This window comes from Pseudomonas sp. LG1D9 (assembly GCF_002949995.1).
GTDB lineage: Bacteria > Pseudomonadota > Gammaproteobacteria > Pseudomonadales > Pseudomonadaceae > Aquipseudomonas > Aquipseudomonas proteolytica.
Genome location: NZ_CP026881.1, coordinates 57,672 through 114,378, shown reverse-complemented (window position 1 = coordinate 114,378; position 56,707 = coordinate 57,672). Strand labels below are relative to the sequence as shown.

The following is a 56,707-nucleotide window of genomic DNA, read 5'->3' as shown; positions in this document are numbered from 1 at the left end:
GCCCTCGAACTTTGAGCTGATCCTGATCAAGCTGGGCGATGTGACGCCGGGTGTACTGATGGGCAGTACGTTACCGATCGTGAGCCTATTCGGTAACTTCGGCGACGCCAGGATGCAGGGTTTCAGGATGGGCATCTCCGGCAGCATCCAGATCGTCTCGCGCACTTGCAGTACGCCGGATGTGTCGGTGCCCATGGGCTCGCACCTGACTGCCAAATTCACCGGGATCAACAGCACTACGGGTTGGACAGACTTTGCCATTGCCCTGAACAACTGCCCGGCGTTCAGCGGGATCTATACGACTAGCGGGCCGAACTGGGTTTCGCAAAGTGGCAACTCACCGTCTGGCACCAGTACCAGTAGCGGCACCCGGGTCAACAACTCCTTGCAGTACCGCATCGACCCGGCGCGTGTGGCGATCAACGCAACCAACGGCGTGCTTGCCCTTGACCCTAGCGGGACGGGCACGGCACCTGCCGCAACCGGTGTCGGCGTGCAGGTGGCGACCAGCAACGGTACGCCTGTGCCGTTGGCAACCAACCGAGCCAGCGGCCTTACCTTGCGCACCACCGAGGGCAGCTATTCGATCCCCCTGCGTGCGCGTTACCTGCAAACGGCCAACACGGTCACGCCGGGGCCGGCCAATGCCTCGGCGACGTTCACGATTATTTATCAGTGAGGGCCAGCAACCGCGCAATCTCCAGTCGCAATGCGCCGTGGACGTCTTCGGCGTACGGCGTGGCGGTTTTCCAGTCATAGAACCAGACCGGCATCTTGCGATAGTGCTCCGCTTCCGAGGCGTAGCGGGGGAAGATGTGGCAGTGCAGCTCCGGCTCGGAGTTGCCGAGGATTTCGTAGTTCATGCGCAGCGCATCGGTTGCCTGCAGCACGGCATCGCCAAGGCGGGCCATGTCCAGCAGGTAGGTGGTCCTGGCCTGGGTGTCCAGATCGTTGAGGCTTGACACCACGGGATCGGGCAGCAGCAGGCAGTAACCCGGCAGAAACTGCACATCGCCCATCACGGCCCAACCGGAGGCCATTTTGCAAATCACCTTGTCATTGGCGCCGCTGCGCGCCAGTGCTACACGTTGCGAGATCAGAGACATCCGTAGTCCTTAAAGGGGCTGGCGAAATGCCGCATTGAAACACGGATCAGAGGGCGCGCGGTTGACTCCTGCAGTAGCCGGCAAGCCAGCTCCCCCATGAGATCCCTGTCGCAACCAAAATCCCGGACCTGCCACCAACCCCCTGTGGGAGCGGCGGTGCGACGATTCGACTTGCCCGCGAAAGCGGTGTTTCAGTCACAATTTTTGGTGGCAGGTGCACCGCCATCGCAGGCAAATCAGGCTCCTACATACAGCAGGTTATTGCTGTAATTGAAGGGCCTCACGCTTGAAGAAACGCTTTTGCTCAAATGGAATATCTTCGCGGTCGCCATAGGGGGCGCTGTACCAGTTGCCGTAGGTCGGATTCGGTAGCAGGAACCAGCGCTGGCCGAACCAAGCCGCGTAGGGTTCGACCGCCCGGCGTTGGGCGGCCAGGGTGTTGTGTTCGGCCTGGACGAAATCCCCCAGGGAATCACCAGCCATCAACAGCACCCGCGCCTGGCTGGCGACCCATTGGCGCCGGCAGTTCTTACCGTAGCCCGCCTGTTCACAGTGGCCGGTCGGGGTAGCGGCTGCCAGCACCTGCTCATTGCTTTCTACCGGGAAACCGCGCAAACGCAGGTTGTCGACGGTGGCCTGAACCTGGCTATGCTCACGGTTGGTCAGGTAATACACCTTGATCCCGCGTTGCTTGGCCGCCTGCAAAAACGCCACGGCGCCGGGCAGGGCCTGGGCCTTGGCCTGGTCGACCCAGGTGTTCCAGCGGTCATAGGAGTAGACCTGGTTGTTGACGATGTCCCGGGCATTGAGTGGCACGTTGTCCAGGAGGGTTTCATCGATATCGACGATCACCGCCGGCGGCAGGCCGGCCAGGTTGCGCGGGGCAAAGGGCAGGGCGTCCCAGTCCTTGGTCGCCAGGGCCACGTCGAGCTGGCGGGTGGCGTCGGCGAACACCTGGCGATAGATCAACTCATGCTCGATGGACGTCTGGGTCCACAACACTGCATCCAGTTGGTCGTTGGCGGGTGGGCGCTGTTGGCAGCCCATCAGTACCGAAGAAAGCAGGCATACGCCGGCAACATTCATCAGACGCATAAAAATAGTCGGCCTCGAAAAATGGCGATAGGGGAGCGACGATCGGGCCCCGCACAGTACCGCAATATTGCGCGCCAGCCTGCATCGGGCATCTATTTTCACAAGGGTTAGATCGTTTATTTCCTTATCGAAGGTACATAGCTGTTTAGTGAATATCCATTGCGTCCATTTCCAGGCTGCTGCGTAGGCTACGGATGCAATAACAAGTATCTGTCTGCTGCCGCGTCTATGAAGTCTGCCGCAAGTGACGAGTAGACGGTCTGGCAGCCATTTACGCTGCTCGGCTGACGTCTTGCAGCGTGATGCGTCATCTCTAGAATCGGCCCCAGAATTTAGTCCTTTCCTGTCGATTACGGAGTTTCGAACATGATGAACGCCATGCAGATGCCAATGAACAACGCGATGCCGATGATGCCGATGATGGGCATGCCGATGATGATGGCCACCATGCAGTGCGAAATGACCGGTGATGCCATGATGTGCACGATGAAACCGGCAGCCGGCATGGACATGGCGATGTTCAAGAACAACGCCGAAATGATGGCGATGATGATGAACTGCGGCATGCCGATGATGATGCAGTGTGCCAATCTGTCGATGATGTGCATGTCGCAAGACACCATGGCCATGATGAACAACATGCCGGCGATGAACATGCCCATGGGTATGTCGATGCCGATGATGAAGTGCGTCATGGAATGCACCCTGCAAGCCGATGGCATGACCTGCAAGATGATGCCGATGCCCGGCATGAGCATGGCGATGATGGACAACTGCTGCATGCTGATGAAGAAAATGATGAATGACTGCGCTATGCCGATGATGATGAGCTGCAACGGCATGCCGATGATGTGCTGCACCTGCTGACAGGCTGTTCGCGGGCATGAAAAAGCCCCGCCTGATTGCTCAGGCGGGGCTTTTTGCGTTCAGTCCAGGCGTTCGGGGTGGATGATGACCAGGAACGCCAGCGCATCGCTGTCTGCCGGGTTGCGGTAGCGGTGGGGCTGGTCGGCATAGAACAGAATCGAGTCGCCGGTGGACAGCAAGTAGCGCTCCTCGTTGACGCTGACTTCCAGCACGCCCTGAGCGACCACCAGGTTTGCCTGGATTCCTGGCCTGCGGCCTTCACACACCTCTTCACCGCGCGCGCTCAGGCGTATCTCATAGAATTCCGACTGGCGTGACATGTCGTCGGGAAACAATGCACGGCTGACGAACGTACCATCGGCACTCACCAGGCGCTTGCTCTGGTGGGCGGGCAGTAGTTCAACTCCTTCGAACGAGCGGTTTTCCAGGAACGCCGCCACCGACACTTTCAGGCCCTTGGCGATTTTGCACAGCACCTTGATCGACGGCACACTGCGCCCGGACTCGATTTGCGCGAGCATCGCCCGGCTTACTCCACAGGCGCGGGCCAGCGCATCCAGGGATAAGTAGCGTTTGCTGCGCAGACGCTGCAGGTTATGCGCGACGCACTGGCCGATGGCATCGTCGTCGCGGGTGGCGCAATCCTTGGGTTGAACGGTGGGAGGCAGCCGTTCGGGAATGGCCTGGAGAAAACTCATCGGCCTTACGCCCGGCGTGTATCGGTGGATGTGTTGCTGGTCTGCAAGGTGAACCCCGACAGCCCGGCACGCGCCGCGTACATTGCCCACATCAGCTCGGCCGCTGCACGTGCCTGGCGGCGCTTGCGGTGGAGGGTGAAATCAATGACGTTGGCGGATATCGACATGGGCAGTCTCGGCTGACGGTGGTGACTCGGTTGCTCCACATTACTGCGTGCGGCTTATTTCCTTAAATACTGAGTTTGCATTTATTAATTCTATTTTGGACTTAAAAACAGACGTGACCTGCCGTATCCCATGTTCTTCCAACGCTTGAACTTTTCCAGGATTCGGCCCCATGCGCCTGCCTCAACCTTTGCTGTTTCTCCCCCCTCGTTGGCTCGGTTTCGGCGTCGCCCTGACAATCAGTCACCTGGCCCAAGCCCAGGAGACGCTGCAACTGGCGCCGCTGCAAGTCACCAGCACTGAGCTGAGCGAAGGCGAGGCGGCCCAGGCGCAACTCAAGCAGGTGCCCGGCGGGACCAACTACGTTGACATGGCCAGCGTCGAGCAGGGCCGGGTCAGCAGCAACGAAGATGTGCTCAAGTACCAGGCCGGCATCTACGCCAAGGCTGCGAACAACGAAGGGACGAAAATCTCCATTCGCGGGTCGGGCATCAACCGTGGTCCTGGCAGTCATGCGTCCGGCCTGTATGAAACCATCGACGGCCTGCCACTCACCGGCCCCGGCGGCACGCCTTACGAACTCAAGGATCCGTTATGGCTAAGCCGGGTCGAAGTGCTGCGTGGCGCCAACGGGTTTGACCGGGGCGCATTGGCCCTGGGCGGGGCGGTCAACTATGTGACCCGCACAGGCTACGATGCCCCCAAGTTGCGCGTGCGCTATGAGGCCGGCAGCCATGGTTATGCCCAGCGGGAAATCAGCTCCGGGCAAGTGCTGGGCGATGCCGACTATTACATCAGCCTGACCGATGCCGAGTACGACGGCTTCCAGCAACAGAGCGCCGGCAGTGGCAAGGGTGTGGCGGCCAACTTCGGCTACCGGTTCAACCCGGACCTGGAAACGCGCTTCTATTTGCGCTACCGCGAAACCGCCAACGACAGCCCCGGCAAACTCACACGCCAGCAGATCGAACACAGCCCGCGCGCGGCCAACGCGGTCAACCTGGCGCGCGACTCCAAGCGCTTGCAACCGGGCTCTACGTGGATCGCCAACAAGACCACCCTGCAACTGGACGATAACGCGCGTATCGAGGCGGGCCTGGTGTACCACGATTACCCGATGGACCTGCGCGAGGGCACCAACCGGTTGAAGGTGGCGTACACCGATATCAGCGGTACCTTGAACTACATCCGCCAGGACACTTTGCTGGGGCGTGACAGCAAGACCACGGTCGGCCTGCGCACTACCCAGGGGATGCCCAATAACGGCGTGTCGGAATACGTGCGCGTGCCCGCCGGCGCCACGGCCACATTCGCTCCGGGTACCAAGACCCGTGACTACAGCTACCTGGGGTCGGATACGGTGTTGCACGTGAGCAACGACCTGGAACTGCTGCCCGACCTGTGGCTGACCACCGGGCTGGCGGCGATCTACACCCGCCGCGAAACCGAAGTCACTTATCCCGAGACCCATGCCCCCTTGAGCACCCACGACTGGGACTATGCGCCGCGCGTGGGCCTGCGCTATGACTTCAATCCGCAGTTGCAGGTGTACGGCAACCTGAGCCGGTCGGTGGAGCCGCCACATGCCTGGTCGATGATCTGGGGGTCCAATAAGTTCTTCCCTAAAGAGACTAATAATCCGGCATCAGGTTTGACCCGCGAAGGCGTGGAGCTGCAAAACCAGACCGCCACCACCCTGGAAGTGGGCGGGCGCGGCGAAGCCTGGTTTGGCCAATGGGACCTGGCGTTGTACCACTCGCTGGTGCGCCACGAACTGCTCAGTGTCGAGACCCAGGCGGCCACGCTCAACACGTCGCAGGTGGTCGCCGAATCCAACGCCAGCCCGACCATCCACCAAGGCGTGGAACTGAGCCTCACCAGCCCGCTGTGGGACGGTGGCAATGCTGGCCGCCTGGCCCTGCGCCAGGCCTACACCTACAGTAACTTCCACTACCGTGACGACCCACGGTTTGGCGACAACACGCTGCCCGGCATCCCCAAGCACTACTACCAGACGCAGTTGCGCTACAGCCATCCCAGCGGCTTTTTCAGCAGCCTCAATGGCGAGTACTCCTCGCGGGTGGCGGTGGACTACGCCAACTCCTACTACGCGAAAGCCTATGGTTTATTGGGCGCCACCATCGGCTATGACGCGCCCAAACAGGACTGGCAAGCTTGGATCGACCTGCGCAACCTGACCAACCAGCGCTACGCCAATACCGTGACCCCGGGGTACGACGACCACGGCAACGACATGGCGCGCTCGACGCCGGGCGACGGCATGGGCGTATATGCCGGGGTTTCCTGGAGCTTGCGTTAACCTGCCTCCCCATGAAGGGGGGCTGTCATGCCAGAGAGCTTGTCGGGGCGAGGGGGCTTGTCCCCCGATGGGCTGCGTAGCAGCCCCAATAAGGCACATCCCATTTTCCTGACACACCGATGAGGCAGGTTTGGGGCCGCTGCGCAGCCCATCGGGACAAGCCCCCAAGCCACAAAGGCCCCCTTGCCCTGCCATCGTTTTACTGTCATCGTTTGCGCGATTGGTAATCTTTCTTGTTTGAGAAATTTTTGCGCATGCATGACTTTCCTGTGGCCGACTGTGATATGGCCCGCCGCCAGCAGACACTCACCGCGCTCTACAGTGACCATCACTCCTGGTTACAGGGGTGGCTGCGCAAGAAACTCGGCTGCTCGCAGCATGCGGCGGACCTTGCCCAGGATGCATTTGTGCGGGTATTGCTGCTGGCCGAACCGCACAACATCCAGGAGCCCCGGGCATTTCTCGCGACCACAGCCGGGCGCTTGCTGATTGACGGTGCGCGGCGGCGCAAGATCGAGAAAGCCTATATGCAAGCCCTGGCCATCCAGTACGAAGACGCCGGCATGCCAGACCCGGCGACCATTCATGTGGCGCTGCAGGCCCTGGAGCGCATAGCGCTGATGCTCGCCGGCCTGCCGGACAAGGCCCGCGAGGCGTTCCTGCTCAGTCGCCTGGACGGGCTGACCTACAGTGAAATTGCCGCCCAGCTTCAGGTCTCGCCCAGCACGGTGAAAAACTATATCTCCAGCGCGCTGGTGCATTGCTACCAGACGCTGCATGGCGCGGACCCGCTTTGATGTCCTCTGAACAGATTGTCAGCGAAGCGGCGCAGTGGCTGGCGTTACTCAACGACGAGGACGTCAGCACGGCCGATCGCGAGGCATTCAAGGCTTGGTGCGCAGCCGACCCACGTCACCGGGTGGCTTTCGAGCGCATGGGGGCTTTGTGGGGCAGCCTCGATGAACTGCCTGCCGAACCGGCACGCCTGGCGCTGAATCAGGCCTTTATCCCACGCAAACCCGGGTATGCCGTGCGCGGCGGGCAGGTCCTGGGGTTGTTGGGTGTGCTGGTGGTCGGCTGGGCGGGCGTCGAGCAACTGCCCCTGTGGATGGCCGACCAACGCACCAGTGTCGGTGAGCGGCGCCAGCTCGCCCTGGCCGACGGCAGCCAGGTGCAACTCAACAGCAACTCGGCGCTGGACGTGAAGTTCGACGGCCGGCAACGCGTGATCGAATTGCTCAAGGGCGAGATGTGGGTGGAGGTGGCCAAGGATGCGCAACGGCCATTCGTGGTGCGCACCGACCAGGGCACGGCGACGGCACTGGGTACGCGTTTTCTGGTCCAGCGTGCAGTGGACGGCTCCACCGTGGTCACGGTGATCGAGTCAACGGTAGCCGCCAAAGGCAACGACAGCGCTGCGGTGAAAGTGACCGCAGGCCAGCGTGCGATCCTCAAGCAGGGCCGCGCGCAGCCGGCGCAACCGGTCGGCAGCGGCGACCCGGCTGCCTGGACCCGTGGCTTGCTCACGGTAGATGACCGGCCGTTGAGCGAAGTGCTGCAGACCCTGGCCAGCTATCGCCATGGAATGGTGCGTTTTGACGCCCAAGCGTTGCAAGGCATGCGAGTGTCGGGGGTGTTCAAGCTCGATGACAGCGACGCGGCGCTGGCGACCCTGGCGGATAACCTGCCGATCAAGGTGGAATATTTCACCGACCTGATGGTGGTGGTCAAACCCCTCTGAACGGGCTGGAAACGCCCCCTCAAATAAAAATCTCTCTCATTCATACCCGATTTCCCGACATGGCCGTCATGGAATATAGAACTCCATTTTCCAGGACCTCTCATGTCACGCTTTGCTCGTCCGTTGCACCCACTGGCGCTGTCGGTGGCGATGGCTTTTGCCGCTTTACCCCTTGCCATACCCACGGCATGGGCTGATGAAAGCAGCCATTTTTCGATCCCTGCCGGTGAACTGAGCCAGGCCCTCAACGGCTTTGCCGAACAGGCCGGGCTGGTCCTGGCCTTTGATCCGGCCTTGACCCGCGGCAAGCGCAGCAGTGGTTTGAGCGGGCAGTTGAGCAGCGACGCGGCACTGGCCCAGTTGCTGGCGGGCAGCGGTTTGCGTGCCCAGGCGTTGTCTGCCAAGCGCTACCGCATCGAGCCGATTCCCCAAGCGGAGGGCTCGGTGGAGTTGCAGGCCACCACCATCAGCGGTGCTGCTCAAAGTGAAAGCCCCATTGGCCCGGTGTCTGGCTATGTCGCCACACGCAGCCTGTCCGGCACCAAGACCGACACCGCGCTGATCGAGACACCACAGTCGATCTCGGTGGTCACCAAGGACCAGATGCGTGCGCAGAATGCCGAAAGCCTGAACCAGATCCTGCGTTACAGCGCTGCGGTCGTCCCGGAAACCCGTGGCGCCACTGCCTCGCGCCTGGACCAGTTGACCATCCGTGGCTTCTCGCCAGTGACTTACCTGGACGGCCTGCGCGTGGCATCGAGCCGCGATGCCTCGCCGCAAAAAGATGCCTTCGACCTGGAACGCGTGGAGGTCCTGCGTGGCCCGGCCTCGGTGTTGTACGGCCAGGGCAGCCCCAGCGGCGTGATCAACCTGGTCACCAAGCGCCCGCTGGATACGCCGTTCCATGAAGTGGGCGTGGAGTACGGCATCTTCAACAAGAAACGCACCACCTTCGACCTTAGCGGCCCGCTGGACGACCAGGGGGTGTATTCCTACCGCGTCGCCGGGTTGTTCGATGATGCAGACGGGCAGGTCGAGCACACTGAGACCCGCCGTCAGTCGCTGTCGTCGGCCTTCACTTGGCGCCCGAACGAGGCCACGTCGCTGACCCTGCTGGGGCATTTCCAGAAGGATCCCAAGGGCGCGTCCTACGGGTCGATGCCGGCGTGGGGTTCGGTGTTGCATAGTCCGCTGGGGCGCAAGATCGATGTCGACTTCTATGACGGCGAGAAAAATTTCGAGAAGAGTGATCGCGAACATTACTCCATCGGCTATGCCTTCGAGCATCACCTCGATGACGTCTGGACCGTGCGCCAGAACGCCCGTTATATGCGTAGCGAAGGGATCTATCGCAGTATCTACAGCAGCAACCTGCAGGCCGATTACCGTACGTTGACCCGCTCGACCATCGCCACCGATGTCGACATGGACGCCTACAACCTGGATAACCAGTTGCAGGGCAAGTTCGACACCGGCCCGGTGCAGCACACGTTGTTGATGGGGCTGGATTACCAGAACACCAGCGTCGATACCAAGGCCGGTTACGGCAAGGGATCGGACCTGGACATCTTCGATCCGGTGTACGGTGCACCGGTGACCACCCCGGCATTTTCCAGCGACGCGACCCAGCGTAGCGAGCAGACCGGTGTGTACCTGCAGGAGCAGGCGAAGTGGGACAAATGGGTACTGTTGCTGGGCGGTCGCTATGACTGGGCCAGCTCGGATAACAGCTCGTTGAGCTTGACCGACGGCAAGAAAACCAAATCCTCCCTGGACAGCAAAGCCTTCACCGGTCGCCTGGGCGTGGTCTATCTCTTCGATAACGGCCTGGCGCCCTACGCCAGCTACTCCGAATCCTTCTCACCGCAAACCGGTACCGGCTACGGCGGCTCGGTGTTCAAGCCCACTGAAGGCAAGCAGTACGAAATCGGCATCAAGTACCAGCCGCCGGGCAGCAACAGCTTTATCACGGCTGCCATCTTCGACCTGCGCCAGAACAACGTGCCCACCATGGACCCGGATCCTACCCACCTGTGCGGCAATGGTCGCTGCCAGGTCCAGGACGGCGAAGTGCGCTCCCGTGGCTTTGAACTTGAAGGCAAGGCCAGCCTCAACGACAACCTGGATATCACGGCGGCCTATGCCTACCTCGATAACCGCATCAGCAAATCCAACAGCACCGTGCGCTATGCGCCGATCACCGACATTGGCGTAGGCCCGGCCGTGCCGACCCAGGGCACCACCACCTACGCGGTGCCACGGCACACGGCTTCGGTGTGGGCCGACTACACCCTGCATGACGGCAACCTCAAGGGCTTCGGCGTAGGGGCGGGTGCGCGTTATGTGGGCTCGTCATGGGGCGATACCGCCAATACCTTGAAGGTTCCCGGCTACACCTTGTTCGATGCGTCGGTGCACTACGACATCCCCCACATCAACACCCCGGGCGACAACCTGCGCCTGGCGGTGAACGCCACCAACCTGGCGGATAAAGAGTACGTTGCGTCCTGCTATTCGTACTCGTGGTGCTGGTACGGCTCGCAACGTACGGTGCAGGCGAGTGCGACGTATCAGTGGTAAGCGCGGGTAGTTGATGAGGTTTTTTCCTACAGCGGCCTTTTACCAAGGCCGTTGACTCTCTATTATCCGCCCCCAGCACCTCCGGCCATGGAGACGCTCCATCAACTAAGGAAGTCGTAATGCACATTGGAAAAATGCTGGGGTTGGCCCTGATGATGTTGGCAGTGAGTGGCTGCGCCAGCTTCACCAAGGACGAAGTCGCGCCAGTCACCCTGCCATCGAAGGCGAGCTTCGCCAACAAGCCGAACGTTTATGTCGACTTTGATTTTTATCAAGGCGAACCGACCAACGCTGCCGCTGCTGAAGTACCCCAGGCGCGGGATATGCTGCGCCCGCAACTGCAAAAAATCCTCACCGACTCCGGCCTGTTCGGCCGTGTGACCCTCGATGAGTTCCAGAAGCAGCCAGGCGACTACAGCCTGCGCCTGAAGGTCTACAACCATCCGCCAGGTGGCGGTCAGATGGTACTGGCCTTTATCAGCGGCTTCACCTTCACCATCATCCCGGCGCTGGGTACCGACCAGTACACCATGAGCCTGGAAGCCCTGGACCCACAGGGCCAGGCGCTGAGCAAAGGCAGCAACCATGATGCGATCAACACCTGGTTGGGTATCTGGTTTATCCCGATGATGGCCTACACGCCAAAAGAAGCGGTGACCGATACCTTCACCCGCCAGGTCAATGCGTTGCTCAAGCAGATGGTCGAGAGCAATAACCTGAAGTACTCGGCACTGGATGCCGGTGTGCCACGGGCCTGATCCGGGCTGTAAAAAAAGGGAGCCGGTTAACCGGCTCCCTTTTTTTTACCTGGTGTTTTTACTTGAGTGCCTGAATGAACAGCGGGTCGCTGTACAAGGCCTTGAGCAGGTCACGCACCAGCGGGTTGTAGGCATTCGCCGCATTCGGAATCGCAATGGGACCGAAGAATGAACTGGACCACACGCTAGTCACTTCCTTGGTGGCGTCGTACACCACCGTGTCGTCCTTGAGCACGGTAAAGCGTGCGGCCAGTATGCCGTGGCCGGAACCCATGCCCGCTGTCAGCTCGTTCTTCACCAGCAGTACGTCAAGGCGCCGGTGAGCGCTTTGATTCAGCAGGCCGGCCAGGGACAGTTCCTGGGTGATTGCCGCCTGCACGTGAGCGGGGATACTGCCGGCAGGCGAGCTGATCGGATTGGCCCGGACCATCAACGAACCCTGGCCCGAGGCGGCAGTGACCTTGGCCTGGCTGATGGGTTGCAACGCGGGTGTCTGCTTGAGGCGCTGGACGTTGTCGAAATTGGGCTCGTATTGCGTCATGGTCACGCCGCAACCTTGCAGCAGCAGTAATACCAATGGGGCCAACATAAGAAATTTCTTCACGGCATTTCCTTGCGTGAGGGGGATAGGGGCGCGCGATTATGGTCAGGCGCGGGTAGGGCGGCAACCATGGCGGGGAGGGGATTACGTCAAGAAGGCATTTTGCTGGCCCCCGTCTAGCGCATGTTTCGCCAAAATCACTTTTATTTTCAGGTGGTTAGGTAGGATGCCAATGCGCAATGTAAAAATCACGCTGCTAGCCTTGGCCCTTGCCAGCGGGGCGGCGGCGGCGGCGGCCCAGGGCAAGGCGCTCCGTGAAGGGGATCGCTACATGTGCAGTTGGGGCGCGGGCACGGCAGCCAGGGCCCAGGAGCTGAAGTTGGCTGGCGTTTCATTGTATGCAGCGCGGCAGAAGATCCAGCGGTACAAGTTCGACAAGTCCTGGATGCGCATGATGGCCATGGGCATCACCGAGCAGACCTATGACAGCCCCTCGCGTCTCAAGCCGGCGGCAGTCCGTTCGAGCTTTTATGAAGAGTGCGTGCGCTACAAGTTGGCGCGCAAATAGAAGGGCGCAAGACCTACCGTAGGAGCTGGCTTGCCAGCGAAAAGCGTCAACGATAACGAGGGGTGTCTGGCCCCCGTGGTGCTCTCAGGTGCTTCGCCGGCAAGCCGGCGCCTACAAAAACATCAGCGCTATGCATAGATGTTTATTAACCCGATAGTTATTAAGGTTTTACTCTCGCAAGTTTGGAAGTTGCACCAAAAAGTGGCACGACAAGTGCCGTGCTCCATAAAAAATGTGTGGTTATTGAATGACTTAGCGCTGTTTTAATCCGACGAAAGGCTATTAATCAACTTGTTACAAGTTGTCTCTGTGGTTATTATGGCCGGGCGTTCACCTCCCACGGTTTATGCATTTTTAAATCCCAAGTTTCCATCAGCTACTTGGGATTTTTTTTGCCCGCGATTTGGCCTCACACCATGGCTTCGAAAAACTCAGCACGCATCCGGCCATTGCGCTTGGCCTGATACAACTGTTTGTCCACTTCCTCGACAAAGGTCAAGGCCTCGCTGCCTGGCTTGACCGTGGTGGTGCCCACTCCCAGGCTCAAGCTCAACAGTGGCGACACGCTGGAATGAGCATGCTCGATCTGTTGTTGGCGGATCAGGTGCAGGCAGCGCTCGGCCACGCGCCTGGCCGACGCTGCATCCGTCTCGGGCAGTAACCACACAAACTCTTCACCACCGATACGCGCAATGAAATCCCGTGGCCGGTTGGCGGCTTTTGACAAGGTGCGCGCGACCTGGCGCAGGCATTCGTCGCCCTTGATATGGCCGTAGTGGTCGTTGTACTGCTTGAAGTAGTCGATATCGAGGATGATCAGCGACAACGGCAACTGGCTGCGCAGGGCGCTGCTCCACTCTCGCTCCAGTACGGTGTCGAACATGCGCCGATTGGCAATGCCGGTCAGGCCATCCTGGAACGAATACTCTTCCAGTTGTTTTTGCAGGCGGATCAGGTGCTCCTCGGTCTGCTTGCGCTCGCTGATATCAAACATGAAGCCCACCAGCGCCTCCACCTCGCCTTCCTTGCGTACCACATGCACCACGTCGCGAATCCACACGTAGTTGCCGGTGCTGGTCAAGGCGCGGTAATCGGCCTCGTGATCGACGCCGGCCCGCGATTGCGACACGCAGAAATTGACCACGTATTCGCGGTCATCCGGATGCATGCGTTCGACCCAGTCGTCGACGCTGGCCCAGCTCTGGGGCGTCCAGCCCAACAGCGTTTCGATCTGCGGGCCGATGTAGCTGAAGGTCATGGTCTGCCAGTCGATGCGCCAGGGAATGGCTTTGGTCGACTCCAGCAGGGTTTTGTACACGGCGCTGTCGGGTTCGCTCGGGATGTCGCGGCGCATGGAGATGCTCCAGATCGGCAAAAACCATGAGCATCTGGTGATCCTTGCCAAGAATCAAGCGCCGCTGGCAACCTCGGATGAGAGGTTGCGGCGTGGTTTTTCTGACGCCATTGCACCAGCGCTTTCGCGCAAAAATGTGGGGTAGCTAACACTTTCGTAGGATTGGCCACACGGGTTGCACAACCTGATCTAACCTGCAGGGATCACGTCCATCGCGTCATGTGCGAACAAGGGTGCCCAGGATGATTCCCATCGTTGAGTTGAGCCGCATCATGGCGTCCGGTTTCGTCCCGCTGTCCTGCGACTGTAGCGTCAACCCCGAGGGTTTCTTGACCATCCGCGTATTCGAGCCCGAGTCCGGTCGCGTCGACCTGCTGTTGACCGGCGTCTCGCCCCAGGGTCTGGATAGCATCCGTGCCATCTCCAACCTGATCGGTGAACTGCGCACCGAGCTCAAGGCCGGGCGCCGTGGGTTTGCGGCATTCGGCTAGGCGTTAGAGCCTGCGTAGGAACGAGCGGACAATGCGCTTGGTGGCGTCGGTCGCATCCAACTGCTCCAGCGCACTGTAGGCATGCCATTGGCAGTCGATGATTTCATTGCAGGGCCGGGCCTGGTCGATGTTGACCACCGAGGCTTCAAACACGTGATGCAGCGTGTCACTGGCCTTCAACTCCTGCAGATACAACAAACCATCCACGTGCAGCCCGGTTTCCTCTTGCAGCTCACGCTCGGCCGCGCCGACCGGGCGTTCATCGCGCTCGACCTTGCCACCGGGCAATGCCCATTTCGACCTGGCCTTGCGCACGAACAGAATGTGCCCCTCGTGTTCGCAAATCACCGTTGCGCGTATTTTCATCGTCTGTGCCCCCGCAGCTGGATGATTGTCACAAAAGTGTAATGCAATTGTCATGCTGGGTCTTTATGGGGAGAGGCTGGAGACCGTGCAGGAAAACGCTGATACTGCCCAACTGAAAAAATACCGGTGAAGGAAAGTCAGATGAGCACCATCCGCTGGGGCATGATCGGTTGTGGCAGTGTTACTGAAGTCAAGAGTGGACCCGCCTTCTACAAAGCGCCAGGTTCGGCCCTGGTCGCCGTGATGGGGCGTCGTGAGGAAGCGGTGCGCGATTATGCGGCACGCCACGGGATTGCCCGGTTTTACACCGATGCCCAGGCGCTGATCGATGACCCTGAAGTAGATGCGGTGTACATCGCCACGCCACCGGCCAGCCACTTGGAATACAGCCTGCTGGTGGCGGCGGCGGGCAAGCATTGCTGCGTCGAGAAGCCGATGTCGCTGAATGCCGAGCAGAGCGCCTTGATGCAGCGCACTTTCGAGCGGGCCGGGCTGCATCTGTTTGTCTCCTATTACCGGCGCTCCCTGCCGCGCTTCCAGCAGGTGCGTACCTGGTTGCAGGAAGGGCGCATTGGCGAGTTGCGGCACCTGAGCTGGACCTTGTGCAAGCCGCCAGCGCCGACAGATACCCATGCCAGCAACTGGCGTACGGATCCGGCGATTGCCGGCGGTGGTTATTTTGCCGACCTGGCCAGCCACGGTTTCGATCTGTTCCAGTACCTGGCGGGGGATATCGTCGAGGTCACGGGCTATACCGCGCGCCAGGCCGGGCGCTATGTGGCGGAAGACGCCGTCACCGCCTGCTGGAGCTTCAGCTCGGGTGCGTTGGGCATGGGTTGCTGGAACTTTGTGGCTGACCGGCGCGAGGACCGGGTCGAGTTGATCGGCAGCACAGGGCGTATCACGTTTTCAGTGTTCGACGAGCAGCCGTTGCAGCTCGAAGCCGAGGTCAGCGAGACCCTGCATATTGCCCATCACCCCCATATCCAGTGGCACCACGTGCTGGGTATGAACGCGCATATCCGCGGCGAGAGTGTGCACCCGGCACTGGCGATCGAGGCCTTGAAGACCGACCGCATCATGGATCGGGTGTTGCAGCGCAAGCCGTGACCCACAGTTGTTGAGCTTTCGACAGTAGGGCGGCGCGTTACCTGACGGCGTTGCGGGGTAGTCGTTCATAACAATGGCCGCTTAGTTTATTTAAGGATTTGCTTGATGAGATGGAGAACCTCCTGGATCGCCCTGTGCCTGGTATTGACCGCCCTGGCTGATGCCGCCCCCCGTCATCAGGGGCAAGCCGGGGACTTTGATTTTTATGTGTTGTCACTGTCCTGGTCGCCGACTTTTTGCCTCACCCACCCGCAGGACCAGCAATGCACGGGCAAGGGCTACGGCTTTGTGTTGCATGGCCTGTGGCCACAATATGCGCGAGGCGGTTGGCCGGCATCTTGCCTGCCGCAGTCGCGGTTGTCGGCCGAGGACGTGGCCAAGGGCATGTCATTGTTTGTCACCGAGAAACTGCTCAAGCATGAGTGGGCCAAGCACGGCACATGCAGCGGCGTAGATGCATCCGAGTATCTGGACAAGACTGATACGGCATTGGGTGTGGTGCAGATTCCCCAGGCGTTCGAGCCTTTCAATGTGCCGGGCCCCCTTGCAGCCAGGGACATTGAAGCTTTGTTTCGCGAGAGCAACCCCAGCATGGGGCGCCACGGCATGGCTGTGATCTGCAAGGGCAAGGTGTTGTCGGAGGTGCGGGTCTGCTTGAGCAAGGAGCTGCGCTTTACCGGTTGCCCGCAGAGCATCAAGACGCAATGCCGCGCTGGCGAACTGCGGATTCCAGCCCAGCGATAGGTGGGTGGGCTTCTGACTAGCGGCTATTGTCAGAAAATCCCCACAGGAGTACAAATGTACTCCATGACGACTCTCACTCCCCGCCGTTGCGCCATCCTGAACTTCATCCGCGAGCGTATCGCGCAGCAAGGTCAGCCCCCCAGCCTCGCCGAGATCGCCGAGGCCTTCGGTTTTGCCTCGCGCAGTGTGGCGCGCAAACACGTGCTGGCGTTGACCGAGGCCGGGTTTATCGAGGTCAACCCGAACCAGGCCCGGGGTATTCGCCTGCTCAATCAACCGGCCCGCTCCGAATGGCTGGATGTCCCGGTGCTGGGCCGCGTTGCAGCTGGCCTGCCCATCGGCGCCGACGCCGAAGTGCACGCACGGTTGATGCTCGACCCTGCGACCTTTGCCCGGGTTCCGGATTACTTGCTGCGGGTCCAGGGTGACTCGATGATCGAAGACGGCATTCTCGATGGCGACCTGGTGGGCGTGCGGCGCAGTGCCGAGGCGCTGACCGGGCAGATTGTGGTGGCGCGCCTGGATGGCGAAGTCACCATCAAGCGTTTCGAGCGGGCGGGCGACAGTGTGCGTCTGTTGCCGCGCAACCCTGCTTATCAACCTATCGTGGTCCGTCCCGACCAGGACCTGGCCATCGAGGGTGTGTTCTGTGGCCTGGTGAGGCCAGGCTGATGGGCGCCGTGGTTGCACTGGACTCGCTGTTCAATGGCGGGCGGGTCTGGAAGGGGCGGCCGGCCGCGCCGCCGGCCAGTGTGCATCCCACGGGGCTGGCGGCCCTGGATGCGGTGTTGCCCAGCGGTGGCTGGCCAGAAGCGGCCTTGAGCGAAATCCTCGTGGCCCAGCAGGGCGTGGGTGAGTTGCAACTGGTCTGGCCGACCCTGGCGCGGCTGTCGGCGGCCGGCGAGCGCATTGTGCTGGTGGCACCGCCGTATACCCCATACCCCCACGCCTGGCAGAACGCCGGGGTGGACCTGCGCCAGCTCTCGGTGATCCAGGCCGATGAGCGCGATGCCTTGTGGGCGGCCGAGCAATGCCTGCGCTCTGGCAGTTGCGGCGCGGTGCTGTGCTGGCCGCGCAAGGCCGATGACCGGGCCTTGCGCCGCTTGCAGGTGGCTGCCGAGACCGGCCAGACCCTGGCGTTTGCCTGGCGGGCCATGGGCGAGGCGATCAACCCGTCACCGGCGGCCCTGCGCCTGGCCGTCGAGCCGCATCAGGTGCGGGTACTCAAGTGCCGGGGTGGTCTGGCCCATCCCGCGCCCATTGCCCTGGCCAGCGGGCACTGAGGTTGATATGCGCTGGGTGTGTATTGTCTTCCCGCAATTGGCGTTGGACGGGGTCTTGCGTCAGCGCCCCGAGCCCGAGCAACCCTTGGCGTTGTTGGCCGGCCCGCCACAGCGCCGGGTGCTGCAAACCGTCAATGCCGCCGCGCGTGCCTTGGGCCTGCGCCCCGGCCAATCCCTGACCGCGGCCCATGCCCTGACCAAGGCCTTTGCCTGCGTCGAATATGACCCGGTGGAGATCGACCGCTGTCAGCAACTGCTCGCGGCCTGGGCCTATGGTTTCAGCTCCCAGGTCAGCGTGTTCTATCCGCGGGCCTTGCTGTTTGAAATCGAGTCGAGCCTTGGCCTGTTCGGGCCGTGGCCGCTGCTGGAAGCACGCTTGCGCGAAGAACTGACTGACCTGGGCTTTCGCCACCGTATCGTTGCCGCCCCCAACCCGGCCGCCGCGCGCGTATTGGCCAATGCCTACGACAGCCTGGCCGTGGCCGATACCGAGGGCCTCCAGCAAGCCCTTGGGCCGATGCCCATCGATCGCGTCGGCATCGACCCGCAAGCCGCCACGGCCTTGTCGCGCATGGGCCTGCGGACCCTGGCCCAAGTGCAGGCGTTGCCCCGGCATACCTTGGCCCGGCGGTTTGACGCAGGGTTGCTCAAGCACCTGGATGCCTTGACCGGGCAACGGCCGCTGGCCCTGGATTTTTATCAGCCGCCGGATCGTTTTGACCTGCGCATCGAATTGAATTTCGATGTGCAGTCCCACCAGGCCCTGCTGTTTCCCTTACGGCGCCTGACCGGCGACCTGGCGGCGTTCCTCTGTGGCCGCGACAGTGGCGTGCAGCGTTTTGCCCTGCACCTGGAGCATGCCGAGGCGCCGGACAGCGTGATCACGGTGGGCCTGCTGAGTGCCGAGCGCGAACCTTCGATGCTGTTTGAACTGGCCCGTGGCCGCCTGGAGCAGGTGCTAGTGGCCGCGCCTGTGCATGCCCTGCGCCTGCTGGCCGAGGACCTGCCGGTGTTTGTGCCCCAGCGCCAGGACCTGTTCGACGAGCGCCCGCAGCAAACCCTGCCCTGGGCACAATTGCGCGAGCGTCTGCGGGCGCGCCTGGGGGATGAGGCGGTGCAGGGCTTGCGCTTTCATGCTGACCATCGCCCCGAGTGTGCCTGGCTAGCGGGCAGCGACAGCCGCGTCTGCCCACCCTTGAGCCCGGTGCAACGCCCTGGCTGGTTGCTCAATGAGCCGACCTTGCTGGCCGAGCAGGGTGTCCAGATCCTGCTGGGCCCGGAGCGCATCGAGTCTGGTTGGTGGGATGGCGCGGATATCCGCCGCGACTACTACCTGGTGCGTACCCGCGCCGGGCAGCAAGGCTGGGCTTATCGCACCGTGGGTGACAGCGCCGGGTTGTGGCTGCAGGGTTGGTTTGCATGATGCAGGGCTACGCCGAGCTGCATTGCCTGTCCAACTTCAGCTTCCAGCGCGGTGCGTCCAGTGCCCGCGAGTTGTTCGAGCGCGCCAAGCAGCAGGGTTATCACGCCCTGGCAATCACCGACGAATGCACCCTGGCCGGTATCGTGCGGGCCTGGCAGGCGGCCAAGGAGGTCGGGCTGGAGTTGATCGTCGGCAGTGAGGTGCGCCTGGAGAACGGCCCGAAACTGGTGTTGCTGGTGGAGAACCTACAGGGCTACCAGCACCTGTGCCGGCTGATCACCCAGGCCCGGCGCCGTGCCGAAAAAGGCCAGTACCGCCTGTTGCGCGAAGACTTCGCCGACCCGGTGCCTGGGTTGCTGGTGCTGTGGCTGGCCGAGGAGGGTGATACACCTGCCGATGGCCAGTGGTTGTGCGACACCTTCAATCAACAGCTATGGCTGGCGATAGAACTGCATTGCGCCCAGGACGATGCCCGCCGCCTGGCACAGCGTCTGCAACTGGCCGCCAGCCTGGGCCTGCCAACCGTGGCCTGTGGCGATGTGCATATGCATGTGCGTAGCCGGCGCGCCTTGCAGGACACCATGACCGCCATCCGGCACCATCTGCCGGTGGCGCAAGCCGGCGAGCGCCTGCACCCCAATGGCGAGCGGCACTTGCGCAGCCTGGAGGCGATCGGTGCGCTGTATCCGGCGTGCTTGCTCGAGGCGTCACTGCAGATCGCCCGCCGTTGCACCTTCGACCTGGGCCAGTTGCGCTATCAATACCCCAAGGAGTTGGTGCCGCAAGGGCAGAGCGCCAAGTCCTGGCTGCGCGCCTTGACCGAAGAGGGCATCAGCCAGCGCTGGCCCGAGGGGGCCTCAGCCAAGACCCTGGAGCAGATCGATAATGAACTGGAGTTGATCAGCGACCTGGGCTACGAAAGCTATTTCCTTACCGTGCACGACATCGTGCGCTTCGCCCGCAGCCGTTCGATCCTCTGCCAGGGCCGTGGCTCGGCGGCCAACTCGGCAGTGTGCTTTGCCCTGGGCATCACCGAAATCGATCCCAGCCGGATGAACATGTTGTTCGAGCGCTTCCTGTCCCGGGAACGCAACGAGCCGCCGGATATCGATGTGGACTTCGAGCACGAACGCCGCGAAGAGGTGCTGCAATACGTGTTCCAGCGCTATGGCCGGCGCCGCGCGGCCTTGACCGCAGTGGTCAGCAGCTACCACGGGGCCGGGGCGGTGCGTGATGTGGCCAAGGCCCTGGGCCTGCCACCGGATCAGGTCAATGCCCTGGCCGATTGCTGCGGGCGTTGGAGCGATGAAGCGCCGCCCCTGGAGCGCTTGCGCGAGGGTGGTTTTGACCCGGACAGCCCGGTCTTGCGACGGGTCCTGGGCTTGACCCAGCAACTGATCGGCTTCCCGCGCCACCTGTCCCAGCACCCCGGTGGCTTCGTGATTTGCGAGCAACCGCTGGACACGTTGGTGCCGGTGGAAAACGCCGCCATGGCCGAACGCACCATCATCCAATGGGACAAGGATGACCTGGACGCCGTGGGCCTGCTCAAGGTCGATATCCTTGCCCTCGGCATGCTCAGCGCGATCCGCCGCTGCTTCGACCTGCTGCGCCGCCATCGTCACCGCGACCTGACACTGGCGACGGTGCCCTCGGAAGATCCGGCAACCTACGCGATGATCAGCCGCGCCGACACCATCGGCGTATTCCAGATCGAGTCACGGGCGCAGATGTCCATGTTGCCCCGGCTCAAGCCCAAGACGTTCTATGACCTGGTGATCGAGGTGGCCATCGTGCGCCCCGGGCCGATCCAGGGCGGCATGGTGCATCCGTATCTGCGCCGACGGAACAAGGAAGAGCCCGAGACCTATCCGTCGCCCAAGCTGGAAGCGGTACTCAAGCGCACGTTGGGTATCCCGCTGTTCCAGGAGCAAGTGATGCAGATCGCCATTGTCGCGGCGGACTACACCCCCGGCGAAGCTGACCAGTTGCGCCGCTCGATGGCGGCCTGGAAGCGCCATGGCGGGTTGGAGCCCCATCGCCAGCGGCTGCGCGCCGGCATGCTCAACAACGGCTACAGCGAGGCCTTTGCCGCCCAGGTGTTCGAGCAGATCAAGGGCTTTGGCAGCTATGGGTTTCCCGAGTCCCACGCGGCCAGTTTCGCCTTGCTGACCTACGCCAGTTGCTGGCTCAAATGCCATGAGCCGGCGGCGTTCGCTTGCGCCCTGATCAACAGTTGGCCCATGGGGTTCTACAGCCCGGACCAGATCCTGCAGGATGCGCGCCGCCATCACCTGCAGATTCGCCCGGTGGACGTGACCGCCAGTGACTGGGATTGCAGCCTGGAACCCATCGACGGCCAGCAACCGGCGATTCGCATGGGCTTGCGCATGATCAGCGGCTTTCGCGAAGACGAGGGCCGGCGTATCGAAAAAGCCCGTCAGGGCGCAGGGTTTCGCGATATCGCCGACCTGGGCGAGCGCGCCCGACTGGACAGCCGGGCCCAGGAACTGCTGGCGGATGCCGGGGCCTTGCGTCAGTTGACCGGGCACCGGCATCAAGCGCGCTGGGACGTGGCCGGGGTGGAGAAGCAACTGGGATTATTTGCCGGGGCATCGAGCCCGCAGGAAGAGGCGGTGCAACTGCCGGCACCCAGTGTCGGCGAAGACCTGTACGCCGACTATGCCAGCGTGGGCACCACTCTGGGGCCCCATCCCTTGGCGCTGTTGCGTGATCAATTGCACGCGCGGCGCTGCCGCAGTTCACAGGAACTGCAGGCGGTGGAGCATGGGCGCAATGTCAGCGTTGCCGGCCTGGTCACCGGGCGCCAGCGCCCGGGCACTGCCAGCGGCGTGACCTTCGTGACCCTGGAAGACGAGTTTGGCAACACCAACGTGGTGGTCTGGCGCGACCTGGCCGAGCGTCAGCGCCAGGTGCTGGTGAACTCACGGCTGCTCAAGGTGGATGGTCGCTGGGAAGCGGTGGGCGAAGTCCGCCATTTGATCGCTGGCCGCTTGAGCGACCTGACGCCACTGTTGGCGGGGATCAGCGTGCGTAGCCGGGATTTCCGCTGAGGGGTACAACGCTCTTCTTTCACAAAACAACCCCTGGCCACAGGGAACTTGCAGCACCCTGGAACCTACTATGTACCACTGGCATTATGTGGCGAGCGGGCTGTATGTGGCGAGCGGGCTTGCCCCGCGCTGGGTGGCAAAGCCACCCCAACCGCCTCACCATGCTCCACCAGACACCCCGAGGTGGCAGGATTTGGGGCTGCTGCGCAACCCAGCGGGGGACGAGCCCCCTCGCCACAAGAAACTTGCCGCACCCTCGAACTGACTGTGGACCACCGTCTTTATGTGGCGAGCGGGCTTGCCCCGCGCTGGGTGGCAAAGCCACCCCAACCGCCTCACCATGCTCCACCAGACACCCCAAGGTGGCAGGTTCTGGGGCTTGCTGCGCAACCCAGCGGGGGACGAGCCCCCTAGCCACAAGAAACTTGCCGCACCCAGGAACCTACTGTGGACCACCGTCTTTATGTGGCGAGCGGGCTTGCCCCGCGCTGGGTGGCAAAGCCACCCCAACCGCCTCACCATGCTCCACCAGACACCCCGAGGTGGCAGGATTTGGGGCTGCTGCGCAGCCCAGCGGGGGACGAGCCCCCTAGCCACAAGAAACTTGCCGCACCCTCGAACTTACTGTGGACCACCGTCTTTATGTGGCGAGCGGGCTTGCCCCGCGCTGGGTGGCGAAGCCACCCCAACCGCCTCACCATGCTCCACCAGACACCCCAAGGTGGCAGGTTCTGGGGCTGCTGCGCAACCCAGCGGGGGACGAGCCCCTTAGCCACAAGAAACTAGCCGCACCCAGGAACCTACTGCGGACCACCGTCTTTATGTGGCGAGCGGGCTTGCCCCGCGCTGGGTGGCAAAGCCACCCCAACCGCCTCACCATGCTCCACCAGACACCCCAAGGTGGCAGGTTCTGGAGCTTGCTGCGCAACCCCGCGAGGGGCAGCCCCCTAGCCACATTGATACAGAGTGAAACCATCCAGCACCGCTATGCTCCAACCTTGGCGAACGTCTTCTCTTTGTATGAGCAGGGTCCATGCAATTTTTATCCAATACCCATGGTTGTGACGGCTGGGGCGGTGAAATGGCCCAAAGGATTCGTGCCTTTGACTGGTCGAACACGGACCTGGGCTCGATTGACAGTTGGTCCACCAGCCTGACCTGTGCCGTGCAGATGCTCCTGGCCTCGCCGGTGCCGATGGTGATGCTCTGGGGGCGCGCCGGGTACATGATCTACAACGACAGTTACTCGGTGTTTGCCGGCGGCCGGCATCCGTCCCTGTTGGGCATGCCGGTGGAGCAGGGTTGGCCGGAAGTGGCCGACTTCAACCGGCATGTCATGAGTACCTGCCTGGCCGGCGGCACCTTGTCCTATCGCAACAAGGCCTTGACGCTGCTGCGCAATGGTCAACCCGAAGACTTGTGGCTGGACCTCTATTACAGCCCGGTAGCCGGTGACGACCAGCAGCCGGCCGGGGTGCTGGCGATTGTCGTGGAGACCACCGCGCACGTGCTGTCCGAGCGTTTGCGCCAGGAAGCCGAGGGTGCCTACCGTGTGGCGGACGAGCGTTTGCAACTGGCGCTCAATGCCGGGGCGTTGCTGGGCTCATTTGTCTGGGATGTGTTGCCGGATCGCCTGTCGGGAGACGAGCGTTTCGCTCGCACCCTGGGCCTGTCCATGGACGATGTGGAGCAGGGCCTGCCCATCGCCACCGCCACCGAGATCATCCATCCCGATGACCTGGCGCGGGTCAGCCGCCTGATCGCCCGCACCCTGGAAGCCGGCGGGTCATATAGCGTCGAATTTCGCGTGCGGCGCCCTGACGCCAGCTATCTGTGGGTACTGGCCAGCGGGCGTTGCGAACTGGATGCGCAGGGGCAGCCGCTGCGCTTTCCCGGGGTGATCATTGATATCCATGTGCGCAAGATCGCGGAAGAGTCCCTGCTCAAGCTCACCCACAATCTGGAGCAGCGCGTCGCCGCCGAAGTCCAGGCGCGCTCGGCCGCCGAGGACCAGTTGCGCCAGTCGCAGAAGCTCGAGGCCATTGGCGGGCTGACGGGGGGCGTGGCCCATGACTTCAATAATCTGCTGCAGGTGATTGCCGGCAACCTGCACTTGCTGGCTCGCCATGAACGGGATAACCCCCAGGTACAACGGCGCGTCGGGGCTGCCCTGGCTGCCGTCGAACGCGGCGCCAAGCTGTCTTCGCAACTGCTGGCGTTTGCCCGGCGCCAGCCCCTGTCACCGGCGGTGTTCAACCCCCGGCGCATTTATGAAGGCCTGGGTGAGTTACTGCAGCGGGCACTGGGGGAAACCATCCAGATCGATGTGCAATTGCCGCAAGACCCGTGGTGCATCCATGTCGATCGCAATCAGCTGGAAAATGCCGTGCTCAACCTGGCGATCAATGCCCGGGATGCCATGAAAGGCGAGGGGGTGATCCGCATCACCGGTGAAAACATCACCTTGTCGCCCGAGGAGGGCAGCCGCAACGGGATTGCCCCCGGTGAATATGTGCGCCTGTCCGTCAGCGACACCGGGGCCGGTATGTCGCCGGCGGTGCTGCGGCGGGTCTTCGAGCCGTTCTTTACCACCAAGCCAGACGGTCACGGCACCGGCCTGGGCTTGAGCATGGTGTTTGGTTTCGTCAAGCAAAGTGGCGGGCATGTGCAGGTCAGCAGCGAGCCGGGCCAGGGCACCGTAGTGCAGATGTACTTCCCCCACAGCCTTGAGCCGGAAAGCGAGGAAGCGCCTGCCCAGGTGATGTTGCAGGAAGGCGGCCGCGAAACCATCCTGGTCGTGGAGGACAACCAAGGTGTACGTGCCGCGGCGGTGGAGTTGCTGCAACAGGCCGGCTACACGGTGCTCACTGCCGAGGACGGCGATGACGCGATGTTGATGCTGCGCACCGGTTTGCGGCCGGACCTGATCTTTACCGACGTAGTCATGCCGGGGCGGTTCAAAAGCACGGACCTGGCCGAGTGGGCCAAGGTACAACAGCCGCCCGTTGCTGTGTTGTTTACCTCCGGGCATACCCGCGACGTGCTTTCCAGCAATCACCAGTTGGGAGCCGATATTCACCTGCTGGGTAAACCCTATAGCCCTGATGCCCTCGCGCAGCGGGTACGCTCAGTACTCAATGCACGTAATTGAACGTTTGCCCCGGTTCCTGGCTCCACCGCAGGACCTGCCACCCTCAACAAGGTTGACCATGACTTCAGCGCGCCACTTGCCGCCAGGCACCAATCTTCTTGCCGCGCGCCCCGGTTTTGTCCGGGTGCGGGGCGCCCGTGAACATAACCTGCGCAATGTCGATGTGGACATCCCACGGGATGCCCTGGTGGTGTTCACCGGGGTGTCGGGGTCGGGCAAGTCGTCCCTGGCGTTTTCCACCCTGTATGCCGAGGCGCAGCGGCGCTATTTCGAGTCGGTGGCGCCCTATGCCAGGCGCCTGATCGACCAGGTGGGCGTACCGGATGTGGACTCCATCGAAGGCTTGCCGCCCGCCGTGGCGTTGCAACAGCAGCGGGGTACGCCGAGCACACGCTCGTCGGTGGGCAGCGTGACCACCTTGTCCAGCTTGATCCGCATGCTCTATTCCCGTGCCGGCAGCTATCCGCCGGGGCAGCCGATGCTGTACGCCGAGGATTTCTCGCCCAACCTGCCCCAGGGCGCCTGCCCGCAGTGCCACGGCCTGGGCCGCGTGTATGAAGTGACCGAGGCGCTGATGGTGCCCGATCCCTCCTTGACCATTCGCCAGCGTGCCGTGGCTTCCTGGCCACTGGCCTGGCAGGGGCAAAACCTGCGGGATATTCTCGTGACGCTGGGTTACGACGTCGATATTCCTTGGCGCGAGCTGCCGAAAAAACAGCGCGACTGGATCCTCTTCACCGAGGAAACACCCACGGTGCCGGTGTACGCCGGCTTGACCCCGGCGCAAACCCGCGACGCCCTCAAGCGCAAGCTCGAACCCAGTTACCAGGGCACCTTCAGCGGCGCCCGGCGCTACATCCTGCATACCTTCACCCACACCCAGAGCGCGCTGATGAAAAAGCGTGTCGCGCAATTTATGCAGGGCAGCCCGTGCCCCCTGTGCGAGGGCAAGCGCCTGAACAAGGCGGCGCTGTCGGTGAAGTTTGCTGGGGTGGATATTGGCGAGTTGTCGCAGCTATCGCTGTTGCAACTGGCGCAACTCCTGCGTCCGGTGGCCGAGGGCAAAGGGCGGGTAAAACTTTCGCTGGAAAAACGCCTGGCCGCCCAACGTATCGCCCAGGATTTACTGGAGCGGGTCAGCACCCTGACCGACCTGGGCCTGGGCTATCTGTCTCTGGAGCGCAGTACGCCGACCCTGTCCTCTGGGGAGTTGCAGCGCCTGCGCCTGGCGACGCAATTGGGCTCGCAGTTGTTCGGGGTGATCTACGTGCTGGATGAACCGTCGGCCGGTTTGCATCCGGCGGATGGCGAGGCCTTGTTCACCGCCCTTGAGCGCCTGAAAGCCGCCGGCAACTCGCTGTTTGTGGTGGAGCACGACCTGGAAACCATGCGCCGCGCCGACTGGCTGATCGACGTCGGCCCGGCAGCCGGCGAGCAGGGCGGCCAAGTGTTGTACAGCGGCCCACCGGCAGGCCTGGCACAGGTCCAAGCCTCACAGACCCGCGAATACCTGTTTGCCGAGCCGCAACCGCTGAACCCTTCGCGTCGTGCGCCGAGTGGCTGGCTCAGCCTGGAAGGGGTCAGTCGCAATAACCTCGACGAGGTGAGCGTGGACTTCCCCCTGGGTTGTTTTACGGCGGTGACGGGGATTTCGGGGTCGGGTAAATCCAGCCTGGTCAGCCAGGCGCTGTTGGACCTGGTGGGTGAGGGGCTGGGGCGGGCGGTGGTCAGCGAGGATGAGCCCGACCTGCAAGACCCGGCACCGCAAACCAGCGGCGGGCGCATCCGCGCGGGCCTGGAACAGATCCGCCGCCTGGTACAGGTGGACCAGAAGCCCATCGGCCGCACCCCGCGCTCCAACCTCGCGACCTATACCGGCTTGTTCGATAACGTGCGCAAACTGTTCGCCGCCACCCCAGCCGCGAAAAAACACCACTACGATGCCGGGCAGTTCTCCTTCAACGTGGCCAAGGGTCGTTGCCCGAACTGCGAGGGCGAGGGTTTTGTCAGCGTCGAATTGCTGTTTATGCCCAGCGTCTATGCACCTTGCCCCACCTGCCACGGGGCGCGCTACAACCCCCAGACCCTGGCGATTACCTGGCAGGGCCTGAACATTGCCCAGGTACTGGGCCTGACCGTCGAACAGGCGGTGGACGTGTTCGCCGAACAGCCGGGCATACTGCGTGCGTTGCAGGTCCTGCGCGACATCGGCCTGGGCTACCTGCGCCTGGGCCAGCCGGCCACCGAACTGTCCGGCGGCGAGGCCCAGCGGATCAAACTGGCCACCGAACTGCAACGCACCGCGCGGGGCGCAACCCTGTACGTCCTCGACGAGCCTACCACCGGCCTGCACCCCCGTGACGTTGACCGCCTGCTACTGCAACTCAACCATCTGGTGGACGCCGGTCACACAGTGATTGTGGTCGAACACGAAATGCGCGTGGTGGCCCAGAGCGACTGGGTCATCGACATCGGCCCAGGCGCCGGCGACCAGGGCGGCCAAGTCGTCGCCAGCGGCACGCCCCAACACGTCGCCCAAAGCAAAACCAGCCGCACCGCACCGTTCCTCGCACGCGAGCTGGGCCCGGGGAATTGACCTTGGGCATGACAAGAGGCCCATGGATGGGCTAGCTTCAAGGTGTACCAGTCATTGATTAACTTGCGGAGGTACTTCATGCCAGTGAAACATGATCTTTATCAGGATTTGGGGTTGAGCAAGGAAGACGTTCAGCAGCGTCGGGCAAGCCACCATCGGTTGGATGTATTGCTCACTCAGTATGACGTCGCCGACAAGGAGGTACTGGAAGCTGAATCCGCAAGTGCCAATGACGATGATGTGGAGAACCTGAAGAAGAAACGCCTGTTGATCAAAGATAAAATCGTCGAACAACTGGAGCAGACCAAAGGGCATTAGCCAACGCCTGGGGAGGCGCCATATTTGTTCAGAATTGCCACAAGGACAGCCACCCCTGCACTGCCTATTATCCCAACCGTTCGCCCGACCCTGGGGCACGTTGACTGCGCATGGATTGCGTTGTGGTGTCGGGCGAACTCTATTTTCTAGGTGCGCAGCGCCTGCAGGCAGGCGTCTATCGAGCGCTGCTGGGTGTCGGCGTACAGCTGCAACTCATCAATGGTCTGGCGGCCCAAGGCCTGTTCGAATTCGGCCTGGTTGGCGTTGGCCGCGTAGTGACTCTGCGCCGCATCGCCCAGGTTCGACTGGAAAATCCCCGCCGCGCTGACCGGCAGAAAATCCTCATACACCAACGGTTCGATTGCCACGTAACCGGCCTCAAGCAGTGCGTCCAGATTGGGGAGCGGGCTCTTATCGGCTGCGCGGCCCTTGTCGGTCAGGAAGTAACGAAAGAACGCCAACCCCTGCTCGCGCATGGCCCGGTGGTTATCCGGGAAGGCCTGGAAGTGCTGCTCCATCAGTTCGGTGTAGCGCTGGGCGTTGGCCTCATTGGGGAAGGCGCCCAGTTCATCCCGGGCGGCGTTGAGCAACTGGTCGTAGAGTGCCCGGCCTTTGGGCGTCAGGGCCACGCCACGTTGTTCGATTTCGCCAAAGCGTGCGCTGTGGCTGCCCGTGGCATCGGTAAAGGCGATGGCTTCGTCGAGGGCCTTGAAGCTGGTCTGGCGCAGCAGGATCGGGCATTGGCGGCGGGGTGGGCCTTCGATCACGGCCTTGGGGGTGATGCCTTTGCCGGGCATGTCGGCTTGTACGCGGTCGATGTCCAGGGTGCGTGGGGTCAGGTGATTGATGTGCGGGCCCTTGAAGGCCACCACATCGGCAATCAGCCGGTGCTGGGCGCTGAGTTGTTGGTATTGGGCGGCGCTGACGGTGGCTGTGTGGTGCCAGCGAAAGGTTTCCAGGGCTTGCCGGATAAAGGCCTGGGCATCGTTGGCATTCAGGCCGCCGTCGGCTTCGGCCTGTTCTATCAGGGCCAGCGCCCGTGGGGTGAAGATCGAGCGCTTGCCCAGGGCGGCTTCGGCAAAGGCCCGCAGTTCAAGGTTTTCGATCAGTTCCAGGCGCAGCAGCGAGGTGAAGACCCGGAACGGGCTGGTCTGCAAGGCGCTTTCATGCACTGCGCGAAAGGCCGTGGAATGCACTGGCACGCCGGCCGGGGTGAGGTCGTAGTAGCCCACCGGGTGCATGCCCATCACCGCAAACAGGCGACTAATGGTTGCCAGTTCAAGGGCAGTGCCCAGGCGGATGGCGCCGTGGCGCTCCATGTCCAGGCGCTGGATTTCACCGGTGCGCTGCAGTTGCCGCGCCAGGTCGGGATTGCTCGCCAGCGCCCGGGCATTGGTGTCGGCCACCAACTCCAGCAGCGCGCCATACAGCGGCACTTCCTCGCGGTACATGTCGGACATGGCCTTGGAGAAGTCTTTGCGGATGTCGTCGGGGCTGATATGGCGCGGGGTAGGCATAGAAAAAATCCTGGCTGCGATAACGGTGGTATGGGCCGTGAGCCAGATTTTGTTGGGCGTTGCCCGTGGGTGCAAATGAAGATTCCTCTGGACTTCATTCTGCAAATGAATGAGTTCCACTGCGGGAACCGGCACAAACAAAAATCCCGCCTGGGCAGGCGGGATTGGTCAACCCAGGTTGCCCTGGATCAGGCCGGGAACAGTTCGCTCAGCTTCATCGCCAGCATCATGTCGCCTTCGGTGCGCAGTTTGCCGCCCATGAAGGCCTGCATACCGTCGGTGGAACCGTCGACGATGCCTTTCATGGTGTCGCCGTCCATGACCAGGGTCACTTGGGCGTCAGGGTTTTCGCCTTCCAGCAGTTCGCAGGTGTTGTTTTTAACCACCAGCGAGAAGTTCTGGGTGTCGTCGATACGGAAACCGAACACCAGGTCCAGGCCGTCGGCGGCGCCTGGGTTGAATTTGGCTTTCATTGCTTCTACGGCTTTAGCTACGTCAGTCATGGTTCGATCCTTTTATGGGTGGTGCCAGTGACCTTGGGGTCACGGTTGGCCGCAATTCATCGGAAAGTGATGAGCTGCGGCGCCTTCAACAGTTGCAAGTGGGTATGGCTGTTGAAGGAAGCCAGTGCCACCTCGCGTCCACGGAACTTCAAGTGGTTGAGCGAGGTGTTGACAATCTGCCAGTTCAGCTCGAAAGCCTGGGCGGCAGGTATGCGGGTAATCAGGTGGAGCAGGGCGGTGATGGTGCCGCCAGAGGTAAATACCGCGATCTTGTGGGAGTTGTCCGCCGCCTCTAGCAGACGCTGCAAGCCACCCCGGACCCGTTCGACAAACCCCAACCAGCTTTCCAGGCCGGGCGTGTCGTAGGTCCCGCTCAGCCAGCGCTCGATGATCAGGGCGAAGATCCGCTGGAACTCGCTACGGTTGTGTGGCGCGTTGCGCAGGATCTCCAGGGCTTCGGGCTCGCTGTCGAGCAAATCCGGGAGCAGGGCGCGGATGATCGCGTCGGCATCGAATTCGTTGAAGGCGCTGTCGATTTCCAGGGGCGGCACCGGCAAGCCTTGGGCGCCGATGGACTCGAACGCGGCGTTGGCGGTGTGCTGCTGGCGGCGCAGGTCGCCCGACACGCAGCGGTCGAACATCAGGCCCAGATCCGCCAGGTGGCTGCCCAGTACCTGTGCCTGCTGCACACCGACGGGCGACAGGACGTCATAGTCGTCTGCACCGAAGGAGGCCTGGCCATGTCGAATCAAATAGATGCTGCCCACGTCCGTTCACCCGGTACGTTGAAAGTCTGGCGAGGTTATGAGGATGCCGGGAAGCTGTCAATGAAAAAACATACGCTTGTTTTAAAAGCTCGTTAGAGGCCCGTTTCAAGGGGTTTCAGCTCTGGCTCACCGGCAGTCCCATCGGTATGCTGGGGCAATCCGCGCCTGGCGCACCGTATCTGTAAGGAGTCCCATGGAGTTTTTGGCTGAGTATGCAAGTTTTCTGGCTAAAACCGTCACGTTGGTCGTCGCCATCCTGGTGGTGCTGATCAGTTTCGCGGCGTTGCGCAGCAAGGGCCGGCGCAAGAATGCAGGGCAGTTGCAGGTCAGCAAGCTCAACGATTTCTACAAAGGCCTGCGCGAGCGCCTGGAGCAGACCCTGCTCGACAAGGATCAGCTCAAGGCCCTGCGCAAGTCCCAGGGCAAGGCCGAGAAAAAACACAAGAAAACCCCTGAGTCCAAGCCACGGGTGTTTGTCCTGGATTTTGACGGCGACATCAAGGCCTCGGCCACCGAGAGCCTGCGTCATGAAATCACCGCACTGCTGAGCCTGGCGACGCCCAAGGACGAGGTGGTGCTGCGCCTGGAAAGCGGCGGTGGCATGGTCCACAGCTATGGCCTGGCCTCGTCGCAATTGGCACGCATCCGCGAGGCGGGCGTGCCGTTGACGGTGTGCATCGACAAGGTTGCGGCCAGCGGCGGCTACATGATGGCGTGCATCGGCGAGAAGATCATCAGTGCACCGTTTGCGATCCTCGGTTCGATTGGCGTGGTAGCCCAGTTGCCCAACGTCAACCGCCTGCTGAAAAAGCACGATATCGACTTCGAAGTGCTGACCGCTGGCGAGTACAAGCGCACCCTGACGGTGTTTGGCGAAAACACCGAGAAAGGCCGGGAGAAGTTCCAGGAAGACCTGGATATCACCCACCAACTGTTCAAGAACTTCGTCTCGCGCTATCGCCCGCAACTGGCGATTGATGATGTGGCCACCGGCGAAGTCTGGCTGGGCGTCGCAGCGCTGGACAAGCAATTGGTGGACGCCCTGCAGACCAGCGACGAATACCTGGCGACCAAGGCCAAGACCGCCGAACTGTTCCACCTGCACTATGCCGAGCGCAAAAGCCTGCAGGAGCGGGTGGGCCTGGCGGCCAGCGGCTCGGTGGACCGGGTACTGCTGACCTGGTGGAGCCGCCTGACCCAGCAGCGCTTCTGGTAACACGGCCCGCCTGGAGCCGGGCCCGCCTCTGTAGGAGCGAGCTTGCTCGCGAAGAACTCAAGACCAACGCGGTCATCCAACAAACCCGCGTTACCGTTGACGACCTTCGCGAGCAAGCTCGCTCCTACAAGGTGTGGGAATCGGATGCCTCATCAGCAGGCCCACCACCAGCGCCCCCAGCAGGCTCAACACTCCCGCCACCCACAATACCCGGCCAAACCCACCGACAAACGCCTGCCAGGCCAAAGGTTGCACCTGCCCTTGCACCGATTCCGGCAGCAGCGCCATGGCCGCAGGCATGTCCCCGGCCACTACCCGCGAGGCAATCCCCGGTACCTGAGCCTGCCATTGCGCGCCAAGGCTGGCTTGCAGCAGATGCTCGCTATGGCTGGCCAGCAGCGCCCCGTATACCCCGATCGCCAACATGATCGCGCTGAAACGCATGGTGGTACTCATGCCCGAGGCCATCCCCGCCCGGTCCCTCGGCACGCAGGCCATGATGTTTTTCTGGGTATCGCCATTAAGCAGCCCGGCACCGGCGCCGGTCACTGCAATTGCCAGGGCGAACGGTAGATAACCGCCGACACTCACGGCCCAGGCACTGAGCAGGTTGCCGCTGCCCACCAGGGCCAGCCCGGCCGCCATCAGGGTGGCCGGGGCAAAGCGGCTGGCCAGGCGTGCGCCGATACGCGGGCAGATCAGCATGGTCAGGGCAAACGGCAGCATCCCCAAGCCCGAGGCAATCGCCGAAAACCCCAGGCCGTTCTGCAGGTAAAACGGCAGCAGCGTCATCATCACCTGGGCACAGCCGGCATAGGCAAACATCCCCAGCAACGCGCCGACAAACCGTGGCGACTGGAACAGTTGCAGGTCCACCATCGGTCGGTGTTGCAAGCGCTCCACCCACACAAACAGGCCCAGCAGGAACGCGCCGCCAAGCAGTCGCGCAGAGGTCAACGGGTTGTCCCAGCCGATCCGGTTGGCTTCGATCAGGCCCCAGATCAGGCATAGCAGGCTGGCGCTGAAGGTCAGGCTGCCCCAAGGGTCGAGGCGCGCCGATTGGCTGTCGCGCGATTCCGGTATGGCATGCAGGACCAGCGCCAGTAACGCCAGGCCCACCGGCAGGTTGAGGTAGAAAATCCAGCGCCAGCCCAGGTAGTGGGTAATCAGGCCGCCGAGGGTCGGCGCGGCGGTCATCGCCACGCCCATGCAGGCGCCCCAGAAGGCCCAGGCCTTGGCCCGTTCCAGTTCATCGTGAAAGGCGTGGCCGATGGACGCCAGGGCTGATGTCAGCAGTAACGCCGCACCGACACCTTTGACGGCGCGGGCGATATCCAGCAGCAGCACGTTGGGGGCGGCGCCACAGCCCAGGGAGGCGAGGATAAAAATAACCAGGCCACAGAGCAGGGTTTTCTTGCGACCCAAGCGGTCGGCAATGCTCCCGGCCGGCAACAGCAGGGCGGCGAACGCCAGCATATACGCGCTGACCACCCATTCGATATCGGCAAAATTGGCCCCCAGGTCGCGGGCGATAGTCGGCAGGGTCACGGCGACGATATTGGTATCGAGGACAATCAGCGAGCAGACCCCCGAGGCGGTCAACAAGGTAAGGCGTGGGCTGACCTGGCTCATGGCATGATTACCTGGCAGGCAACAGGCAAGCTGGATTTGACGGGCATCGTAGCGACTCTCTACTGTGGGCGTCCTGTCAGCTTAACGTCGGCGCCCAGTGGTTCTGTTAGCCGAGGCGAAGCACATCATTACCTTTGAGCTAATCCTGCAATGGAAATACGTCATTTCCGCTACTTCCTGGCCGTTGCCCGGCACCGCAACTTCACGCGTGCCGCTGAACAACTGGACATTGCCCCACCCACCTTGAGCCGGCAGATCCAGGATATGGAGCGCACCCTGGGCACCCGTCTGTTTATCCGGCGTCAGCGTGACGTCAGCCTGACCGAGGCGGGTACCGCGCTGCTGGCCGAAGCCGAGGCCACCGTGCGCCAGTTCGAGTTTGCCCAGCGCAATGCCCAGCGCGCCGGGCGTGGCGAAATCGGCCATATCGAATTGGGTTATGTCGCGTCGGCGGTGTATTCGGGGGTGCTGCAACGCCAGGTGCAGGCGTTTTGCGCAGAGTTTGCCGATGTGAGCCTCAGCGTGCGGGAAAGCCCCATGGCCCTGTTGCCGGGGCTGGTGGCCGAAGGGCGCTACGACATTGGCTACATTCGCTCACCGATGACCTTGCCCGACGGTGTGGAGGCGCTACGCCTGGGCAGCGAAGGTTTTGTCCTGGCGCTGCCCCAGGGCTCGTGGCTGCTGGGCTTGAAGGCGATCACCTGCGAGCATTTGCAGAACGAGACCTTCATCCTGCCCGAACAGATCAGCGGCACCTTGCAGGTGGCCGCGCAAGGCGGGTATGCCCCGCGCCTGGGGCCGCAGCCGGGAGGCCTGGTGGCGGTGATTGCCCTGGTGTCGCTGGGGCAGGGTGTGGCGGTAGTGCCGGAGTCGGTGGTGGGGCATGTCAGCCTGCCGGGCGTGCAATACCGCCACATCCAGGGCAGCGATGCGTCGTCGTGGCTGTCGCTGATTTACCGGCGCTTTGAAAAAGCCCCGGCCGTGGCGCGGTATATCCAGCACATCAAACACAACCCCACCCTGTAGGAGCCGGCAAGCTGGCCCCTACAGGGCCAGGCGGGGTTGGATCGAGTCTGCCAGTTGCGTGAGGATCAGGCAGCAGGACACCGCCCCGGCGTCCAGCACCCCCAGCGACCGTTCGCCCAGGCGGCTGGCCCGGCCGATCTTGGCCACCAGGTCCTTGGTCGAGTCGCGGCCCTGGGAGGCTGCACTTTTCATCGCGTCCAGGGCATCACCGAAGGAGGCGCCCCCCGCCTGCGCCCGTTCAAACGCCTCCACTGCGGGAATCAAGGTGTCCATCAAACACTTGTCGCCCACGCCGGCTTCGGTGATGTCCTGCAACGAGGTCAGGCCGCCGCGCAGCAAATGGGCGAAGGTCGCGCCATCGATGTCTTCGCAGCCGCGCACTTCGTCGGCCATGCCGATAAACAGGCTGCCATACAGCGGGCCCATGGAGCCGCCGATGCCCTCCATCAGGCTCAGGGTCAGTTCATCCAGGGCCTCGGCCAGGGTCAACTGCCGGCCCTCAATGGTGCGGCCACAATGGGCGAAGCCCTTGGCCATATTGATGCCGTGGTCACCATCGCCAATCGCGCCGTCGACCGCGCTGAGGTATTCACGGTTGGCGACGATCACGCTCACCAGGTCAGCGACAATCGCGCTGCCGTCGTGGGTAGAGAAATGCTGGCTCATGGTTTACTCCGCCTGGGTCATGCCGATGGAGCGGCAAGGTTGGTCGATCAGGGTTTTCAGTTCGGCATCCAGGCCCAGCAGGGTCAGGGTCACGCCCATCATTTCCAGGGAGGTGAAGTAGTTGCCGACGTAGCAGCGATGGATCTTCAGGCCCTTGGCCTTGAGCTGGCTTTCGACTTCGGCGTAGAAAATGTACAGCTCCATCACCGGCGTCGCGCCCAGGCCCGAGACCAGCACCACCACGCTGTCATCCTGGCTGAAATCCCGATCCGCGAGGATCGGTGCCAGCATGCGCGTGGCCATGGCAGCGGCGGACTCGATCGGAATCACTTCGATGCCGGGTTCGCCGTGGTGGCCGATACCCAATTCCATCTGGCCATCCGGGATCTGGAAGTTCGGCTTGCCCACGGCCGCAATGGTGCAGGGTGTCAGGCCGATACCGATCGAGCGGCAGTGATCGACGGCCTTCTGCGCGACGCGGATCACCCCATCCAGGTCATAGTGTTGGGCGGCGGCGGCACCGCCGATTTTCCACATGAAGATTTCCCCGGCCACCCCGCGCCGCTTGGCGATATCGGCCTTGGGCGCCGACGCCACGTCATCGTTGGCGACTACGGTGCGGATCTGCATATCTTTGCTGGCGGCCATTTTCATCGCCAGCTTCACGTTCATATTGTCGCCGGCATAGTTGCCGTACAGGCAGGCCACGCCCGCGCCGTGATCGGCGGCGCGGAAGGCATCGAAGAAGCTTTTGGCGGTGGGCGAAGAGAAAATTTCGCCGACGGCCACGGCGTCCACCAGGCCGGGCCCCACGTAGCCGAGAAACGCCGGCTCATGGCCGGAGCCACCGCCGGTGACGATGCCCACGCAGCCTTGTCTGGACGGCTTGGCCTTGCTGATGACGCGGGGGTTGGTTTCGCTTTGGCGCAGCTCGGGATGGGCGACCAGAATGCCGCGCAGCATGTCCTCGACCACTTGGTCCGGATCGTTGATGACTCGATTCATAACGCGGGTTCCTGTTCTTGTTGTGGGCAACTAACTGTAGGAGCGAGCTTGCTCGCGAAAAACGTTAACGCTAACGCGGGCTACCTGGATGAGTGCGTCGCCCTCAGGTTTTTCGCGAGCAAGCTCGCTCCTACAGTAAAAAGCGGTTGGGGTGTTTTAGGGTTCGAGCACAACCTTCAAGGACTTGTCCCCGCGCTCCATCACCGCAAACGCTTCCTTGAAATCCGCCAACGCAAACTTGTGGGTCACTACGTCGCGCATGTCGATCTTGCGCTTGCCGATAAAGTCGATGGCCCGTGGGTACATGTAGGGCCCCAGGTGCGAACCCAGCACGTCCAGTTCCTTGCGGTCGCCAATGATCGACCAATCTACCGTGGCCTCGTCGTTGAATACGCTGAATTCGACAAAGCGCCCCAGCTTGCGCAGCATCGCCAGGCCCTGGTTCACCGCCTTGTGGTGCCCGGTGGCTTCGATGTAAATGTCGCAGCCATAACCGTCGGTGATTTCGCGGATTTTCGCCAGTACATCGACCTCGGCCGGGTTCCACACCTCATCGGCACCCATGCGCAGGGCCAGTTCGGCGCGTTCGGGTTTCATGTCGAGCACGATCAGGCGTTTGGGGTTGCGCATGCGCACCGCGCCGATGATCCCCAGGCCCAGGGTGCCGGCGCCGGCCACCACCACCACATCGTCGAAATCCACATTGGCCCGTTCCGCCGCGTGCAGCGAGCAGGCCAGGGGTTCGATCAGGATCGCCTCGTCCGGCGCGATGGAGTCCGGCACTTGGTGGATGATGCCTTCCTTGGTGAAAATCATGTATTGGGCCATGGCGCCCTGGACGTTGTTCTGGAAGCCGTAGAGGTCGTGTTTCTGGCACATCCAGTACTGGCCGTGGTTGCAGAAGCGGCAGCCCCAGCAGGGCACGATCTGCTCGGAAATCACCCGGTCGCCAACCTTCACCCCACGCTTCTCGGCACCCGGGCCCAGGGCGACCACGCGGCACACAAACTCATGCCCGGGAATCATCGGCGGCTTGACGTAGCGTGGCTGCTCGGCGTCGCCCCAGAACGATGGCGCGCCGCGATAGGTCTTGATATCGCCCATGCAGATGCCGCACAGCTCGACCTTGGTCAGAATCTCGTCGGGGCCGGGGGTGGGCACGTCGACGGTTTCCAGGCGATAGTCTTCCGGACCATGGCAGACCACGGCCTGCATGGTCTTGGGGATCACCGGGTGGAGTTGTTCGGCGGTACGTTCGGTAGCGGTGGACATGACAAACCTCACGACGAATAGATGGGTTACTGAATGCTGTAGCCGCCGTCGATCACCATATTGGCGCCGGTGATCATCTGGGCTGCATCGCTGAGCAGGTACAACGCCAGCCCGGCGATTTCATCGGGCTGGGCAAAACGGCCCGCCGGGATCTGCAATTTGGCCCGTTCGCCCACTTCGCCTGCCCAGGCTTTCTTGCCCAGGGCGGTCTCGACAATGGTGGGGGAGATGGCATTTACATTGATGTGCGGTGCCCATTCCATGGCCAGGACCTTGGTCATGCCGACAATCGCAGCCTTGCTCGCGCAATACGCCACATGTCGATCCAGGCCGATCACCGCTGCCTGGGACGCCAGGTTGACGATGCGCCCGCTGCCCTGGGCCAGCATGTATTTGGCACAGGCCTGGGCCACGAAGAAGCTGGCCTTGAGGTTGATATCCAGGGTGATGTCCCAGGCGTTTTCGCTGACGTCGATGGCCTTGTCCAGCATCACCACGCCGGCGCTGTTGACCAGGTAGTCCAGGCGCTTGAAGTGCGCGAACACGTAGTCGATGCTGCTCTGCACCTGGTCGAGTTGGCGCAGGTCGACGGCAAGGCCGATATGCCCGGCGCCGAGGCTGGCGGCCACTTCAACCACGGCCGGATCGCGGTCGAGCAAGGCCACGCGGGCACCACGCTCCACCAGCAGGCTGGCGCACGCCAGACCAATCCCCGCGGCCCCGCCGGTGATCACGGCGCAACGGCCGCTGAGGTCGAAGGCTTGGTTCCAGAATCCAGACATTGGTTTAACTCCATTCTCAAAAACAGTGCCGATCAAATGTGGGAGCTGGCTTGCCTGCGATAGCAGCGACTGGGTAACCCTGATACACCGAGGTGCTCGCATCGCAGGCAAGCCAGCTCCCACACTGGGCTGTATTGCACATCAATATTTACTTGCTGCCACTGACCTGCTGGTACAGCGCATCCGCATTTGCATTGGTCACCGGCACCCACGGCAGGATGTAGTTCTTGGCGGTGCCGTCGCCCCAGGTCACGTCCTTGGCATAGCGCTCCCAGATCACCGACTTGGGCGTGTAGTCCTTGCCGGCCAATTGGCGCAGGGCCACATCGAGTGCGCCCTGGGACTGGGCCTGGGCGTCTTGCAGGAAGGTGGTGACTTCATCTCTTTTTGCCGCCTGGATCGCATCGGGCATGCCGTCGATGGAGGTGACGGGCACGTCCTTGGACGTCAGTCCGTGGGACTTGAGGGCCTGCACGGCGCCGAGGGCCATGTCGTCGTTTTGCGCGATCACCCCGTTGATGCCTTTGGGGTGGGCGTTCAGCCAATCTTCAGTCAGGGTCAGGGCCTGGGCGCGGTCCCAGTTGGCGGTCTTTTTCTCGATGATCTTGATCCCGGGGTGCTTGCCCAGTACCTCCAGCTCGCCCTTTTCCCGATCGATCTGCGCCGACTGGCCAATCGGCCCCTGGATGATCACCACATTGCCCTTGCCCTGGAGTTTGTCGACCATGGCCTGGGCCTGCAGGCGCCCGCCCTCGACATCATCGTTGCCCACGTACGGCACGCTGGCATCGGCGACTTTGGTGTTGGAGGCAATCACCACCACATCGTTGGACATCGCCTGCTTCACGGTGCCAACGCCGGCCTTGGTGTCGATGGGCACGAAGAGGATCGCGTCGTAGCGCTGGGTCACCATGTTTTCGATCTGGTTGTTCTGGGTCAGGGCGTCATAGTTGCCGTCGAAGACGGTCAATTGCACGGTGCCGTCCTTGACCGCCGGGTGTTCTTTCAGCTCGCGTACCCAGTTCTGCATGAACTGGCCCTTGAGGCCGTACACGGCAGCGCCGACTTTGTAGGTCTTGCCATCGGCGGCCAGGGTGATGCTGCTGGCGAGCAGGGTGAGGGCCGCAACGGCGGCAAATGATGTAGCGACTTTCATGATGAGAACTCCGTTTATTGTTGTGGTCGTTCAGTTCGTTCAGAGGAAAAGCGACTAGCGTTTTTTCTTGCGCCACACGTCAATCAACACCGCGAGCACGATGATCAGGCCCTTGGCGACCTGCTGGTAATAGGAGGACACGCCGAGCAGGTTCAGGCCGTTGTTGATCACCCCGATCAGCAGGGCGCCGAACAGCGTGCCGACGATGGTGCCGACGCCGCCCGACAGGCTGGTGCCGCCGATCACCACCGCGGCAATCGCATCCAGCTCATAAGACATGCCGGCCTGGGGCAGGGCCGAGGTGGTACGCGCAGACAGCACCACGCCTGCCAGGCCGGCGAGCAAGCCCGAGACCACGTACACCGAGAACGTCACCTTGCGCACGCCGATTCCCGAGGTGCGCGCGCTTTTTTCATTGCCGCCCACCGCGTACACATAGCGCCCGTAAGTGGTGTAGCGCAGCACCATCCAGAAAATCAGCGCAACCACGGCAAAGATGATGATCGGCACGCCAATCGGCCCCAGCTTACCGATGCCCAGGGCCAGGTAGGCGTCCGGCAGGTCGGTGACCGGGCTGCCGTCGTTGAGGATGAAGGTCATGCCTCGGGCAATGCTGAGCATGCCCAGGGTGGCGACAAAGGGCGGGATCGACAGGTTGGCCACCATAAAGCCGTTGACCACCCCCAGCATCGCCCCGGCAAACATCCCGGCGCTGACGGCGGCGAGCAGGCCGTAGCCCTGGGTCGCGACCAGCGCGCTGCACAGGCCGGCGAAGGCGAGGATCGAGCCCACCGAGAGGTCGATGCCCTTGGTCAGGATCACATAGGTCATGCCCACCGCAAGGATGCCGTTGATCGAGGTCTGGCGCAGGATGTCCATCCAGTTGCGCCAGGTCATGAAGTATTCGCTGGAGAACGCCATGACCACGCACAGCAGGATAAACACCAGCGGCAGGCCAAAGCGGTCGAGGGAAAGCCGCAGGCGGCTGCGCGCGGGGGTGGTCAGCGGGGCGGTAATGGTTTTGGCATTCATGAGGCAAGACTCAACAAGGCTTCCTGGGAAAGGGCGGTGTCGCTGCTGATAGTCACCAGCCGGCCACCCTTGAAGACGGCGATACGGTCGCTCAGGTGCAGCAGCTCCGGGGCTTCCGACGACACCACGATGGCCGCACCACCGGCGCGCACGAACTGGTCCAGCAAGTGATAGATCTCCTGCTTGGCGCCTTCATCGATGCCCCGGGTCGGCTCATCGCACAGCAGGCACACCGGTTGGGTCGACAGGCATTTGGCAAGCACCACCTTCTGCTGATTGCCGCCGCTCATGGACGCCACTGGCAGGTCCAGGGAAGTGGTCTTGATCTGCAGGCGCTTGACCATGTCTTCGGCCAGTTGGTTTTCCTTGCGCGCATTGATCAGCGACCAGCTCGACAGCTGCTTGTACGCCGATAACGCGATGTTCGAGAGGATGCTGGAGCTGAGCACCAGGCCGCTTTCCTTGCGGTCTTCGGTGACCAGCGACATGCCGGCGCGGATGGTCGCCTTGGGCAGGCCGATGGGCATCGGTTTGCCTTGCAGGGTGACGCTGCCGGCATCCGGGGTGGTCAGGCCGTAAATGCAATTGAGGAACTCGCTGCGCCCCGAGCCCATCAGCCCATAGATGCCGAGGATTTCGCCCTGGCGCAATTGCAGGCTGATGTCCTGGAACTCGCCGCTGCGGCTCAGGCCCTGCACGTCCAGGCAGCACTCGGCGGCGCTTTCGCGGCCGACCTTGTGGTCGATGCGCGTCAATTCCTGGCCGACGATGCCGCGCACCAGGTGGGCGCGGTCGATATCGGCCATGCGCCCGCTTTCGACGAAGGCGCCATCGCGGAAGATGCTGTAGTCGTCGGCAATCTGCGCCAGTTCGCTGAGGCGATGGGACACATACACGATCCCGGCGCCCCGCGCGGTGAGGCGGCGGATGGCCTTGAACAGGGTTTCGGCTTCGCGCTCGCCAATGGCGGAGGTGGGCTCGTCCATGATCATCACCTGGCAGTCATGGCTGAACGCCTTGGCGATTTCTACCAACTGGATCTGCGCCACGCTCAAGCGATGCATGGGCGCGGTAGCCTCGACGTCGAACTCCAGGCTTTCCAGCAGTTCGCGGGTGCGTCGGTTCAGCGCCTTGCTGTCGACAATGCAGCCGGCGCGCCGTGGTTCGCGGCCCAGCCAGATGTTTTCGGCGACGGTCATGTAGGGGATCGGTTCCAGCTCCTGGGTGATCATCGCGACACCCGCCGCCAGCGCTTCACTGGGGCGATGGAAATGCACAGGGGCGCCATTGAGCAGGATGCTGCCGGCGTCACGCTGGGTGATGCCCATCAAAATACTGAGGAACGTGGATTTGCCGGCGCCGTTGCCGCCGCACAGGGCATGCACACTGCCGGCCCGCAGCGAGAGGCGGCCGTCACGCAGGGCAGGGATGCCGGCGTAGGCCTTGGCGACGTGTTCAGCCTGGAGCAGTAATGGCGTAGCCATCGGCGTGTCCTCGTGCTGTGAATTCTTATTAGGTACACAGTCGTGTTGCTGCGTGAGCATATGTGTATCAAATGAAATTCTGATCAGTCAATCTCTTTCATTGAAAACTTGTAATTGCCTGCTCTTTCTTAATTCGTGGCGTTTTAGAGGGGTTTGACTGGCAGGTCAGTTAAATCGTGCTTGACAGTTGTCGGGGAATATCCGAGAAATGGCCGATCGAAATTTCACTGAGTGATCATATGATCAGTCTTAAATTTCACCACGGCAGCGGAGCCTAATGCCATGAACACACCTTTCCCGGTGGCTATCGGATGTGATGAAGCAGGTTTTGAGCTCAAGGAGCTGTTGAAGCGCCATATCGAGGCGCTGGGGTATCCGGTGACCGACTTTGGCACCCATTCCACAGCCCCGGTGCTCTACCCGGATATTGCGCTGGCGGTGGCCACGGCCATCAACGCCGGGCAGCAGCGCCTGGGCGTGCTGGTGTGTGGCACGGGCATCGGCATGGCCATCTCGGCCAATAAAGTGCTGGGGATTCGCGCGGCCCAGGCCCACGACACCTATTCGGCAGAACGGGCGCGCAAGAGCAACGATGCGCAGATCCTGTCCATCGGTGCGCGGGTGGTGGGTGCGGAGTTGGCCAAGAGCATCGTCACCGCGTTTCTGGCCTCGGAGTTCGAGGCGGCGCGGTCCGGGGCCAAGGTCGAGCGCATCAATGCCATTGAGCGTGATGGGCATCAGTAGTGGACGTAGCGGGGCAAGAGTCGGGAGAATGCGCCTTTGACGCCGAAACGGAAGCCCGTCCCCATGAGTGACAGCACCCTGCGCACCGCCAGCGATATCGATCTGATGACCGAAGTGGCGATGCTCTATTACCTTGAGAACGTCACTCAGGAAGCCATCGCCAAGCGGTTCGACCTGTCCCGGGCCAAAGTCAGCCGGCTGCTCAAGCGTGCGCGCGATGAAGGGATTGTCGAAGTGCGGGTGTTGCAGCATCCGGCAATGAACAATGAACTGGAGCAGGCGCTGGTGGAGCGCTTCCAGTTGGACCGTGCGTTGATCGCGGTCGATCACAGCGACGCCGACACCCAGCGCTCCGCCGTGGCCAGCCTGGTGGCCAACTACCTGAACAAGACCCTGGGCGACGGGATGATCGTCGCCGTGGGCATGGGCCGCAATGTGGGAGCGGTGGCCGATAATGTGTTTTTGCCGGTGACGCGCAACTGCACGTTTGTCTGCGCCATTGGCGGTTCGCTCAAGGCTGGCGAATACATGAACCCCGACCACATCTGCCGACGCCTGGCCCTGCGCTTTGGCGGTGAAAGCGAAAGCCTGTACGCCCCGGCACTGGTGGCCAACCCGGAACTGCGCAGCGTACTGATCAGCAACGACACCGTACGCTCCACCCTCGACCGTGCACGGCGGGCCGACATGGCGCTGATTGGCATCGGTGACATGAGCGAAAACAGCAATATGGTGCGCATGGGCTGGTTCTCACCCCAGGAAATCGCCCAGGCGCGTTTGTCCGGCACCGTGGGCGACATGATGGGCTACGACTTTATCGACATCCATGGCCAGCCGGCGGTCAACGCCATTCAAGGGCGGGTGATCGGCTTGACGGTACAGGAGCTGTTCCGTATCCCAGATGTAGTGGCAATCGCCAGTGAAAACACCAAGGCGGCGGCGACGCTGGGGGCGCTGCGCTCGGGGGTGATCAATACCCTGGCAACCACGGTAACGAATGCCCACACCATCCTGGCGCTGGACGATGCAACCCGCAAAACCTGACACACCAAGGGTCAAAATGGGGGGGGGGGGGGCGGGCTTGCTCGCGAAAGCGGTGTATCAGTCAATCTCTCTTGTGACTGATACACCGCTTTCGCGAGCAAGCCCGCTCCCACATGGGAATGTGCGTCGCTGGGTTACAGATCTTGTAATAGTTTTAAATTGTAGGAAATTTGTATTTCGGCTGTAGGATTAAGGTCCTTTTCTCACTGCAGGACTTGCATGAACACCCTCTCGGAGCCTCCCAGTCGTCTTTCCCCAAGACCTCTATTGCCGCCGTTCCCGCTGAAGCATCCCCTATTCAGACTGCTAACCTTTTCCCGGCCATCGGACCGCGTTTTGTTCTGCCCGGCATTCTGAATATCAATAAAGAGACAGAGACTTCTATATGGAATGGTTAGCGGATCCAACGGCCTGGCTCGGCCTGTTGACCTTGATTGTGCTGGAACTGGTACTGGGCATCGACAACCTGGTGTTTATCGCGATCCTGGCAGACAAGCTGCCACCGGAGCAGCGTGACCGTGCGCGGCTGATTGGCTTGTCCCTGGCACTGCTGATGCGCCTGGGCCTGTTGGCAAGTATTTCCTGGTTGGTGACCTTGACCCAGCCGTTGTTCGAGGTGTTCGACAAGAGCTTCTCCGGACGCGACCTGATCATGCTGTTTGGTGGTGTGTTCCTGTTGTTCAAGGCCACCATGGAGTTGCATGAGCGGCTCGAAGGGCATGTCACTGAACGCACCGGCAATGCGGCCTACGCGATGTTCTGGCCGATCGTGGCGCAGATCGTGGTGCTGGACGCGGTGTTCTCCCTCGACGCGGTGATTACTGCGGTCGGCATGGTGGATGAACTGGCGGTGATGATGATCGCGGTGATCGTGTCCATCGGCGTAATGATCGTGGCCAGCAAGCCGCTGACCCGCTTCGTCAATGCGCACCCGACAGTGATCATGCTGTGCCTGGGCTTCTTGATGATGATCGGTTTCGCCCTGACCGCAGAAGGCCTGGGCTTCCATATCCCCAAAGGCTACCTGTACGCGGCCATCGGTTTCTCGATCCTGATCGAGGTGTTCAACCAGATCGCCCGGGCGCGCCGCAAGAAGTCCGCGCAAGGCCTGCGGCCGATTCGTGAGCGCACGGCCCATGCGGTCATGCGTTTGCTGGGTGGCCGCAGCCTGGCGGTGGAAGAGGTGGGTGAGGACGTTACCGACCTGTTGGATGGCGCCGATAATAGCCAAGGCCCGCTGTTCGATCGCCGCGAACGGATCATGATCAGCGGCGTATTGCAGCTGGCCGAACGGCCGATCCGCACCTTGATGACCCCGCGCGCGAATGTGGACTACATCGATCTGGCTGACGATCCGGAGACCATTCGCCTGAAACTGATGCACTCGTCCTACTCGCGCTTGCCGTTGATCCGTAACGGCGCGGTGGATGAGCCCCTGGGCTTCGTGCACAAGAAGGAGCTGCTCAAAGAGTACCTGGCCGGCAATGAGCCGAACCTGGAACACCTGGCGCGACGGGCGATCAACCTGCTCGACAGCTTCTCGATCCTCAACGCTCTGGAGCAGATGCGCCAGGAGTCGACGCACATTGCCTTTGTGATCAATGAGTTCGGCGATTTCATGGGGGTGTTGAGCATGACCGACATTCTTGAGTCCATTGCCGGTGAGTTGCCGGATGCCAGTGAAGTAGAAGGCCCGGATATCGTCGAAGAGCAGGGCGGCTACCGCGCCAACGGTGCGTTGAACCTGAACCTGATCCGCCAGCGCACCGGTTTTCAGGCGATGGCCACCGAGGATTACCAGACCCTCGCCGGCCTGGTGATGAGCCTGTTGGATCGCCTGCCGGTAGTGGGCGACAGCCTGGAACACGCCGGCTGGCGCCTGACCGTGGCAGCGGTGGAGGAGCGGCGGGTGACGCAGGTGCTGTTGACCCCGCTCGCGGTGGGTTAACGGGGCCTGGCCCTTTTGGTCGGCACGCCACGGGTGTGCCGCGCGAAGGTTTTCTTCAGGGTCTGCTCCTGGGTTTCCCAGGGGCCGAACCCTTTGAGTGTTTCGACCAGCCTGCCGTTTTTCAGTATCAGCAGCGTCGGTGTGCCGGTGACAGCGGGGTGCCGAGGCGTCTGGCTGGTATCGAGCACATAAAGGGCGGCCTGGCGGCGATAGCGGCTGGCCACTTTACTGAACAGTGGCTTGGCCGTTCCGCATGCCGGGCACTGGGGCGATACAAAGAGCATGAACACCGTGCGTTGTGTCTGCAGCGCCCGTCTATACGCATCCGCGTCATCGATCACTGTGTTGATCAGTCCCATGACAGTCTCCTTCTCAGGTCCGTGGCCAAACCCTAAGCCGGGTGGGGCAGGCGGTCTACTGTCAGAATTCACAGGTAGCGCACCCCAATGTGTCGGATCGCAACGGATCGTGGGGCGCGGTAGCAGTGCGCGGGTCGTCACGGGCGGGGCGTCGGTGGCTTGGCGATTTCTTATGTGCATGATTTAAAACGACTTTAACGTTTGAATATTTTCCTGGGACTGGCTGTGGCACACTTTCTGCTGCGTATTCCGTTGTTACATACCATGTTCCGTTACAGCGGAATAAGCGGCTTCCGCCACGCCTGGCGCAATTCCTGAAAAATATCCATTTTTAATCAAGGAGCAATTTTATGAGCGTTACTCGTTACGGCGCCGGTAGCACCGCCGGCGGTGGCCAACCCCGCCCATTCGCCCGTGCAGTGGAGGCGGATGGCTGGCTGTACGTGTCGGGGCAGGTGCCGGCGGTGGATGGCGAAATCATCAATGGCGGGATTGTCGAGCAGACCCACCAGACCATGAAGAACGTGGTGACAATCCTTGAAGAGGCCGGTTTCGAGCTTAAAGACGTGGTCCGGGTAGGCGTATGGCTGGAAGATCCACGGGATTTCTGGAGTTTCAACAAGGTCTTCGGCGAATACTTCACCCCCGAACACGCCCCGGCACGGGCCTGTGTGCAGGCAAACATGATGGTTGACTGCAAGGTCGAGATCGATTGCGTGGCCTACAAGAAAAAAGGCTGAATGCCTGATCTAAAGCCCACTCCAGTCCAAAGTGGACTGGGTTTGGGTGGGAGCGGGCTTGCTCGCGAAAGCGCTGTGTCAGCCAACAAATCTGGCACTGATACACCGCTTTCGCGAGCAAGCCCGCTCCCACACAAGCGCCGCTCCCACATGGACCTTTTATGCCGATGAAGACTGCCATGACCGAAGACACCATCAAACGCCGCGCCAAAGGCCTCGACCGGGCGTTCGATATCCTCGATTTTCTCAAGGAAGTCGGCCAGCCCCTGCGCCCCAACGATATTGCCAGTGGCATCGGCAGCCCCAAGTCCACGGTCTACGAGTTGGTCGCTTCCCTCCTGGAGCGGCGGATTCTCGAAACCGTGGGCAAGGACGGTCATGTCTACCTGGGCCGCCAACTGTACTTTCTCGGCCAGGCTCACTTGCGCCATTTCGACCTGACCCGCGAGGCCGATCACGCGTTGCAGGAAATTGTCCGCCAAACCCACGAGACCGCGCAGATGTGCCTGCTCAACGGGCGCAAGTACACGGTAGCGCTGATGCGCGAGGGCCAGCGGCATTTCCGGATTTCTTCGGATATCGGTGAGAACGCGCCGATCCCCTGGACCGCCTCCGGGCGCTTGCTGCTGGGGCATTTGAGCGACCAGCAGATCATCGATCTGATCGACCCCGATGACTTCATCCTGCCGGACGGCCAACGCCTGCCCCTGGACACCTTTCTCGGGCAGATCCGCCAGGCCAGCCTCGATGGTTTCTTTTCCTTCGACAGTGTCGCCGACACCTTTACCCACTGCTTTGCCGCGCCGGTGCGCGATGCCCAGGGCATCGCCATTGCGACCCTGTGCATCGTCGCCCCACGGGCCGACGCTCAGAACCATTACAACGACTACCGCCGGGTGCTGATCGACAGCGCCAACAACCTGGCCCGTCGTATCAATGAATAGCCAAACGGAGTAATCCCATGCCGGTCTTCAATGCCGTTGAAAAAGGCGCTGCCGCCAGCGGTGCCCATCTGGTACGCGACGTCAGCTTGCCTGCCCTGGTGCTGCACCGCGCGGCACTGGAACACAATATTCAGTGGATGCAGGACTTCGTCAGTAAAAGCGGCGCGCAACTGGCGCCCCATGGCAAGACCAGCATGATGCCGGCGCTGTTCCAGCGTCAGTTGGCGCAAGGCGCCTGGGGCATCACCCTGGCCACCGCCGTGCAGACCCGCGCCGCCTATGCGGGTGGTGTGCGCCGCGTATTAATGGCCAACCAATTGGTGGGTGCGCCGAACATGGCGTTGATCGCCGAGCTGCTGGCGGACCCAGGCTTTGACTTCCATTGCATGGTCGACCACCCGGACAACGTGGCTGAACTGGGCGCGTTCTTCGCCGCCCGTGGCCTGCGCCTGAACGTGATGATCGAATACGGTGTGGTCGGCGGTCGCTGCGGTTGCCGCAGCGAGCAAGAGGTGCTGGACCTGGCGCGGGCGATCAAGGCCCAACCGGCCCTGGCGCTCACCGGTATCGAAGGCTACGAAGGGGTGATCCACGGCGAGCATGCCATCAGCGGTATCCGCGAGTTTGCCGCGTCGTTGGTGCGCCTGGCGGTGGATATGCAGAACAGCGGTGCCTTTGACCTTGGCCAGCCGATCATCACCGCCTCGGGTTCTGCGTGGTATGACCTGATCGCCGAATCCTTTGCCGCGCAAAATGCCGAGGGGCGCTTCCTCAGCGTGCTGCGCCCCGGCAGCTATGTGGCCCACGACCACGGCATCTACAAGGACGCGCAATGCTGCGTATTGGACCGGCGCAGCGACCTCAGCGAAGGCCTGCGTCCGGCCCTGGAAGTCTGGGCCCACGTGCAGTCATTGCCGGAGCCTGGGTTTGCGGTGATTGCCCTGGGCAAGCGTGACGTGGCCTACGACGCGGGCTTGCCGGTGCCGCTCAAGCGCTACAAGGCCGGCGTGCTGCCGGCGGTGGGCGATGATGTGAGTGGCTGCAAGGTCACGGCGGTGATGGACCAGCATGCGTTCATGAGCGTGGCGGCGGGGGTTGAGCTGCGGATTGGCGACATCATCTCGTTTGGCACATCGCACCCATGCTTGACGTTCGATAAGTGGCAGGTGGGGTGCATGGTGGATGAGCAGTTGCAGGTGGTCGAGTCGCTGCATACCTGCTTCTAGGCTACGGCCACTGTAGGAGCGAGCTTGCTCGCGAAAATCGTCAACGATAACGCTGGTCGTCTGACACCCCGTGGCGATCTTGCGTTTTTCGCGAGCAAGCTCGCTCCTACAGTGCAGGTGTATTTGGAGAACTGTGAAATGAAGCCAATCCCGCGCATCGCCCTGATCGGCGAATGCATGATCGAACTGCAACACCGCGCCGACGGCAGCCTGCACCAGAGCTTCGGCGGCGACACCCTGAACACCGCCATCTACCTGCGCCGCGAACTGGGGGCAGACAGCACGGTGGACTACGTCACCGCCCTGGGCGATGACAGCTTCAGCGATGCCATGTGCGCGCAATGGGCCTTCGAAGGCCTTGGCCTGCAGCGAGTCCAGCGCTTGCCGGGCCGTCTGCCGGGGTTGTACTGCATCCAGACCGATGCCAATGGCGAGCGCAAATTCCTCTACTGGCGCAACGAAGCGGCGGTGCGCGATTGCTTCACCACCCCTGGGGCGGAACCGATCCTGGCGGCCCTGCCGGGCTACGATGTGCTGTATTTGAGCGGGATCACCCTCGCGGTGTTGGGTGAAGTCGGGCGTACACGCCTGCTGGCTGTGTTGGTCGAAGCCCGTCAGCGGGGTGCCAGAGTGGTGTTCGACAACAACTACCGGCCACGTCTTTGGGCCAGTGTCGAAGCCGCTCGCGAGGCTTACCGGCAGGTGCTGGAGCATGTGGATCTGGCCTTGCTGACCGAGGACGACGAACGTGCCTTGTTCGGTTATGCCGACAGCGAGCAGGTGTTTGCGGCCTATCCGGGGATTGATGAAGTGGTGCTCAAGCGCGGCGCGGATGACTGCCTGATTCGCCAAAGCGGCCAGCGTTTCGCGGTGCCGGCGGTAGCGGTCGAGAAGGTGGTGGACACCACGGCGGCGGGGGATTCGTTCAGTGCGGCGTATCTGGCCAGCCGGCTCAGGGGCGGTTCGCCGCAAGAGGCGGCCTTGGCTGGGCACCGGCTGGCGAGCCGGGTTATTCAGGTTGCGGGCGCGCTGCTTCCCCTGAACGAGTCGAGCTGATGAGGCTAGTTGTGGCGAGGGGGCTCGTCCCCCGTTGGGCTGCGAAGCAGCCCCAAAACCGGTCACCTCGGTGTTTCTGAAAGGCTGAGGTGAGGCTGACTGGGCCTGCTGCGCAGCCCAGCGGGGGACGAGCCCCCTCGCCACAATGGTTGCTTGCCACTGAGTTCGTCAGTCGCGGTAGAACACCTGCACCAGGTGGTAACCAAACTTGCTCTTGATCGGCCCGTGTACCACCCGCAGGGGTTTCTTGAAAATCACCGCATCGATCACCCCGACCATTTGCCCCGGCCGCACTTCACCGAGGTCGCCGCCGCGCTTGCCGGACGGGCAGGTGGAGAATTTCTTGGCCAGCACATCAAAGGCTTCGCCCTTGGCAATACGCTGCTTGAGCTGTTCGGCCTCCTCGCTGGTCTTCACCAGGATGTGGCGGGCTTGGGCTTTCATCGGGCAGTTACCTTGCAACGGTCGGGCTTGAAGGCGCGGGATTATGCATCAACTTGGCCTTTGACGCCGATCATGCTGCGGATTTTCGTGGCCAGTTGGTCGATGGAAAATGGCTTGGCCACCATGTCCATGCCGTCTTCCAGGAAACCCTGGCGTTCGGCGGCGGTTTCGGCGTAGCCGGTCATGAACAGCACCTTGAGCTCGGGGCGGTGCTGGCGGGCGATTTCCGCCAGTTGCCGACCGTTCATGCCGGGCAGGCCGACATCGGTCACCAGCAAATCCACCCGCAGATCGGATTCGAGCAACGGCAGCGCCGCTCGCGCATCTGCGGCCTGGTGGGCGGTGTAGCCCAGCTCATCGAGCAGGTTGATCACCAGCATGCGCACCGCCGCATCGTCCTCGACCACCACCACGGCTTCGCCATCGCGCGCCACTGGAGCTTCCATCGGGCTCTGGGGCTGGGGTTTTTCCAGTGCGGTGCCGTGCAGGCGCGGGAGGTACAAGCGCACGCAGGTGCCTCGGCCCGGCTCGCTATGGATCGTGACGTGGCCGCCGGATTGCTGGGCAAAGCCATAAATCATCGACAACCCCAGCCCGGTGCCCTGACCGATGGGCTTGGTGGTGAAAAACGGGTCGAAGGCCTTGGCCAGGATTTTCGGGGTCATGCCGGCGCCGTTGTCGCATACGCCGAGCATCACGTAGTCGCCGGCCTTGACCGGTTCCAGGGTGGTGATATCGGTGCCGTCGAGGTAGCTGTTGGCTGTCTCGATGCTCAGTTGCCCGCCATCGGGCATGGCGTCGCGGGCGTTGATCACCAGGTTGAGCAGGGCATTTTCCAGTTGGCTGGCGTCGGTGTTCACCGGCCAGATGTCGTTGCCCAGTTTTACCTTGAGGTCGATATGGGCGCCTTTGGTACGCCGGAACAGCTCTTCCAGGGACGCCACCAACTGATTGGGGTCCAGGGGCCGCCGATCCAGCGACTGGCGCCGGGAGAAGGCCAGCAGGCGGTGGGTCAGGGCGGCCGCACGATGGGCTGAGGACACGGCGGCATCGGTGAAACGAGCGATCTCATCGCTGCGCCCGGCAGCGATGTAGCGCTGCATCAGGTCCAGGCTGCCAATGATCCCGGTGAGCATATTGTTGAAGTCGTGGGCGATACCGCCGGTAAGCTGGCCGACCGCTTCCATTTTTTGCGCATGGCGCAACGCATCTTCGGCGCGCTCGCGCTCGAACATCTCGTTTTGCAGGCGCTGGTTGGCCTCGGCCAGGGCCTGGGTGCGCTGGGCCACGCGCTCTTCGAGGTTATCGTTGAGATGGCGCAGGGCCTCTTCGGTGAGTTTGCGCTCGGTCTCGTCGATCACAAAGATGTAGAAGCCATTGACCGAGCCATCGGCGCTGAAGCGCGGCAGGTATTTCATCAGTGCGTGCCGGGGCCGGCCATCGCGATGGGGGGAGATGGTGATGAAGCTGCAGGCCTTGCCCTTGAGCGCGGCGGCGATTTTATCGGCGCGCCCGGCATACACTTCGGCGCCGATCACTTCGCGAATGCTCTTGCCATACAGTTCTTGCGGAGTCAGGCCGTACCAGTCGAGGTAGGCGCTGTTGTTCAGGCGAAAGCGTTCTTCGTGGTCGACATAGCCGATCAGCACGGGCATGGCGTTGATGATCAGTTGCAGCTCGGTCTGACTCTGGCGCAGGGCCTGTTCGGTGTGCTTGCGTTCGGTCAGGTCCAGCGCTGCGCCGAGAAAGCGCACCGGCCGGCCATGATGATCCTTGTAGCAGCGGCCACGGGCAAACACCCAGCGTACCTGGCCGTCGGCCTGAAGCAGGCGATATTCCTCGGCGTACTCGGTGCCATGGGTAATGCAATGCTTGATGCTGCGCGCCACCATGCCACGGTCTTCCGGGTGCACGCCTTGCAGGTAGTCGCTGATGGGCAATTGGTGGGCGTTGAGCGGATCGACCCCATGCAGCTGGGCAAAATGGCTGTCGGCGATAAAGTTGTCTTCGCTGATATCCCAGTCCCAGGTGCCCACCGCGTCGGTGGCGGCCAGGGCCAGTTGCAAGCGTTGCTCGGTGTTGTGCTGGGCCTTGAGGCTGGCTTCGGAACGTTGCTGCAGCTCCTCGGCCAGTTGCCGGCGTTCGTTGGTTTCAATGGCGGTCACCAGGATCCCGGCAACCCGGCCACGTTCGTCGCGGATCGGGCTGTAGGTCAGGTCCAGCCAGATTTCCGTATCGCGGTGGTTGCGCTGCAGGACAAAACGCTGCTCGCTGAAGGTGCGCACCTGGCCGGTCAATACGGCGCTGTAGATCGGCGCGGTGAAGTGTTGCAGCTCCGGCCAGACCGCGTGTGTCGGCTGGCCGAAAGCCTGGGGGTGTTTGTTGCCGGCCAGCAGGGCAAACCCGTCGTTGTAGATTTGCGTGAGTTCGTCGCCCCACAGCAACAACATTGGCATCGGCGAGTGGATGACAATATCGATTGCCGTGCGCAGGCTTTGCGGCCAGTGGCTGGCATCACCGAGGGGGCTTGTGGCCCAGTCCAGCCGTGCGATCAGGGCCGCGGCCTGGCTGCCGGTGGGTGATCCGTTCATGTAAGTGTCCCGCGCGTAACGCTTGAAGAATGACAGAAGCCGATTATCCCGTGCTGCGGAAACGGCTGACTACCCCTCGAAAAATAGCATGCTTGAGGGGTTTATCTTCAAATGAGTGCATTGACGCTGAAACCTTTCATCTTTTTATCCCAGCTCCGGCCGGTTGCGAAACTGCTCCAGGGCTTCGGGGTTGGCCAGGGCATCGGTGTTTTTCACCGGTTCCCCGTGTACGACGTTTCTTACCGCAAGCTCGACGATCTTGCCGCTGATGGTGCGCGGAATATCACTGACGCCGAGGATTTTTGCCGGCACGTGGCGCGGCGTGGTGTTGGCGCGGATCACCTCGCGGATCTGCTGTTCCAGGGCGGCGTCCAGGTGCTCGCCGTCATTGAGGCGCACAAACAGCACCACGCGCACATCGTCCTGCCAGCGTTGACCGATGGCTAGGCTTTCCAGGACCTGCGGGACTTTTTCTACCTGGCGGTAAATCTCCGCCGTGCCGATGCGTACGCCGCCTGGGTTGAGCACCGCATCCGAACGCCCATGGATCAGCAGGCTGCCATTGGGCCGTTGTTCGGCATAGTCGCCCTGGGCCCACACGCCGGGGAACTGGCTGAAATACGAGGCGCGCAGCTTGTCCCCGTGGGGGTCATTCCAGAGGCCGATGGGCATGGCCGGGAAGTGCCGGGTACACACCAGTTCGCCTTTGTCGCCAATCAGCGGCCGGCCCTGGTCGTCCCACACTTCGATTGCCATCGCCAGGCTCTTGCATTGCATCTCGCCGCGCCTTACCGCCAGCACGGGGTTGCCGATCACGAAGCAGGAGACGATATCGGTGCCCCCCGACATCGACGACAGACACAGCTCCTGCTTGATCTCGCGGTACACATAGTCGTAGCTCTGGGGCGAGAGCGGCGAGCCGGTCGAGATCAGGCCCTTGAGGCTGCCCAGGTCGTGGCTGAGGCGTGGTTGCAGGCCGGCCTTTTCCAGGGTGGCGAGGAATTTCGGGCTGGTGCCGAACACGCTGATGCGCTCCTGGTCGATCAGGTCAATCAGACGCTCTGGCCCGGGGTGAAACGGTGAGCCGTCATACAGCACCGCCGTGGCGCCGATGGCCAATACCGAAACCAGCCAGTTCCACATCATCCAGCCGCAGGTGGTGTAGTAGAACAGGCAGTCGTCGCGCGACAGGTCGGCGTGCAGGCCGTGCTCCTTGAGGTGGGTCAGCAGCACGCCGCCGGTGCCGTGGATGATGCATTTGGGCACGCCGGTGGTGCCGCTGGAGTAGAGGATGTACAGCGGATGGTCGAAGGGTACGGCGGCAAACTGCGGTTCGCCGCCTGGGCGGTAGAAGTCCCCCCACAGGGTTACTTCGGCCTGGGTCTGGTAGTCGTCGACACGCGCCTCGGGCCGGGCGTAGGGCACGATGATCAGTTGTTGCAGGGACGGCAGGCGGTCGAGGATTTCATTGAGCTTGGCGCTCTGGTCGATCAGCTTGCCCGCGTAGCGATAACCGGCGCAGGTGATCAGCACCTTGGGTTCGATCTGGCCGAAGCGATCGATCACCCCTTGGGTGCCGAAATCCGGCGAGGAGCAAGACCAGATCGCCCCCAGGCTGGTGGTAGCGAGCATGCCTACCAGGGTTTGCCAGGTATTGGGCATGCACGCCGCCACCCGGTCGCCCACGCCCACGCCGGCCGCTTGCAGGCTGCGCTGCAGGCCGGCGACGTGGCGAGCCAGTTCGGCATAGGTCAATTGTTCGCGCTGGCCGTCTTCGCCGATGGCGACTACGGCGGGGTGCTCATCGCGGCGGCGCAGCAGGTGCTCGGCAAAGTTCAGGGTAGCGCCGGGGAACCACTGGGCACTGGGCATCTGCGCGCCTTCCACCAGCACGGTGCTGGGCGGCGTACGGAACTGCACCTCGAAAAACTCGACAATCGCCGCCCAGAAGGCCGGGCGCTGGTCGATGCTCCATTGGTGCAGGGTGGGGTAATCGTTGATCTGCAACGCGTGGCGATCATTGATAAAGCGCCGGAACTGGTCCATCCGGGTGTTGTGGATGCGTTCCGGGCTGGGTTGCCAGAGGATGTCGGACATGGCGCACTCTCTTGTTCTTGTATGAAATCTGCCAGGCACCACACATCCAAACTTTGGGAGCTGGCTTGCCTGCGATAGCGGCGGTGGCTGGCCCACCGCTATCGCAGGCAAGCCAGCTCCCACAGGGGATTTGCGGTGTTTGGGTTATTGGGCCAGCCAACCGCCATCGATATTCCACGCCGCGCCACGCACCTGGCTGCCGGCCTCGCTGCACAGGAACAGGACCAGTTCGCCCAGTTGCGGTGGGGTCACGAATTCCAATGACGGCTGCTTCTCGGCCAGCAGGTCATGCTGGGCCTGCTGCGGGTCAACGCCTGCGGCGATGCGATCATCGATCTGTTTTTGCACCAGCGGCGTCAGCACCCAGCCGGGGCAGATGGCGTTGCAGGTCACATTGCTGGTGGCGGTTTCCAGGCCCACGACCTTGGTCAGGCCGATCACGCCGTGTTTGGCTGCGACATACGCCGCCTTGCCTACCGAGCCGACCTGGCCGTGTACCGAGGCGATATTGATGATCCGCCCCCAGCCCTTGGCCTTCATGCCCGGCAGGCTCAGGCGCGTGCTGTGGAACACCGATGAAAGGTTGATGGCGATGATCGAATCCCAGCGCTCCACTGGAAAGTCCTCTACCGCCGCCACATGCTGGATGCCCGCGTTGTTGACCAGGATGTCGATACCGCCGAACTCGCGCTCGGCGTAGGCGACCATCTCGGCGATCTGCGCCGGGTCGCTGACATCGGCCGGGTGGTGGCCGACCTTGCCGCCAAAGGCTTGCACCTGGGCGATCACCGCGCTGGCATCGCCGAAACCGTTGAGGATCAGGTTGGCGCCGGCTTTGGCCAAGCTCAGGGCAATGCCCAGGCCGATGCCGCTGGTGGAGCCGGTGACCAGGGCGGTCTTGCCGTTCAATGTCGTCATGAAAACCTCACACAATGCCGGTGGCGTAGAAAGTACCGATCACCACGAACACCGCGAGGGTCTTGATGATCGTGATGCCGAAAATATCCTTGTAGGCTTCGCGGTGGGTCAGCCCGGTGACCGCCAGCAGCGTGATCACCGCGCCATTGTGCGGCAGGGTGTCCATGCCGCCGCTGGCCATGGCTGCGA

General features: G+C 62.3%; 52 protein-coding genes (2 of these 52 only partly in view). 27 read left to right on the top strand and 25 right to left on the bottom strand.

Features of this window, described 5'->3' with window-relative positions; all coding sequences use genetic code 11:
* Positions 1 to 679: the 3' portion of a fimbrial protein gene (locus C5F71_RS00520; RefSeq protein WP_104910367.1), read on the top strand. 449 nt of this gene lie to the left of the window's left edge; only the last 679 of its 1,128 coding nucleotides appear in the window; its start codon lies beyond the left edge, outside the window; its stop codon occupies positions 677 to 679.
* Here the strand turns inward: C5F71_RS00520 and C5F71_RS00515 are convergent.
* The 5 genes from C5F71_RS00515 to C5F71_RS29030 all read right to left on the bottom strand — a co-directional run bounded on the left by C5F71_RS00515 (position 666) and on the right by C5F71_RS29030 (position 3,933).
* On the bottom strand, positions 666 to 1,106 hold the full coding sequence (locus C5F71_RS00515) for an HIT family protein (protein WP_104910366.1): 441 nt from the start codon (positions 1,104 to 1,106) through the stop codon (positions 666 to 668). The two genes, C5F71_RS00520 and C5F71_RS00515, sit on opposite strands and share 14 nt — an antisense overlap.
* A gap of 258 nt (positions 1,107 to 1,364) precedes the next feature.
* Positions 1,365 to 2,201, bottom strand: a complete 837-nt coding sequence (locus tag C5F71_RS00510) for a 5'-nucleotidase, lipoprotein e(P4) family (RefSeq protein ID WP_029293666.1) — start codon at positions 2,199 to 2,201, stop codon at positions 1,365 to 1,367.
* A 350-nt stretch (positions 2,202 to 2,551) separates the two neighbouring features.
* Positions 2,552 to 3,061 carry a hypothetical protein gene (locus tag C5F71_RS29560; RefSeq protein ID WP_029293667.1) on the bottom strand — a complete coding sequence of 170 codons (510 nt, stop codon included), beginning with the start codon at positions 3,059 to 3,061 and terminating at the stop codon, positions 2,552 to 2,554.
* A 66-nt stretch (positions 3,062 to 3,127) separates the two neighbouring features.
* A complete protein-coding gene (locus tag C5F71_RS00500; RefSeq protein ID WP_029293668.1) occupies positions 3,128 to 3,766 on the bottom strand; it encodes a helix-turn-helix domain-containing protein in 639 nt (212 codons plus the stop codon).
* Positions 3,767 to 3,771: 5 nt separating this feature from the next.
* On the bottom strand, positions 3,772 to 3,933 hold the full coding sequence (locus C5F71_RS29030) for a hypothetical protein (RefSeq protein ID WP_166647865.1): 162 nt from the start codon (positions 3,931 to 3,933) through the stop codon (positions 3,772 to 3,774).
* A gap of 170 nt (positions 3,934 to 4,103) precedes the next feature.
* Between C5F71_RS29030 and C5F71_RS00495 the strand changes: the two genes are divergently transcribed.
* From C5F71_RS00495 to C5F71_RS00475, 5 genes are all read left to right on the top strand, one after another.
* Entirely contained in the window at positions 4,104 to 6,251 is a 2,148-nt protein-coding gene (locus C5F71_RS00495) for a TonB-dependent receptor domain-containing protein (protein ID WP_104910365.1), read from the top strand.
* Positions 6,252 to 6,505: 254 nt separating this feature from the next.
* Positions 6,506 to 7,048, top strand: a complete 543-nt coding sequence (locus C5F71_RS00490; protein WP_104910364.1) for a sigma-70 family RNA polymerase sigma factor — start codon at positions 6,506 to 6,508, stop codon at positions 7,046 to 7,048.
* A complete protein-coding gene (locus tag C5F71_RS00485) occupies positions 7,048 to 7,992 on the top strand; it encodes a FecR family protein (RefSeq protein ID WP_029293671.1) in 945 nt (314 codons plus the stop codon). The genes C5F71_RS00490 and C5F71_RS00485 overlap by 1 nt, the downstream gene beginning before the upstream one ends.
* Before the next feature lie 102 nt (positions 7,993 to 8,094).
* Positions 8,095 to 10,572, top strand: a complete 2,478-nt coding sequence (locus C5F71_RS00480) for a TonB-dependent siderophore receptor (RefSeq protein ID WP_104910363.1) — start codon at positions 8,095 to 8,097, stop codon at positions 10,570 to 10,572.
* Positions 10,573 to 10,691: 119 nt separating this feature from the next.
* Positions 10,692 to 11,330 (top strand): hypothetical protein, encoded by a 639-nt coding sequence (locus C5F71_RS00475; RefSeq protein ID WP_029293673.1) that lies wholly within the window; start codon positions 10,692 to 10,694, stop codon positions 11,328 to 11,330.
* Positions 11,331 to 11,388: 58 nt separating this feature from the next.
* On the opposite strand, the gene C5F71_RS00470 is transcribed toward C5F71_RS00475, so the two are convergent.
* A complete protein-coding gene (locus C5F71_RS00470; RefSeq protein WP_029293674.1) occupies positions 11,389 to 11,934 on the bottom strand; it encodes a hypothetical protein in 546 nt (181 codons plus the stop codon).
* Between the two features lie 169 nt (positions 11,935 to 12,103).
* Between C5F71_RS00470 and C5F71_RS00465 the strand changes: the two genes are divergently transcribed.
* The gene (locus C5F71_RS00465) at positions 12,104 to 12,439 is read left to right on the top strand and encodes a hypothetical protein (RefSeq protein ID WP_104910362.1); all 336 of its coding nucleotides are present in this window, start codon (positions 12,104 to 12,106) and stop codon (positions 12,437 to 12,439) included.
* A gap of 409 nt (positions 12,440 to 12,848) precedes the next feature.
* Here the strand turns inward: C5F71_RS00465 and C5F71_RS00460 are convergent, their stop codons facing one another.
* Positions 12,849 to 13,793, bottom strand: coding sequence for a sensor domain-containing diguanylate cyclase (locus C5F71_RS00460; protein WP_104910361.1), 945 nt, complete (start codon positions 13,791 to 13,793; stop codon positions 12,849 to 12,851).
* On the opposite strand from C5F71_RS00460, the gene C5F71_RS28860 reads away from it, so the two are divergent.
* Positions 13,792 to 13,938 (top strand): hypothetical protein, encoded by a 147-nt coding sequence (locus C5F71_RS28860; RefSeq protein WP_158682839.1) that lies wholly within the window; start codon positions 13,792 to 13,794, stop codon positions 13,936 to 13,938. The genes C5F71_RS00460 and C5F71_RS28860 overlap by 2 nt on opposite strands.
* 97 nt (positions 13,939 to 14,035) lie before the next feature.
* Positions 14,036 to 14,284: a DUF1652 domain-containing protein gene (locus C5F71_RS00455; RefSeq protein WP_029293677.1), complete on the top strand. Its 249-nt coding sequence runs from the start codon at positions 14,036 to 14,038 to the stop codon at positions 14,282 to 14,284.
* Between the two features lie 3 nt (positions 14,285 to 14,287).
* On the opposite strand, the gene C5F71_RS00450 is transcribed toward C5F71_RS00455, so the two are convergent.
* A complete protein-coding gene (locus C5F71_RS00450) occupies positions 14,288 to 14,650 on the bottom strand; it encodes an NUDIX hydrolase (protein WP_029293678.1) in 363 nt (120 codons plus the stop codon).
* A 141-nt stretch (positions 14,651 to 14,791) separates the two neighbouring features.
* Here C5F71_RS00450 and C5F71_RS00445 point away from each other — a divergent pair, with 141 nt between their 5' ends.
* From C5F71_RS00445 to C5F71_RS00405, 9 genes are all read left to right on the top strand, one after another.
* Complete coding sequence (locus tag C5F71_RS00445) at positions 14,792 to 15,760, top strand: Gfo/Idh/MocA family protein (protein ID WP_029293679.1); 969 nt, start codon at positions 14,792 to 14,794, stop codon at positions 15,758 to 15,760.
* Positions 15,761 to 15,865: 105 nt separating this feature from the next.
* Positions 15,866 to 16,504, top strand: a complete 639-nt coding sequence (locus C5F71_RS00440) for a ribonuclease T2 (RefSeq protein ID WP_070996093.1) — start codon at positions 15,866 to 15,868, stop codon at positions 16,502 to 16,504.
* A 54-nt stretch (positions 16,505 to 16,558) separates the two neighbouring features.
* Positions 16,559 to 17,176, top strand: coding sequence for a transcriptional repressor LexA (gene lexA, locus C5F71_RS00435; RefSeq protein WP_104910360.1), 618 nt, complete (start codon positions 16,559 to 16,561; stop codon positions 17,174 to 17,176).
* The gene (imuA, locus tag C5F71_RS00430; RefSeq protein ID WP_092239267.1) at positions 17,176 to 17,787 is read left to right on the top strand and encodes a translesion DNA synthesis-associated protein ImuA; all 612 of its coding nucleotides are present in this window, start codon (positions 17,176 to 17,178) and stop codon (positions 17,785 to 17,787) included. The genes lexA and imuA overlap by 1 nt, the downstream gene beginning before the upstream one ends.
* Before the next feature lie 7 nt (positions 17,788 to 17,794).
* A complete protein-coding gene (locus C5F71_RS00425; protein ID WP_104910359.1) occupies positions 17,795 to 19,210 on the top strand; it encodes a DNA polymerase Y family protein in 1,416 nt (471 codons plus the stop codon).
* Complete coding sequence (locus C5F71_RS00420; protein ID WP_218274771.1) at positions 19,186 to 22,284, top strand: error-prone DNA polymerase; 3,099 nt, start codon at positions 19,186 to 19,188, stop codon at positions 22,282 to 22,284. Before C5F71_RS00425 ends, C5F71_RS00420 begins: the two co-directional genes overlap by 25 nt.
* A 1,033-nt stretch (positions 22,285 to 23,317) precedes the next feature.
* Entirely contained in the window at positions 23,318 to 25,435 is a 2,118-nt protein-coding gene (locus C5F71_RS00415; protein ID WP_104910357.1) for a PAS domain-containing hybrid sensor histidine kinase/response regulator, read from the top strand.
* Between the two features lie 58 nt (positions 25,436 to 25,493).
* The gene (locus C5F71_RS00410) at positions 25,494 to 28,031 is read left to right on the top strand and encodes an excinuclease ABC subunit UvrA (RefSeq protein WP_070996099.1); all 2,538 of its coding nucleotides are present in this window, start codon (positions 25,494 to 25,496) and stop codon (positions 28,029 to 28,031) included.
* Between the two features lie 78 nt (positions 28,032 to 28,109).
* Positions 28,110 to 28,349: a DUF465 domain-containing protein gene (locus C5F71_RS00405; RefSeq protein WP_032857259.1), complete on the top strand. Its 240-nt coding sequence runs from the start codon at positions 28,110 to 28,112 to the stop codon at positions 28,347 to 28,349.
* Between the two features lie 146 nt (positions 28,350 to 28,495).
* On the opposite strand, the gene C5F71_RS00400 is transcribed toward C5F71_RS00405, so the two are convergent.
* The 3 genes from C5F71_RS00400 to C5F71_RS00390 all read right to left on the bottom strand — a co-directional run bounded on the left by C5F71_RS00400 (position 28,496) and on the right by C5F71_RS00390 (position 31,136).
* Positions 28,496 to 29,866: a VOC family protein gene (locus C5F71_RS00400; protein WP_104910356.1), complete on the bottom strand. Its 1,371-nt coding sequence runs from the start codon at positions 29,864 to 29,866 to the stop codon at positions 28,496 to 28,498.
* Positions 29,867 to 30,054: 188 nt separating this feature from the next.
* Complete coding sequence (locus C5F71_RS00395; protein WP_029293699.1) at positions 30,055 to 30,369, bottom strand: SCP2 sterol-binding domain-containing protein; 315 nt, start codon at positions 30,367 to 30,369, stop codon at positions 30,055 to 30,057.
* Positions 30,370 to 30,425: 56 nt separating this feature from the next.
* Complete coding sequence (locus tag C5F71_RS00390) at positions 30,426 to 31,136, bottom strand: histidine phosphatase family protein (RefSeq protein ID WP_029293701.1); 711 nt, start codon at positions 31,134 to 31,136, stop codon at positions 30,426 to 30,428.
* 193 nt (positions 31,137 to 31,329) lie between these two features.
* Between C5F71_RS00390 and sohB the strand changes: the two genes are divergently transcribed.
* Positions 31,330 to 32,352, top strand: a complete 1,023-nt coding sequence (sohB, locus tag C5F71_RS00385; protein ID WP_029293703.1) for a protease SohB — start codon at positions 31,330 to 31,332, stop codon at positions 32,350 to 32,352.
* 90 nt (positions 32,353 to 32,442) lie between these two features.
* Here sohB and C5F71_RS00375 read toward each other — a convergent pair whose 3' ends face one another.
* Positions 32,443 to 33,984, bottom strand: a complete 1,542-nt coding sequence (locus tag C5F71_RS00375) for an MFS transporter (protein ID WP_104910354.1) — start codon at positions 33,982 to 33,984, stop codon at positions 32,443 to 32,445.
* Between the two features lie 150 nt (positions 33,985 to 34,134).
* Here C5F71_RS00375 and C5F71_RS00370 point away from each other — a divergent pair, with 150 nt between their 5' ends.
* The gene (locus C5F71_RS00370; protein WP_070996104.1) at positions 34,135 to 35,010 is read left to right on the top strand and encodes a LysR family transcriptional regulator; all 876 of its coding nucleotides are present in this window, start codon (positions 34,135 to 34,137) and stop codon (positions 35,008 to 35,010) included.
* A gap of 18 nt (positions 35,011 to 35,028) precedes the next feature.
* Here C5F71_RS00370 and dhaL read toward each other — a convergent pair whose 3' ends face one another.
* From dhaL to C5F71_RS00335, 7 genes are all read right to left on the bottom strand, one after another.
* Positions 35,029 to 35,676 carry a dihydroxyacetone kinase subunit DhaL gene (gene dhaL / locus C5F71_RS00365; RefSeq protein WP_104910353.1) on the bottom strand — a complete coding sequence of 216 codons (648 nt, stop codon included), beginning with the start codon at positions 35,674 to 35,676 and terminating at the stop codon, positions 35,029 to 35,031.
* A 3-nt stretch (positions 35,677 to 35,679) separates the two neighbouring features.
* Positions 35,680 to 36,681 carry a dihydroxyacetone kinase subunit DhaK gene (locus C5F71_RS00360; protein ID WP_070996106.1) on the bottom strand — a complete coding sequence of 334 codons (1,002 nt, stop codon included), beginning with the start codon at positions 36,679 to 36,681 and terminating at the stop codon, positions 35,680 to 35,682.
* A gap of 156 nt (positions 36,682 to 36,837) precedes the next feature.
* Positions 36,838 to 37,953: a zinc-binding dehydrogenase gene (locus tag C5F71_RS00355; protein WP_029293713.1), complete on the bottom strand. Its 1,116-nt coding sequence runs from the start codon at positions 37,951 to 37,953 to the stop codon at positions 36,838 to 36,840.
* Between the two features lie 26 nt (positions 37,954 to 37,979).
* On the bottom strand, positions 37,980 to 38,735 hold the full coding sequence (locus tag C5F71_RS00350; RefSeq protein WP_029293715.1) for an SDR family oxidoreductase: 756 nt from the start codon (positions 38,733 to 38,735) through the stop codon (positions 37,980 to 37,982).
* A 148-nt stretch (positions 38,736 to 38,883) separates the two neighbouring features.
* Positions 38,884 to 39,891, bottom strand: a complete 1,008-nt coding sequence (locus C5F71_RS00345) for a substrate-binding domain-containing protein (protein ID WP_029293717.1) — start codon at positions 39,889 to 39,891, stop codon at positions 38,884 to 38,886.
* Between the two features lie 54 nt (positions 39,892 to 39,945).
* Positions 39,946 to 40,923, bottom strand: a complete 978-nt coding sequence (locus C5F71_RS00340) for an ABC transporter permease (RefSeq protein WP_029293719.1) — start codon at positions 40,921 to 40,923, stop codon at positions 39,946 to 39,948.
* A complete protein-coding gene (locus tag C5F71_RS00335; protein WP_029293721.1) occupies positions 40,920 to 42,407 on the bottom strand; it encodes a sugar ABC transporter ATP-binding protein in 1,488 nt (495 codons plus the stop codon). Before C5F71_RS00335 ends, C5F71_RS00340 begins: the two co-directional genes overlap by 4 nt.
* A gap of 282 nt (positions 42,408 to 42,689) precedes the next feature.
* Between C5F71_RS00335 and rpiB the strand changes: the two genes are divergently transcribed.
* The 3 genes from rpiB to C5F71_RS00315 all read left to right on the top strand — a co-directional run bounded on the left by rpiB (position 42,690) and on the right by C5F71_RS00315 (position 46,143).
* Complete coding sequence (rpiB, locus tag C5F71_RS00330) at positions 42,690 to 43,151, top strand: ribose 5-phosphate isomerase B (protein WP_029293723.1); 462 nt, start codon at positions 42,690 to 42,692, stop codon at positions 43,149 to 43,151.
* Positions 43,152 to 43,214: 63 nt separating this feature from the next.
* On the top strand, positions 43,215 to 44,195 hold the full coding sequence (locus C5F71_RS00325) for a sugar-binding transcriptional regulator (protein WP_029293725.1): 981 nt from the start codon (positions 43,215 to 43,217) through the stop codon (positions 44,193 to 44,195).
* 385 nt (positions 44,196 to 44,580) lie between these two features.
* The gene (locus tag C5F71_RS00315) at positions 44,581 to 46,143 is read left to right on the top strand and encodes a TerC family protein (protein WP_029293728.1); all 1,563 of its coding nucleotides are present in this window, start codon (positions 44,581 to 44,583) and stop codon (positions 46,141 to 46,143) included.
* On the opposite strand, the gene C5F71_RS00310 is transcribed toward C5F71_RS00315, so the two are convergent.
* A complete protein-coding gene (locus C5F71_RS00310) occupies positions 46,140 to 46,502 on the bottom strand; it encodes a co-chaperone YbbN (RefSeq protein WP_029293730.1) in 363 nt (120 codons plus the stop codon). The genes C5F71_RS00315 and C5F71_RS00310 overlap by 4 nt on opposite strands.
* A gap of 350 nt (positions 46,503 to 46,852) precedes the next feature.
* Here C5F71_RS00310 and C5F71_RS00305 point away from each other — a divergent pair, with 350 nt between their 5' ends.
* From C5F71_RS00305 to C5F71_RS00285, 4 genes are all read left to right on the top strand, one after another.
* A complete protein-coding gene (locus C5F71_RS00305) occupies positions 46,853 to 47,242 on the top strand; it encodes a RidA family protein (RefSeq protein ID WP_104910351.1) in 390 nt (129 codons plus the stop codon).
* Positions 47,243 to 47,421: 179 nt separating this feature from the next.
* Positions 47,422 to 48,186 (top strand): IclR family transcriptional regulator, encoded by a 765-nt coding sequence (locus tag C5F71_RS00300; RefSeq protein ID WP_104912573.1) that lies wholly within the window; start codon positions 47,422 to 47,424, stop codon positions 48,184 to 48,186.
* Between the two features lie 17 nt (positions 48,187 to 48,203).
* Complete coding sequence (locus tag C5F71_RS00295) at positions 48,204 to 49,412, top strand: amino acid deaminase (RefSeq protein WP_029293738.1); 1,209 nt, start codon at positions 48,204 to 48,206, stop codon at positions 49,410 to 49,412.
* 138 nt (positions 49,413 to 49,550) lie between these two features.
* On the top strand, positions 49,551 to 50,468 hold the full coding sequence (locus C5F71_RS00285; RefSeq protein WP_104910350.1) for a sugar kinase: 918 nt from the start codon (positions 49,551 to 49,553) through the stop codon (positions 50,466 to 50,468).
* Positions 50,469 to 50,636: 168 nt separating this feature from the next.
* Here the strand turns inward: C5F71_RS00285 and C5F71_RS00280 are convergent, their stop codons facing one another.
* From C5F71_RS00280 to C5F71_RS00260, 5 genes are all read right to left on the bottom strand, one after another.
* A complete protein-coding gene (locus C5F71_RS00280) occupies positions 50,637 to 50,912 on the bottom strand; it encodes a peptidylprolyl isomerase (RefSeq protein ID WP_029293742.1) in 276 nt (91 codons plus the stop codon).
* A 41-nt stretch (positions 50,913 to 50,953) separates the two neighbouring features.
* Positions 50,954 to 53,503 carry a PAS domain-containing protein gene (locus C5F71_RS00275; RefSeq protein ID WP_029293744.1) on the bottom strand — a complete coding sequence of 850 codons (2,550 nt, stop codon included), beginning with the start codon at positions 53,501 to 53,503 and terminating at the stop codon, positions 50,954 to 50,956.
* Between the two features lie 144 nt (positions 53,504 to 53,647).
* The gene (locus C5F71_RS00270) at positions 53,648 to 55,600 is read right to left on the bottom strand and encodes an acetoacetate--CoA ligase (protein ID WP_029293747.1); all 1,953 of its coding nucleotides are present in this window, start codon (positions 55,598 to 55,600) and stop codon (positions 53,648 to 53,650) included.
* A 144-nt stretch (positions 55,601 to 55,744) separates the two neighbouring features.
* Positions 55,745 to 56,518, bottom strand: coding sequence for a 3-hydroxybutyrate dehydrogenase (locus tag C5F71_RS00265; RefSeq protein WP_029293749.1), 774 nt, complete (start codon positions 56,516 to 56,518; stop codon positions 55,745 to 55,747).
* Positions 56,519 to 56,525: 7 nt separating this feature from the next.
* Positions 56,526 to 56,707, bottom strand: the end of a protein-coding gene (locus C5F71_RS00260; protein ID WP_029293751.1) for a GntP family permease. 1,210 nt of this gene lie beyond the right edge of the window; the window shows 182 of its 1,392 coding nt (coding positions 1,211-1,392); its start codon lies beyond the right edge, outside the window; the stop codon is at positions 56,526 to 56,528.

Bases quoted from the DNA above. Each gene is read 5' to 3' on its own strand.
- C5F71_RS00515 (WP_104910366.1), bottom strand. From the start codon at position 1,106: ATGTCTCTGATCTCGCAACGTGTAGCACTGGCGCGCAGCGGCGCCAAT.
- C5F71_RS00510 (WP_029293666.1), bottom strand. From the start codon at position 2,201: ATGCGTCTGATGAATGTTGCCGGCGTATGCCTGCTTTCTTCGGTACTG.
- C5F71_RS00500 (WP_029293668.1), bottom strand. From the start codon at position 3,766: ATGAGTTTTCTCCAGGCCATTCCCGAACGGCTGCCTCCCACCGTTCAA.
- C5F71_RS29030 (WP_166647865.1), bottom strand. From the start codon at position 3,933: ATGTCGATATCCGCCAACGTCATTGATTTCACCCTCCACCGCAAGCGC.
- C5F71_RS00495 (WP_104910365.1), top strand. From the start codon at position 4,104: ATGCGCCTGCCTCAACCTTTGCTGTTTCTCCCCCCTCGTTGGCTCGGT.
- C5F71_RS00490 (WP_104910364.1), top strand. From the start codon at position 6,506: ATGCATGACTTTCCTGTGGCCGACTGTGATATGGCCCGCCGCCAGCAG.
- C5F71_RS00485 (WP_029293671.1), top strand. From the start codon at position 7,048: ATGTCCTCTGAACAGATTGTCAGCGAAGCGGCGCAGTGGCTGGCGTTA.
- C5F71_RS00480 (WP_104910363.1), top strand. From the start codon at position 8,095: ATGTCACGCTTTGCTCGTCCGTTGCACCCACTGGCGCTGTCGGTGGCG.
- C5F71_RS00475 (WP_029293673.1), top strand. From the start codon at position 10,692: ATGCACATTGGAAAAATGCTGGGGTTGGCCCTGATGATGTTGGCAGTG.
- C5F71_RS00465 (WP_104910362.1), top strand. From the start codon at position 12,104: ATGCGCAATGTAAAAATCACGCTGCTAGCCTTGGCCCTTGCCAGCGGG.
- C5F71_RS28860 (WP_158682839.1), top strand. From the start codon at position 13,792: ATGGAGATGCTCCAGATCGGCAAAAACCATGAGCATCTGGTGATCCTT.
- C5F71_RS00460 (WP_104910361.1), bottom strand. From the start codon at position 13,793: ATGCGCCGCGACATCCCGAGCGAACCCGACAGCGCCGTGTACAAAACC.
- C5F71_RS00455 (WP_029293677.1), top strand. From the start codon at position 14,036: ATGATTCCCATCGTTGAGTTGAGCCGCATCATGGCGTCCGGTTTCGTC.
- C5F71_RS00450 (WP_029293678.1), bottom strand. From the start codon at position 14,650: ATGAAAATACGCGCAACGGTGATTTGCGAACACGAGGGGCACATTCTG.
- C5F71_RS00445 (WP_029293679.1), top strand. From the start codon at position 14,792: ATGAGCACCATCCGCTGGGGCATGATCGGTTGTGGCAGTGTTACTGAA.
- C5F71_RS00440 (WP_070996093.1), top strand. From the start codon at position 15,866: ATGAGATGGAGAACCTCCTGGATCGCCCTGTGCCTGGTATTGACCGCC.
- lexA (WP_104910360.1), top strand. From the start codon at position 16,559: ATGTACTCCATGACGACTCTCACTCCCCGCCGTTGCGCCATCCTGAAC.
- imuA (WP_092239267.1), top strand. From the start codon at position 17,176: ATGGGCGCCGTGGTTGCACTGGACTCGCTGTTCAATGGCGGGCGGGTC.
- C5F71_RS00425 (WP_104910359.1), top strand. From the start codon at position 17,795: ATGCGCTGGGTGTGTATTGTCTTCCCGCAATTGGCGTTGGACGGGGTC.
- C5F71_RS00415 (WP_104910357.1), top strand. From the start codon at position 23,318: ATGCAATTTTTATCCAATACCCATGGTTGTGACGGCTGGGGCGGTGAA.
- C5F71_RS00410 (WP_070996099.1), top strand. From the start codon at position 25,494: ATGACTTCAGCGCGCCACTTGCCGCCAGGCACCAATCTTCTTGCCGCG.
- C5F71_RS00405 (WP_032857259.1), top strand. From the start codon at position 28,110: ATGCCAGTGAAACATGATCTTTATCAGGATTTGGGGTTGAGCAAGGAA.
- C5F71_RS00400 (WP_104910356.1), bottom strand. From the start codon at position 29,866: ATGCCTACCCCGCGCCATATCAGCCCCGACGACATCCGCAAAGACTTC.
- C5F71_RS00395 (WP_029293699.1), bottom strand. From the start codon at position 30,369: ATGACTGACGTAGCTAAAGCCGTAGAAGCAATGAAAGCCAAATTCAAC.
- sohB (WP_029293703.1), top strand. From the start codon at position 31,330: ATGGAGTTTTTGGCTGAGTATGCAAGTTTTCTGGCTAAAACCGTCACG.
- C5F71_RS00375 (WP_104910354.1), bottom strand. From the start codon at position 33,984: ATGAGCCAGGTCAGCCCACGCCTTACCTTGTTGACCGCCTCGGGGGTC.
- C5F71_RS00370 (WP_070996104.1), top strand. From the start codon at position 34,135: ATGGAAATACGTCATTTCCGCTACTTCCTGGCCGTTGCCCGGCACCGC.
- dhaL (WP_104910353.1), bottom strand. From the start codon at position 35,676: ATGAGCCAGCATTTCTCTACCCACGACGGCAGCGCGATTGTCGCTGAC.
- C5F71_RS00360 (WP_070996106.1), bottom strand. From the start codon at position 36,681: ATGAATCGAGTCATCAACGATCCGGACCAAGTGGTCGAGGACATGCTG.
- C5F71_RS00355 (WP_029293713.1), bottom strand. From the start codon at position 37,953: ATGTCCACCGCTACCGAACGTACCGCCGAACAACTCCACCCGGTGATC.
- C5F71_RS00350 (WP_029293715.1), bottom strand. From the start codon at position 38,735: ATGTCTGGATTCTGGAACCAAGCCTTCGACCTCAGCGGCCGTTGCGCC.
- C5F71_RS00345 (WP_029293717.1), bottom strand. From the start codon at position 39,891: ATGAAAGTCGCTACATCATTTGCCGCCGTTGCGGCCCTCACCCTGCTC.
- C5F71_RS00340 (WP_029293719.1), bottom strand. From the start codon at position 40,923: ATGAATGCCAAAACCATTACCGCCCCGCTGACCACCCCCGCGCGCAGC.
- C5F71_RS00335 (WP_029293721.1), bottom strand. From the start codon at position 42,407: ATGGCTACGCCATTACTGCTCCAGGCTGAACACGTCGCCAAGGCCTAC.
- rpiB (WP_029293723.1), top strand. From the start codon at position 42,690: ATGAACACACCTTTCCCGGTGGCTATCGGATGTGATGAAGCAGGTTTT.
- C5F71_RS00325 (WP_029293725.1), top strand. From the start codon at position 43,215: ATGAGTGACAGCACCCTGCGCACCGCCAGCGATATCGATCTGATGACC.
- C5F71_RS00315 (WP_029293728.1), top strand. From the start codon at position 44,581: ATGGAATGGTTAGCGGATCCAACGGCCTGGCTCGGCCTGTTGACCTTG.
- C5F71_RS00310 (WP_029293730.1), bottom strand. From the start codon at position 46,502: ATGGGACTGATCAACACAGTGATCGATGACGCGGATGCGTATAGACGG.
- C5F71_RS00305 (WP_104910351.1), top strand. From the start codon at position 46,853: ATGAGCGTTACTCGTTACGGCGCCGGTAGCACCGCCGGCGGTGGCCAA.
- C5F71_RS00300 (WP_104912573.1), top strand. From the start codon at position 47,422: ATGACCGAAGACACCATCAAACGCCGCGCCAAAGGCCTCGACCGGGCG.
- C5F71_RS00295 (WP_029293738.1), top strand. From the start codon at position 48,204: ATGCCGGTCTTCAATGCCGTTGAAAAAGGCGCTGCCGCCAGCGGTGCC.
- C5F71_RS00285 (WP_104910350.1), top strand. From the start codon at position 49,551: ATGAAGCCAATCCCGCGCATCGCCCTGATCGGCGAATGCATGATCGAA.
- C5F71_RS00280 (WP_029293742.1), bottom strand. From the start codon at position 50,912: ATGAAAGCCCAAGCCCGCCACATCCTGGTGAAGACCAGCGAGGAGGCC.
- C5F71_RS00275 (WP_029293744.1), bottom strand. From the start codon at position 53,503: ATGAACGGATCACCCACCGGCAGCCAGGCCGCGGCCCTGATCGCACGG.
- C5F71_RS00270 (WP_029293747.1), bottom strand. From the start codon at position 55,600: ATGTCCGACATCCTCTGGCAACCCAGCCCGGAACGCATCCACAACACC.
- C5F71_RS00265 (WP_029293749.1), bottom strand. From the start codon at position 56,518: ATGACGACATTGAACGGCAAGACCGCCCTGGTCACCGGCTCCACCAGC.